The sequence below is a fragment of the Actinoplanes lutulentus genome (genome assembly GCF_003259845.1).
GTDB classification, from domain to species: Bacteria; Actinomycetota; Actinomycetes; order Mycobacteriales; family Micromonosporaceae; genus Actinoplanes; species Actinoplanes lutulentus.
The window spans coordinates 166,412-220,016 of record NZ_QLMJ01000015.1 but is presented as its reverse complement, the minus strand read 5'-3'; the positions used below and the strand labels follow the sequence as shown (position 1 = coordinate 220,016).

The 53,605-nt window shown below is 69.7% G+C and carries 68 protein-coding genes (2 of these 68 cut by a window edge); 28 read left to right on the top strand and 40 right to left on the bottom strand.

The features are described 5' to 3' along the window. From B0I29_RS45970 to B0I29_RS29315, 4 genes are all read right to left on the bottom strand, one after another. A protein-coding gene (locus tag B0I29_RS45970; protein WP_181558025.1) for a hypothetical protein crosses the window boundary here: on the bottom strand, nt 1–462 show its 5' portion. Its footprint begins 648 nt before the window's first position; the window shows 462 of its 1,110 coding nt (coding positions 1–462); its start codon is at nt 460–462; its stop codon lies off the left edge, out of view. A gap of 146 nt (nt 463–608) precedes the next feature. After that, nucleotides 609–953 (bottom strand): hypothetical protein, encoded by a 345-nt coding sequence (locus tag B0I29_RS29325; RefSeq protein WP_220091422.1) that lies wholly within the window; start codon nt 951–953, stop codon nt 609–611. After that, entirely contained in the window at nt 940–1,239 is a 300-nt protein-coding gene (locus tag B0I29_RS29320; protein WP_111652334.1) for a hypothetical protein, read from the bottom strand. Before B0I29_RS29320 ends, B0I29_RS29325 begins: the two co-directional genes overlap by 14 nt. A gap of 9 nt (nt 1,240–1,248) precedes the next feature. Next, on the bottom strand, nt 1,249–1,551 hold the full coding sequence (locus B0I29_RS29315) for a hypothetical protein (protein WP_111652333.1): 303 nt from the start codon (nt 1,549–1,551) through the stop codon (nt 1,249–1,251). Between the two features lie 242 nt (nt 1,552–1,793). On the opposite strand from B0I29_RS29315, the gene B0I29_RS29310 reads away from it, so the two are divergent. After that, on the top strand, nt 1,794–2,681 hold the full coding sequence (locus B0I29_RS29310; RefSeq protein WP_111652332.1) for a cyclase family protein: 888 nt from the start codon (nt 1,794–1,796) through the stop codon (nt 2,679–2,681). On the opposite strand, the gene B0I29_RS29305 is transcribed toward B0I29_RS29310, so the two are convergent. The 3 genes from B0I29_RS29305 to B0I29_RS29295 all read right to left on the bottom strand — a co-directional run bounded on the left by B0I29_RS29305 (nt 2,678) and on the right by B0I29_RS29295 (nt 4,792). Beyond that, a complete protein-coding gene (locus tag B0I29_RS29305; protein ID WP_181558024.1) occupies nt 2,678–3,211 on the bottom strand; it encodes an SUKH-4 family immunity protein in 534 nt (177 codons plus the stop codon). The genes B0I29_RS29310 and B0I29_RS29305 overlap by 4 nt on opposite strands. Nucleotides 3,212–3,364: 153 nt before the next feature. Further along, the gene (locus B0I29_RS29300) at nt 3,365–4,150 is read right to left on the bottom strand and encodes an endonuclease/exonuclease/phosphatase family protein (RefSeq protein ID WP_245972799.1); all 786 of its coding nucleotides are present in this window, start codon (nt 4,148–4,150) and stop codon (nt 3,365–3,367) included. Nucleotides 4,151–4,207: 57 nt separating this feature from the next. Next, nucleotides 4,208–4,792, bottom strand: a complete 585-nt coding sequence (locus B0I29_RS29295) for a hypothetical protein (protein WP_111652329.1) — start codon at nt 4,790–4,792, stop codon at nt 4,208–4,210. Nucleotides 4,793–4,901: 109 nt separating this feature from the next. Between B0I29_RS29295 and B0I29_RS29290 the strand changes: the two genes are divergently transcribed. Both B0I29_RS29290 and B0I29_RS29285 read left to right on the top strand, forming a co-directional pair. Further along, nucleotides 4,902–6,839: a sensor histidine kinase gene (locus B0I29_RS29290; protein ID WP_146616917.1), complete on the top strand. Its 1,938-nt coding sequence runs from the start codon at nt 4,902–4,904 to the stop codon at nt 6,837–6,839. Then, nucleotides 6,839–7,474 carry a response regulator transcription factor gene (locus B0I29_RS29285; protein WP_221403231.1) on the top strand — a complete coding sequence of 212 codons (636 nt, stop codon included), beginning with the start codon at nt 6,839–6,841 and terminating at the stop codon, nt 7,472–7,474. The genes B0I29_RS29290 and B0I29_RS29285 overlap by 1 nt, the downstream gene beginning before the upstream one ends. Nucleotides 7,475–7,481: 7 nt before the next feature. Here the strand turns inward: B0I29_RS29285 and B0I29_RS29280 are convergent, their stop codons facing one another. Further along, entirely contained in the window at nt 7,482–8,780 is a 1,299-nt protein-coding gene (locus tag B0I29_RS29280; RefSeq protein WP_111652326.1) for an alpha/beta hydrolase, read from the bottom strand. A 114-nt stretch (nt 8,781–8,894) separates the two neighbouring features. Here B0I29_RS29280 and B0I29_RS29275 point away from each other — a divergent pair, with 114 nt between their 5' ends. Next, nucleotides 8,895–9,263, top strand: coding sequence for a hypothetical protein (locus B0I29_RS29275; RefSeq protein WP_111652325.1), 369 nt, complete (start codon nt 8,895–8,897; stop codon nt 9,261–9,263). Between the two features lie 2 nt (nt 9,264–9,265). Here B0I29_RS29275 and B0I29_RS29270 read toward each other — a convergent pair whose 3' ends face one another. Continuing rightward, nucleotides 9,266–9,718 (bottom strand): Lrp/AsnC family transcriptional regulator, encoded by a 453-nt coding sequence (locus B0I29_RS29270; RefSeq protein WP_111652324.1) that lies wholly within the window; start codon nt 9,716–9,718, stop codon nt 9,266–9,268. A gap of 82 nt (nt 9,719–9,800) precedes the next feature. On the opposite strand from B0I29_RS29270, the gene B0I29_RS29265 reads away from it, so the two are divergent. Further along, nucleotides 9,801–10,427, top strand: coding sequence for a LysE family translocator (locus B0I29_RS29265; RefSeq protein WP_111652323.1), 627 nt, complete (start codon nt 9,801–9,803; stop codon nt 10,425–10,427). Here B0I29_RS29265 and B0I29_RS29260 read toward each other — a convergent pair. After that, nucleotides 10,416–11,390, bottom strand: a complete 975-nt coding sequence (locus B0I29_RS29260; RefSeq protein ID WP_221403221.1) for an EamA family transporter — start codon at nt 11,388–11,390, stop codon at nt 10,416–10,418. The genes B0I29_RS29265 and B0I29_RS29260 overlap by 12 nt on opposite strands. 53 nt (nt 11,391–11,443) lie before the next feature. Here B0I29_RS29260 and B0I29_RS29255 point away from each other — a divergent pair, with 53 nt between their 5' ends. Further along, nucleotides 11,444–11,995 carry a CGNR zinc finger domain-containing protein gene (locus B0I29_RS29255; RefSeq protein WP_111652322.1) on the top strand — a complete coding sequence of 184 codons (552 nt, stop codon included), beginning with the start codon at nt 11,444–11,446 and terminating at the stop codon, nt 11,993–11,995. Here the strand turns inward: B0I29_RS29255 and B0I29_RS29250 are convergent. From B0I29_RS29250 to B0I29_RS29235, 4 genes are all read right to left on the bottom strand, one after another. Further along, a complete protein-coding gene (locus B0I29_RS29250) occupies nt 11,990–12,769 on the bottom strand; it encodes an SDR family NAD(P)-dependent oxidoreductase (protein ID WP_245972798.1) in 780 nt (259 codons plus the stop codon). The genes B0I29_RS29255 and B0I29_RS29250 overlap by 6 nt on opposite strands. 187 nt (nt 12,770–12,956) lie before the next feature. Beyond that, entirely contained in the window at nt 12,957–13,754 is a 798-nt protein-coding gene (locus B0I29_RS45965) for a hypothetical protein (protein WP_181558022.1), read from the bottom strand. An 82-nt stretch (nt 13,755–13,836) separates the two neighbouring features. Then, nucleotides 13,837–14,574 (bottom strand): SAM-dependent methyltransferase, encoded by a 738-nt coding sequence (locus tag B0I29_RS29240; RefSeq protein WP_111652320.1) that lies wholly within the window; start codon nt 14,572–14,574, stop codon nt 13,837–13,839. A 14-nt stretch (nt 14,575–14,588) separates the two neighbouring features. Beyond that, nucleotides 14,589–15,134 carry an ATP-binding cassette domain-containing protein gene (locus B0I29_RS29235; protein WP_281270918.1) on the bottom strand — a complete coding sequence of 182 codons (546 nt, stop codon included), beginning with the start codon at nt 15,132–15,134 and terminating at the stop codon, nt 14,589–14,591. A 107-nt stretch (nt 15,135–15,241) separates the two neighbouring features. Between B0I29_RS29235 and aztB the strand changes: the two genes are divergently transcribed. The 4 genes from aztB to aztD all read left to right on the top strand — a co-directional run bounded on the left by aztB (nt 15,242) and on the right by aztD (nt 19,312). Continuing rightward, on the top strand, nt 15,242–16,072 hold the full coding sequence (aztB, locus tag B0I29_RS29230; protein ID WP_245972797.1) for a zinc ABC transporter permease AztB: 831 nt from the start codon (nt 15,242–15,244) through the stop codon (nt 16,070–16,072). Beyond that, nucleotides 16,069–17,130, top strand: coding sequence for a hypothetical protein (locus tag B0I29_RS29225; protein WP_111652317.1), 1,062 nt, complete (start codon nt 16,069–16,071; stop codon nt 17,128–17,130). The genes aztB and B0I29_RS29225 overlap by 4 nt, the downstream gene beginning before the upstream one ends. Next, the gene (gene aztC / locus B0I29_RS29220) at nt 17,127–18,062 is read left to right on the top strand and encodes a zinc ABC transporter substrate-binding protein AztC (protein ID WP_111652316.1); all 936 of its coding nucleotides are present in this window, start codon (nt 17,127–17,129) and stop codon (nt 18,060–18,062) included. Before B0I29_RS29225 ends, aztC begins: the two co-directional genes overlap by 4 nt. An 80-nt stretch (nt 18,063–18,142) precedes the next feature. Continuing rightward, entirely contained in the window at nt 18,143–19,312 is a 1,170-nt protein-coding gene (aztD, locus tag B0I29_RS29215; RefSeq protein WP_111652315.1) for a zinc metallochaperone AztD, read from the top strand. Nucleotides 19,313–19,326: 14 nt separating this feature from the next. Here the strand turns inward: aztD and B0I29_RS29210 are convergent, their stop codons facing one another. The 3 genes from B0I29_RS29210 to B0I29_RS29200 form a co-directional block, all read right to left on the bottom strand. After that, a complete protein-coding gene (locus B0I29_RS29210) occupies nt 19,327–19,782 on the bottom strand; it encodes an Imm63 family immunity protein (RefSeq protein ID WP_111652314.1) in 456 nt (151 codons plus the stop codon). A 127-nt stretch (nt 19,783–19,909) separates the two neighbouring features. Next, nucleotides 19,910–20,578, bottom strand: a complete 669-nt coding sequence (locus B0I29_RS29205; RefSeq protein ID WP_111652405.1) for an HAD family hydrolase — start codon at nt 20,576–20,578, stop codon at nt 19,910–19,912. Between the two features lie 44 nt (nt 20,579–20,622). Continuing rightward, on the bottom strand, nt 20,623–21,312 hold the full coding sequence (locus tag B0I29_RS29200) for an MOSC domain-containing protein (protein WP_111652313.1): 690 nt from the start codon (nt 21,310–21,312) through the stop codon (nt 20,623–20,625). A gap of 61 nt (nt 21,313–21,373) precedes the next feature. On the opposite strand from B0I29_RS29200, the gene B0I29_RS29195 reads away from it, so the two are divergent. Together B0I29_RS29195 and B0I29_RS29190 are read left to right on the top strand one after the other, a co-directional pair. Next, complete coding sequence (locus B0I29_RS29195; protein ID WP_111652312.1) at nt 21,374–21,985, top strand: TetR/AcrR family transcriptional regulator; 612 nt, start codon at nt 21,374–21,376, stop codon at nt 21,983–21,985. Beyond that, the gene (locus B0I29_RS29190; protein ID WP_181558021.1) at nt 21,982–22,563 is read left to right on the top strand and encodes a class I SAM-dependent methyltransferase; all 582 of its coding nucleotides are present in this window, start codon (nt 21,982–21,984) and stop codon (nt 22,561–22,563) included. The genes B0I29_RS29195 and B0I29_RS29190 overlap by 4 nt, the downstream gene beginning before the upstream one ends. Here the strand turns inward: B0I29_RS29190 and B0I29_RS29185 are convergent. From B0I29_RS29185 to B0I29_RS29175, 3 genes are read right to left on the bottom strand one after another with little or no spacing between them, the layout of a single operon-like run. After that, entirely contained in the window at nt 22,547–22,948 is a 402-nt protein-coding gene (locus B0I29_RS29185; protein ID WP_111652404.1) for a MarR family winged helix-turn-helix transcriptional regulator, read from the bottom strand. The two genes, B0I29_RS29190 and B0I29_RS29185, sit on opposite strands and share 17 nt — an antisense overlap. A gap of 5 nt (nt 22,949–22,953) precedes the next feature. Continuing rightward, the gene (locus B0I29_RS29180; RefSeq protein WP_111652310.1) at nt 22,954–24,963 is read right to left on the bottom strand and encodes a xanthine dehydrogenase family protein molybdopterin-binding subunit; all 2,010 of its coding nucleotides are present in this window, start codon (nt 24,961–24,963) and stop codon (nt 22,954–22,956) included. Next, nucleotides 24,960–25,421, bottom strand: a complete 462-nt coding sequence (locus B0I29_RS29175; RefSeq protein WP_245972796.1) for a (2Fe-2S)-binding protein — start codon at nt 25,419–25,421, stop codon at nt 24,960–24,962. The genes B0I29_RS29180 and B0I29_RS29175 overlap by 4 nt, the downstream gene beginning before the upstream one ends. Before the next feature lie 111 nt (nt 25,422–25,532). On the opposite strand from B0I29_RS29175, the gene B0I29_RS29170 reads away from it, so the two are divergent. Beyond that, the gene (locus B0I29_RS29170; protein WP_181558020.1) at nt 25,533–26,558 is read left to right on the top strand and encodes a hypothetical protein; all 1,026 of its coding nucleotides are present in this window, start codon (nt 25,533–25,535) and stop codon (nt 26,556–26,558) included. On the opposite strand, the gene B0I29_RS45960 is transcribed toward B0I29_RS29170, so the two are convergent. Then, nucleotides 26,476–26,802, bottom strand: coding sequence for a hypothetical protein (locus tag B0I29_RS45960; RefSeq protein ID WP_181558019.1), 327 nt, complete (start codon nt 26,800–26,802; stop codon nt 26,476–26,478). The two genes, B0I29_RS29170 and B0I29_RS45960, sit on opposite strands and share 83 nt — an antisense overlap. A 57-nt stretch (nt 26,803–26,859) precedes the next feature. On the opposite strand from B0I29_RS45960, the gene B0I29_RS45955 reads away from it, so the two are divergent. From B0I29_RS45955 to B0I29_RS29155, 3 genes are read left to right on the top strand one after another with little or no spacing between them, the layout of a single operon-like run. Then, the gene (locus tag B0I29_RS45955) at nt 26,860–27,249 is read left to right on the top strand and encodes a VOC family protein (RefSeq protein ID WP_181558018.1); all 390 of its coding nucleotides are present in this window, start codon (nt 26,860–26,862) and stop codon (nt 27,247–27,249) included. Continuing rightward, nucleotides 27,246–27,698 (top strand): alpha/beta hydrolase family protein, encoded by a 453-nt coding sequence (locus B0I29_RS29160; protein WP_111652307.1) that lies wholly within the window; start codon nt 27,246–27,248, stop codon nt 27,696–27,698. Before B0I29_RS45955 ends, B0I29_RS29160 begins: the two co-directional genes overlap by 4 nt. Before the next feature lie 22 nt (nt 27,699–27,720). After that, on the top strand, nt 27,721–28,596 hold the full coding sequence (locus tag B0I29_RS29155; RefSeq protein ID WP_111652306.1) for a hypothetical protein: 876 nt from the start codon (nt 27,721–27,723) through the stop codon (nt 28,594–28,596). On the opposite strand, the gene B0I29_RS29150 is transcribed toward B0I29_RS29155, so the two are convergent. After that, entirely contained in the window at nt 28,523–29,923 is a 1,401-nt protein-coding gene (locus B0I29_RS29150) for an FAD-dependent monooxygenase (protein ID WP_111652305.1), read from the bottom strand. The genes B0I29_RS29155 and B0I29_RS29150 overlap by 74 nt on opposite strands. 111 nt (nt 29,924–30,034) lie before the next feature. Here B0I29_RS29150 and B0I29_RS29145 point away from each other — a divergent pair, with 111 nt between their 5' ends. Then, nucleotides 30,035–30,586: a TetR/AcrR family transcriptional regulator gene (locus B0I29_RS29145; RefSeq protein WP_111652304.1), complete on the top strand. Its 552-nt coding sequence runs from the start codon at nt 30,035–30,037 to the stop codon at nt 30,584–30,586. 429 nt (nt 30,587–31,015) lie between these two features. Beyond that, complete coding sequence (locus tag B0I29_RS29140; protein ID WP_111652303.1) at nt 31,016–31,366, top strand: VOC family protein; 351 nt, start codon at nt 31,016–31,018, stop codon at nt 31,364–31,366. A 190-nt stretch (nt 31,367–31,556) separates the two neighbouring features. Here B0I29_RS29140 and B0I29_RS29135 read toward each other — a convergent pair whose 3' ends face one another. Further along, nucleotides 31,557–31,952 (bottom strand): VOC family protein, encoded by a 396-nt coding sequence (locus B0I29_RS29135; protein WP_111652302.1) that lies wholly within the window; start codon nt 31,950–31,952, stop codon nt 31,557–31,559. A gap of 97 nt (nt 31,953–32,049) precedes the next feature. Here B0I29_RS29135 and B0I29_RS29130 point away from each other — a divergent pair, with 97 nt between their 5' ends. Then, nucleotides 32,050–32,823, top strand: a complete 774-nt coding sequence (locus tag B0I29_RS29130) for an isocitrate lyase/PEP mutase family protein (RefSeq protein ID WP_220091421.1) — start codon at nt 32,050–32,052, stop codon at nt 32,821–32,823. Nucleotides 32,824–32,843: 20 nt separating this feature from the next. Here B0I29_RS29130 and B0I29_RS29125 read toward each other — a convergent pair whose 3' ends face one another. Beyond that, a complete protein-coding gene (locus B0I29_RS29125; protein ID WP_181558017.1) occupies nt 32,844–33,410 on the bottom strand; it encodes a TetR/AcrR family transcriptional regulator in 567 nt (188 codons plus the stop codon). A gap of 83 nt (nt 33,411–33,493) precedes the next feature. Between B0I29_RS29125 and B0I29_RS29120 the strand changes: the two genes are divergently transcribed. Both B0I29_RS29120 and B0I29_RS29115 read left to right on the top strand, forming a co-directional pair. Next, complete coding sequence (locus B0I29_RS29120; RefSeq protein WP_111652300.1) at nt 33,494–34,615, top strand: FAD-dependent oxidoreductase; 1,122 nt, start codon at nt 33,494–33,496, stop codon at nt 34,613–34,615. Between the two features lie 106 nt (nt 34,616–34,721). Then, nucleotides 34,722–38,171, top strand: coding sequence for an NACHT domain-containing protein (locus B0I29_RS29115; RefSeq protein WP_146616916.1), 3,450 nt, complete (start codon nt 34,722–34,724; stop codon nt 38,169–38,171). 55 nt (nt 38,172–38,226) lie between these two features. Here the strand turns inward: B0I29_RS29115 and B0I29_RS29110 are convergent, their stop codons facing one another. The 3 genes from B0I29_RS29110 to B0I29_RS29100 form a co-directional block, all read right to left on the bottom strand. Continuing rightward, nucleotides 38,227–38,982 (bottom strand): hypothetical protein, encoded by a 756-nt coding sequence (locus B0I29_RS29110; RefSeq protein ID WP_146616915.1) that lies wholly within the window; start codon nt 38,980–38,982, stop codon nt 38,227–38,229. Between the two features lie 53 nt (nt 38,983–39,035). Next, on the bottom strand, nt 39,036–40,181 hold the full coding sequence (locus B0I29_RS29105; protein WP_111652297.1) for a GAF domain-containing sensor histidine kinase: 1,146 nt from the start codon (nt 40,179–40,181) through the stop codon (nt 39,036–39,038). 137 nt (nt 40,182–40,318) lie between these two features. Continuing rightward, entirely contained in the window at nt 40,319–41,293 is a 975-nt protein-coding gene (locus tag B0I29_RS29100; RefSeq protein WP_111652296.1) for a DUF1152 domain-containing protein, read from the bottom strand. A 100-nt stretch (nt 41,294–41,393) separates the two neighbouring features. Here B0I29_RS29100 and B0I29_RS29095 point away from each other — a divergent pair, with 100 nt between their 5' ends. Beyond that, nucleotides 41,394–41,630 (top strand): hypothetical protein, encoded by a 237-nt coding sequence (locus B0I29_RS29095; RefSeq protein ID WP_111652295.1) that lies wholly within the window; start codon nt 41,394–41,396, stop codon nt 41,628–41,630. Between the two features lie 331 nt (nt 41,631–41,961). Beyond that, nucleotides 41,962–42,402, top strand: a complete 441-nt coding sequence (locus B0I29_RS29085) for a hypothetical protein (RefSeq protein WP_111652294.1) — start codon at nt 41,962–41,964, stop codon at nt 42,400–42,402. A 3-nt stretch (nt 42,403–42,405) separates the two neighbouring features. On the opposite strand, the gene B0I29_RS29080 is transcribed toward B0I29_RS29085, so the two are convergent. The 8 genes from B0I29_RS29080 to B0I29_RS29045 form a co-directional block, all read right to left on the bottom strand. Then, on the bottom strand, nt 42,406–42,714 hold the full coding sequence (locus B0I29_RS29080) for an NIPSNAP family protein (RefSeq protein WP_111652403.1): 309 nt from the start codon (nt 42,712–42,714) through the stop codon (nt 42,406–42,408). Nucleotides 42,715–42,894: 180 nt separating this feature from the next. Further along, complete coding sequence (locus tag B0I29_RS29075) at nt 42,895–43,548, bottom strand: hypothetical protein (protein ID WP_111652293.1); 654 nt, start codon at nt 43,546–43,548, stop codon at nt 42,895–42,897. A 22-nt stretch (nt 43,549–43,570) separates the two neighbouring features. Beyond that, a complete protein-coding gene (locus tag B0I29_RS29070; protein ID WP_111652292.1) occupies nt 43,571–44,965 on the bottom strand; it encodes an FAD-dependent monooxygenase in 1,395 nt (464 codons plus the stop codon). Between the two features lie 173 nt (nt 44,966–45,138). Then, the gene (locus tag B0I29_RS29065; RefSeq protein WP_111652291.1) at nt 45,139–45,498 is read right to left on the bottom strand and encodes a hypothetical protein; all 360 of its coding nucleotides are present in this window, start codon (nt 45,496–45,498) and stop codon (nt 45,139–45,141) included. After that, entirely contained in the window at nt 45,495–45,983 is a 489-nt protein-coding gene (locus B0I29_RS29060; protein ID WP_111652290.1) for a PadR family transcriptional regulator, read from the bottom strand. Before B0I29_RS29060 ends, B0I29_RS29065 begins: the two co-directional genes overlap by 4 nt. 30 nt (nt 45,984–46,013) lie before the next feature. Continuing rightward, on the bottom strand, nt 46,014–46,652 hold the full coding sequence (locus tag B0I29_RS29055) for an alpha/beta fold hydrolase (protein ID WP_111652289.1): 639 nt from the start codon (nt 46,650–46,652) through the stop codon (nt 46,014–46,016). A gap of 67 nt (nt 46,653–46,719) precedes the next feature. Next, nucleotides 46,720–47,016: a hypothetical protein gene (locus B0I29_RS29050; protein WP_111652288.1), complete on the bottom strand. Its 297-nt coding sequence runs from the start codon at nt 47,014–47,016 to the stop codon at nt 46,720–46,722. Nucleotides 47,017–47,065: 49 nt separating this feature from the next. Further along, nucleotides 47,066–47,254, bottom strand: a complete 189-nt coding sequence (locus B0I29_RS29045; RefSeq protein WP_111652287.1) for a hypothetical protein — start codon at nt 47,252–47,254, stop codon at nt 47,066–47,068. Between the two features lie 291 nt (nt 47,255–47,545). Here B0I29_RS29045 and B0I29_RS29040 point away from each other — a divergent pair, with 291 nt between their 5' ends. Together B0I29_RS29040 and B0I29_RS29035 are read left to right on the top strand one after the other, a co-directional pair. Further along, complete coding sequence (locus B0I29_RS29040) at nt 47,546–47,842, top strand: ArsR/SmtB family transcription factor (protein WP_111652286.1); 297 nt, start codon at nt 47,546–47,548, stop codon at nt 47,840–47,842. Between the two features lies 1 nt (nt 47,843). Then, nucleotides 47,844–48,239: a VOC family protein gene (locus B0I29_RS29035; RefSeq protein WP_111652285.1), complete on the top strand. Its 396-nt coding sequence runs from the start codon at nt 47,844–47,846 to the stop codon at nt 48,237–48,239. On the opposite strand, the gene B0I29_RS29030 is transcribed toward B0I29_RS29035, so the two are convergent. After that, nucleotides 48,233–49,180: a GlxA family transcriptional regulator gene (locus tag B0I29_RS29030; RefSeq protein WP_111652402.1), complete on the bottom strand. Its 948-nt coding sequence runs from the start codon at nt 49,178–49,180 to the stop codon at nt 48,233–48,235. The genes B0I29_RS29035 and B0I29_RS29030 overlap by 7 nt on opposite strands. A 96-nt stretch (nt 49,181–49,276) precedes the next feature. Between B0I29_RS29030 and B0I29_RS29025 the strand changes: the two genes are divergently transcribed. Further along, a complete protein-coding gene (locus tag B0I29_RS29025; RefSeq protein ID WP_111652284.1) occupies nt 49,277–49,711 on the top strand; it encodes a hypothetical protein in 435 nt (144 codons plus the stop codon). A 1-nt stretch (nt 49,712) separates the two neighbouring features. Then, nucleotides 49,713–49,997 (top strand): DUF3817 domain-containing protein, encoded by a 285-nt coding sequence (locus tag B0I29_RS29020; protein WP_111652283.1) that lies wholly within the window; start codon nt 49,713–49,715, stop codon nt 49,995–49,997. Here the strand turns inward: B0I29_RS29020 and B0I29_RS29015 are convergent. From B0I29_RS29015 to B0I29_RS29005, 3 genes are read right to left on the bottom strand one after another with little or no spacing between them, the layout of a single operon-like run. Beyond that, nucleotides 49,949–50,458: an SMI1/KNR4 family protein gene (locus tag B0I29_RS29015; RefSeq protein ID WP_181558015.1), complete on the bottom strand. Its 510-nt coding sequence runs from the start codon at nt 50,456–50,458 to the stop codon at nt 49,949–49,951. The two genes, B0I29_RS29020 and B0I29_RS29015, sit on opposite strands and share 49 nt — an antisense overlap. Before the next feature lie 15 nt (nt 50,459–50,473). Then, complete coding sequence (locus B0I29_RS29010; RefSeq protein ID WP_111652281.1) at nt 50,474–51,685, bottom strand: RNA polymerase sigma factor; 1,212 nt, start codon at nt 51,683–51,685, stop codon at nt 50,474–50,476. After that, complete coding sequence (locus B0I29_RS29005; protein WP_111652280.1) at nt 51,673–52,044, bottom strand: YciI family protein; 372 nt, start codon at nt 52,042–52,044, stop codon at nt 51,673–51,675. The genes B0I29_RS29010 and B0I29_RS29005 overlap by 13 nt, the downstream gene beginning before the upstream one ends. 276 nt (nt 52,045–52,320) lie before the next feature. On the opposite strand from B0I29_RS29005, the gene B0I29_RS29000 reads away from it, so the two are divergent. Then, nucleotides 52,321–53,394 (top strand): DUF3616 domain-containing protein, encoded by a 1,074-nt coding sequence (locus B0I29_RS29000; RefSeq protein WP_111652279.1) that lies wholly within the window; start codon nt 52,321–52,323, stop codon nt 53,392–53,394. Here B0I29_RS29000 and B0I29_RS28995 read toward each other — a convergent pair. Then, on the bottom strand, nt 53,387–53,605 hold the 3' end of the coding sequence (locus B0I29_RS28995; protein WP_111652278.1) for a TDT family transporter. Its footprint extends 891 nt past the window's final position; 219 of the gene's 1,110 nt are visible here — the last part of the coding sequence; its start codon lies beyond the right edge, outside the window; its stop codon occupies nt 53,387–53,389. The genes B0I29_RS29000 and B0I29_RS28995 overlap by 8 nt on opposite strands.

Below are 53,605 nucleotides of genomic sequence, written 5' to 3'. Positions count from 1 at the left end.
CTCTGTACTGGTCTGCCGGACGATCCGGTCAGGTTCCGGCGGCGCCGGCCAGAACTGGAGCAGACAGGCATCGGCCCGTTCCTCGGTGTGCTCCCGATCGTCGAGGCCGTTGACCTGGTATCGAACCCGGAAGTCGCCGGCGGGCAACGCGAGCAGATAGCTCTCACTGGCATCGAGTTCGGCGAGATGGACGCGTGCGCCGGACGCCGTGAACGACACCTCGACGATCTCCTCGCCGGCATCGTCGAGCGGCGGCTCGGCCTCATGCGACTCGACGCGGAACGGTACCCCACCGGTGTGCGTACCGGTGATCATTTGCAACCAGCCGGCCACGGCCGCGCCACAGAGCCCGTTCCGCTGCCCGCGCCAGACCGCGTCGACGTCGAGTTCGGCGTCCTCGCAGTACACCGACGCCGTCCGGTAGGTGACGAAGACCTGGGGTTCGTCCAGCAGAACGCGCATACCTCTGTTGTCCCACCCCGGGCAGCATCCGGTCCGCGACTCCGCCAAGAAACCGGCCCGCACGTCCCCCCAAGCCGTCCGGCCGGAAAAGCAGCGACATTCTGGGATAGCGGCCCGATGCCGGTCCGTCCGGACGACAGCGATTGTCATCGCTGTTCTCGGGCCTGGCGGCCCTGCTGCCACAGCCGCTCGAACTCCTCTGCCGAAATCGGCCCGATGGGAGGCTCACCATCGGCGGTCGATGTGGGGAAGGGTGCTTCGGGGACGACGCCGTACCGATGTTCATAGGCCTGAACCGCGCCCGGCTCGCCGGAGTCCCGTGCTTCGAGGACCTCGGCGAGTGATGCCGCAGCGAGGAACGTCCGGTCGTGAGCGCGTATCTCGATGTGCCGCGTCGACCATCGCTCGCCGTCGAGTTCGTCGTAGCACCAGAGGTCTTCGTCCGGCCAAGACCACTGGATGTATGTCACCACGGCGTCAGTATCGATCACCGGTAGGCGATTCCATGCTGTTCCGCATGCGGGTGATCGCGGCCAGCAACTCCGCCCTGTGCCCGGCCGCTTTGATCCAGGCCGGCAACCGTTCGATCAGGCTCCGATCACACCCGCCGTAACGACCACGTTCCCGCAGATCAGCACCGACGAAACTGGCGAGCAAATCCAGGTGCGTCGCGTTGTAGGCCCACAACACCCGCCCACCACAACACCTCGCCCGCAGCCACAGCGGCAGCCCGAAATACGCACCCGGATCGGCGAAACGCGAATCGTCAGCGGACACAGCGCTTTCTCAGTTCGAGCCCATCCTGATCAGCGCGTTTCCGCCCAGCATCAGCACATCGGCACCCGCCACCAGCGCCATGCTCAGATACAACCGCCGCGCCGCCATCTCCTGATCGGCGCCAGTCATCCCGCGCACGGCCAGTACCACGGCCGCGAGAACCAGCGGGATTCCGCCGATCAGTGTGTACCCCACCGCCGACGGCGTGTTGCCGCCCGCGACGAGCAGCGACACCATCACGGCCGGGACCAGGCCGAAGAAGACCACGGCCAGTCCCGCATACAGCCTCAGCGGCCCCAACGCATTCGTCACCGGCGAATCTTAGCCGCGCCCGCTTCCGGTCTCAGCAGGCGGGACATATGTTCGGGAGGTGACCGCGTTCTGCCGCCTGCTGAGACCGGAAGCGGGCGCGACCGGCCGGGCGTTCGGCTGCCGGCGGCCGGTGCTGATCCCGGAGTACAGCCAGCTCGGTCACGGGTCGACATCGAGGTCGGGATCGACCTTGAACGCGTACGCTGGTCGCGGTCTGGTGAACCACGCGACCGGAGGCACCGATGACCGCGACCCAGGACGACGTGCTCGGATACTTCGCAACACTGTCGAACTGGGGACGCTGGGGCGACGACGACGAGCGCGGCACCCTGAACCTGATCACCGATGACGTCCGGCTCGCGGCAGCCCGGGCCGTGCGTCACGGCCGCAGTGTGTCCTGCGGGTGGGAGGTCGCCGTCCCGGCCGACATGGAACGGTCGACCACGACCTGCCCGTGCGCCGCAGAGATGCCCGGCGCCGAGAACATGCCGGCCCGCTTCCACGCCGACCGGCGCTGGGGTTTCTCGTCGGAACGGATCGGCATCACGTTCCACGGCAACACCGTCACCCACCTCGACTCGCCGTGTCACATGTATTGGGACGGCACGATGTACAACGGCCGCCCGCACGACATGGTCGACGCCACGACGGGTTCGGGGTGGGCGGCCGTCACCGCGGCAGCGGACGGGATCGTCACCCGGGGTGTCCTGCTGGACGTGGCACAGACTGTTGTCTTCCCCAAAGATCTTGAGGCGGCCGAGCGCCGCCAAGGCGTCCAGGTGCGCTCCGGCGACGCCGTCCTGCTGCGCACCGGCCGGCCCGGCACCGACGGTTTCACCCAGGCCGGCTGGCACGCGTCCTGCCTGCCGTGGCTGCACGACCGCGGCGTCGCACTGATCGGCGCCGACACCCCACAGGACGTGCAGCCGTCCGGTTACGACGCCGTGCTGATGCCGGTGCACGCCGTGGGCCTGGTCGCGATGGGCCTGTGGCTGCTCGACAACTGCGACCTGGAGGCCTGCGCGGCAACCGCCGCCGAGCTGGGCCAATGGGACTTCCAGCTGGCCGTCGCCCCGGTTCGTTTCGCAGGCACCTCCGGCAGCCCGGTCAACCCGATAGCAACCTTCTAATAGAGCCAGCGATCCAGAACGGCCGGCCAGAAGTGCTTCTCGTGACCGCCGTCGCCGACCGCCGGCGGATCCAGCGCCCGGATCTGCTCCAGCAGCGCGGCGATCTCCGCGAACGTCTGCTCCTCCGCCTCCGGGCTCTCATCCCACCGGGCCAGCGCCACCGACCCCGTCACCCAGCTGCCGACCAGATGCAGTGACCACAGCCAATGCACGATCGACGAGTTCACGAACCGCATCCCCGCCTCTGGCGAATGCTCGACCACCGCACCGGTCGCCGCCGCGGCACCATAAACGCGGTCCCGCCCGGCGGAGTGCCCCAGCTGGAACATCGTCGGCATCGTCTGGAACTCCACGACGTCCACCAGGCCGTCGATCATCGGCACGCCACTGTTGACGAGTGCGGCTTTCTGCTGGTCAGGGAGCTGCCAGGTGGCCACTTCCCGCTCGTCGGCGCGTATCACCCGTGCTGCGCCCGCCCAGGTCGCGACCGATTCGAACTCCGGAGGTGTGGGAAGAGCATCGGTAGGCACGGCAGCGAGAATAGTAGGACCGTTCGGTCGATGCTCGCCGATATCATCACGCAGGATGGCATTGTTACCGACATGTGGTTCTTGGCGGCAAAACCCCTGCGGCGAGACCCCACCGGCCCGCTCACGCTCCTTCTTGGGTACGCGTAACCGATCTCAAATATCGAGAAGCAGCGCTCGATGGTCGGAGACCTCCGGGGCGGACACGATCTCGAAGCGCGTGACCGCGTCCACGTCGGAGACGAGCAGATAACTCGCGTGCCGTACCGGCTTGAGGTAATGCGACGTCCGGGTGTCGGCCGTGCCGACCAGATCGGTGAGTCCCGCATCGGCGAGGATCCCGAACGTCGCGCTGTCCGGCAGCAGGTTGAGGTCACCGCAGAGAACGACCAGGTCATCCGGCTGCCGGATCCGGGTGACCAGTGCGGCGAGGGCCTCCGCCTGCCGCACCCGGGCCGGCGTGTCGCCCTTGCCGGCCGGGTCCCGCAGCCCGTGCACCTGCACCACCCAGACGGTCCGCCCGGTGTTCCGATCGGCCGTGCGGACGGCCAAGGCCACCCGGGGCCGGTCGGCGATCGTCCACTCCGCATGATCGGTGAACTCGCCGTGCACGAACACCGAGTCCAGCCCGACCAGCGACAGCCGCTCCGAGGCGAACGTCGCCACCCCGAAGTCCTGCCGATGCCGCGTCCCGCCGTCGTCGACGACCGGCCCGGAGTCGCTGGCCACGAAGATGCCCTGATGGCGGGGGAGTACCCCGCGCACGTCGTCGAACAGGTCGGCCCGCTGCGGCAGCGCCCGCTCCCCGTCGTCGAACCGCGTCCACCCGCCGAGCCCCGGCGTCCGGGTGACCTCCTGCAGGCAGACCACGTCGGCGTCGGCGCCGGGCAACCAGCCGAGCAGTTCGTCGGCGAGGGCACCACCCCAGGCGTTCACACTCACGATCCGCACGTCAGGACCGCCGTCGATCGGACCAGGAGCGGGGAACAAATCGGATGGTCACCCGGCCACGGTACTGCCGCTGGCAACCGGGTTTCGGCGTGTCGCATCGCCGGTCCCTCGACGGCGACCCGCGGCGACCACGCCGAACACCACGACCAGCACCACGTTGACCAGCACGGCCAGCCAGCCGATGTTGGCGATGTGCGCGACCGGCCAGGCCAGGGCGCTCACCGCGAGCAGCCCGACGACCCAGGCCGGCGCCAGCCCGCGCAGGACAGCGGCGCCGAGCAGCAGCGTGAGCGGGAAGAACAGACCCAACGGCTTGATCAGTACGGCGGCACCGGCGGCGTCGACCAGGTCGGTGTCGCCGAGCGAGACATGGATGCTGTTGAAGCCGTACGCGACGTTGCCGGCCGCGCCGAACGCCCCGGCCACGAGCAGGACGGAGGCCAGGACGCCGGTGCCGAGCGTCACCAGGCGCATCAGCACGACGGTGTACCCGACAGCTCCGAGAATGTGGACCACGGCGGCTGACGGGTCATTCCAGCCTCGGGTCGCGTACAGAAGATCGGCAATGAGATAGACGGCAGGCGCGACGGTGAGTGACGCGGTGAGCGTGCGGTCGAGCGGTGTTGAAGTCATGCCTGTCAGCGTGGAAGCGGTGGTGGTGCCGGGGCATCGGGGCCGGCCCTCGACAAATGGCAGGGTTAACCCTGGTCACATCGGGTTCGCGCGCTGGCACGATGGTGGCGTGGGCCGGGGGATGCTGGGTGTGGTGATCGCCGGGCTGACCGTGGGCGGTTTCGTGCTCGGGCCACACGTGGCGAACCTGCACAACGGGTTGATCGCCGCGTCGTTCGCCGGGGTCGGGTTGTTCCTGCTGCACCGGCGTCCCGGCAACCGTGAGGGCCGGCTGTTCGTCGCGGTGGGCGCGGCGCACGCGGTGATGTTCTTCGGCCGGGAGTACGGCCTGCATGCCGGCCCACTGCCCGGTGCGTCGTGGATCGGCTGGCTCGGGGTGTGGCCGCTGCCGCTTGTGCTGGTGCTGGTCGGCGCAGCGGTGATGTGCTTCCCGACGGGCCGTCTGCCGTCGCGGGCGTGGGCGCCGGTCCTGGGTGTCCTGTGTGTTCTGGGTTTCGTGTTGTCGCTGGTCTCGGCGTTGTGGCCGGTCGAATACGCCCGCACCGGCCTGGGTCATCCTTTCTCGCTGCCGGGTCTGGCGGTAGCGCAGGCTTTTTATGACGTGGCGCGGCCGGTGGCCTATCTGTTGTTCCAGCTGACCTGGGTGGTCTGCGTGATCGTGCGGGTGCGGCGGTCCGATGGGGACGAGGGGCGGCAGCTGCGCTGGTTCCTGTACGCGGCGACGGTCTCCGCAGCGGTGATGATCATCGGTCTGGCGGTGTGGGGCTCGCCGGTGCCGGGCACGCTGACCGTGCCACTGCTGGCCGTCGCGGCGGGTGCGGCGATCCTGCGGTACCGCCTCTACGACATCGACCCGGTGATCAACAAATCCCTGGTCTTCGGCGTGATGGCGGGGGTCGTGACGCTGGGGTACGCCGTGGTGGTGGTCGGCGCGGGCCGGCTCGTCGACGGGTACGGCACGTGGCTGTCGTTGCTGGCCATCGGCGTGGTGGCGGTGGTTTTCGAGCCGCTGCGGAGCCGGGCGCAGAGGCTGGCGGACCGGGTGGTTTATGGCCGGCGGGCCACGCCTTATGAGGCTCTCGCGCGGTTGTCGGCGCACTTCAGCGCGCCGGCGGGCGGGTTGCTGGACGGGATCTGCGCGACGGTGGCCGACGCTGCGGGAGCGCGGGAGGTGGTGTTGTGGACGGGGTCGGGGGAGGAGTTGAGGGCGGTGGCCGCCTGGCCGCCGGCGGCGGTTCTCCCGGCGGGAGTGCGCTCGCTGGATGACCTGGATGCCGGTCCGGCCTCGGGTCGCGTCGCTGATCAACTGGTGGTGCCGGTGAAGCACGACGGCCGTCTTCGTGGCGCACTCATGATCTCGGCAGGGACTCTCTCCGCCGCCGAGCAGCGCCTCGTCGGTGACCTTGCCGCCCAGGCCGGGCTGGTCCTCGAACTGCGCGCCGCCGCCCAGCGCCTCGTCGTAGCCGGCGACGCCGCCCGACGCCGCCTCGAACGCGACCTGCACGACGGCGCCCAGCAACGCCTGGTCACCGTCGCGATGGAACTCGGCGGCGTCGTCCGGCTGGCCACCACCGCCGGCGCCACCGAGGTGGCCGGCCGCGCCGACGACGTCCGCCGCAACCTCCTGGAAGCCACCGCCGAACTGCGCGAGATGGCCCGGGGCCTGCATCCGGCAGTGCTCACCCAGGACGGCCTGGAGGCGGCGATCGGGTTCCTGGCCGACCGCGCCTCGCTGCCGGTCCGATTGGCCATGTCGGTGAGCCGCCGCCTGCCCGCCGAGGTCGAGTCCACCGCGTATTTCGTGGTCAGCGAAGGCCTGACCAACGCCGCGAAGTATTCCGGCGCGTCGTCCGTGTCGGTCTTCGTGGAGATCGCCGGCCCCGAGTTGACCGTCGAGGTCTCTGACGACGGGTGCGGGGGAGCCTCGGTACGCCCCGGCGGCGGCTTGGAAGGCCTGTCCGACCGCCTGGCCATCCTGGACGCCCGCCTGACCATCGACAGCGGTCCGGCCGGCACCCTGCTCAGGACGGTGATCCCGTGCGGGTGATGCTCGCCGACGACGCCGTGCTGTTCCGCGAAGGCCTGGCCCGCATCCTCACCGACGTCGGCTTCACGGTGACCGGCCAGGCCGCCGACGGTCCCACCCTGCTGAGCCTGGTCCGGGCCGACCCACCGGATGTCGCGGTGATCGACCTGCGCATGCCACCCGGCTTCGCGGCCGAGGGCATCGACGCCGCCGCCGCGATCCGCGCCACCGCGCCGGGCGTGGGCCTGATGCTGCTGTCCCAGTACGTCGAGGTGCACCACGCGCTGCGCCTGATGACCGACTTCGACGGCGCCGTCGGCTACCTCCTGAAGGACCGCGTCTCCGACCTGACCGCGTTCGGCGCCGACGTCCGCAAGGTGGCCCGCGGCGACACGGTCATCGACCCCGAACTGGTCACCCGCCTGGTCTCCCGCCGCCGCGAGCGCGACCCGCTGGACGCCCTGACCGACCGGGAGCGGGCCGTCCTGGCACTGATGGCCCAGGGCCTGTCCAACACGGCGGTGGCGGCAGATCTGCACCTGGCGGTCAAAACGGTCGAGGCCCACGTCACCACGATCTTCATGAAGCTGGGCCTGATCCAGCACGACCGCGAACACCGCCGAGTCCTGGCCGTCCTCACCTTCCTGCGCGCGTGAGACGTCGTCAGCCCACGACGGTGGCGAGGAAGGCGATCTTCTTGGCGTTGTAGTCGTCGACGTACTTCGACTCGCTGAGCCCCATGTAGCCGTGCCCGAGCTTCGCCTCGGAGAGCGGCGGCAGGAGGAGCTCATTCGTCACGCTCAACGCGGTGAGCCTGTCCGACAGATCCTGGGCCTGGTCGGGGAACGTGCCGTAGTTGCCATCGGCGATGAACGCCGGCGGGAACTGAGCGGACACATGGGTGATGATGTCGGCCTGGTCCACGCCGGCATCACCGGCCTGGGGGAAGCCGGACATCTCCAGGTACGCCCTGGCGGCGAGGGTGAACTGCCAGTCGTTGAACGCGTCGGCTGCCTCGGTGCGTCCGGCGCGCGAGGCGTCGAGTGCGGCGCTGTCGAGGGCGACGGCCTTCAGCGCGCTCGCCGCCAGCACGGGCTTGATGCCGATCTCGGTGGCGAAGGCCGGATTCGTCTGGACGACGGCGAACTGTGCGGCGATGTGGCCACCGGCGCTGCCGCCGCCGATGACGACCCGGCTCATGTCGAGCCCGTACTCCTCGGCGTGATCCTGCAGGAACGAGATCGCCTGCGAGAGCTGAATGACGGGCGTGGGATAGGTGTATTCCGGCGCGAGGGCGTAGTCGAGAGCGACCAGGTTGTAACCGGCCTGGATCATGGGTCCGTTGCTCAGGGCGAAGGCGGCCGCGCCCGCGTTCGGGTCTCCCATGGTCTTGAGATCGTTGATCAGCAGCGTGTTGTCCTGCACGACGGTGCGACCCGGCTCCGCGGCGGGCTGGAATGAGTTTCCGTAACCCCCGGAGTTCTGAACCAGTGTGACAACCGGTCGGGGGCTGATCGACGTGGTGATCAGGGCCGCGGACACGATGACCGCCACGGCGACAGCAAGCCCGCCCCCGGCGCGCAGGACGACGCGCCCCGCCGTCACGCCGCGCGGCCGCAGAGTCCAGACGACCCCGAAGGCGAGGAACCCGAGGACGATCGCCGACGCCTGGGACAGCACCCACGCGGGGTACCAGGAGGCGGCGAACCAGGTGAGCTGGGCCAGGGCCACCAGGGCGGCCAGCCCTGGTACGGCGGCACGCGACCGCGCGGCCAGGGGAGTGGCGACGGAGATCCCGGCTGCCGCGATGGCCGCGACGATGAGGAGGATCCCGAGCAGCGTCTCCTGCCGGACGACGTAGCCCTGGAGCCAGGCGATGGCGAGGAGGGCGATCCCCAGAGCCGCCCAGGCGAGCCTGAACCAGCGTGTACGGCCCGTTCGGATTTCCCCGGCGGCGTCCATGATCGATGCTCCTGTGCTCGCGGTGATCGCAGCGTTTCGCTGTATTTCCCCACGAAGCTGGACATCGCCCTGGCGTCGACCAGCGAGTCGTCGGCCAGGTTCAGCGAGGCACTGGTGACCCGGCCTCCTGGACAGCCGGTCCTGGAGGCCCTGGCCCGATGGCTTGAGGCCGAGCCGCAAGCTTTGACGCCCGGGGAGCGAGAGATCCGGGCCGATATGTTCCGAACCAACCCTACGCTGCGCGCTCTGACCAGCGTCCAGAACGAGGAGGCTGCCCGCGTCGTGGTGAGCGCCCTCGCGCAGGAGATCGGCGTCGCTGACGACCACCCCGCCACCCGCATCGCGTTCGGGGCGATCCTCGGCGCTTTCCAGGAGTGCGAACTGCTCCCGGACCCGGCTGCCGGGGCCGAGGCGCGCCAGTCGATGTACGCCTTCCTGCAAGCCGGGCTGGCCGCGCTCAAGACTCAGGTGGCCGGGCGATGACGTCACACCTGCAGCGGCTGGTTCTCCACGATCGTCTTCATCACCATCGTTGACCGCAGCACCTGCACCCCCGGCAGCGTCGCCAGCTGTTCGTCGTACAGCTTCTGGAACGCCGTCAGATCCCGGGTGATGATCCGCAGCAGGTAGTCCGGCTCGCCGAACAGCCGCTGGGCCTGCTGCACCTGCGGAATCGCCGCGACCGCCGCCTCGAACTCCGCCACCGTGCCCCGATCGGCGCGGCTCATCGTGACGAACACCAGCGCCTCGAACGTCAGCCCCAGCACCGTGGCGTCGAGATGCGCGCGATAGGCCCGGATCGCCCCGGACTGCTCCAGCGCCCGCAGCCGCCGATGGCACGGCGACACGCTCAGCCCTACCCTCTCGGCCAGCTCGGTGACCGTGAGCCGGCCGTCGTTCTGGAGCTCAGCAAGAATCTTCCGGTCCAGGCCGTCCATGGAGAAGATCCTTCCATGGGTACGGCCAGTCGCCACCACAATCGGGAACACCTCCCGGTCCCGCGCGCATAGCGTTCACCCCATGTCAGTCAGCAGCGTTGCCGCATTCTGGGCGGTGTCGTTCCTCCTCGTGCTCACGCCGGGAGCCGATTGGGCGTACGCAATAGGGGCCGGACTGAGGCACCGCACCGTGCTACCGGCGATAGCCGGTCTTCTCGCCGGATATGTGCTGGTCACCGCCGTGACCGCCGCCGGAGTGGCCGCCCTGGTGGCGAGCGAGCCGCCGGTGCTGACCGCGCTGACCGTGGCGGGCGCGGGTTATCTGTTGTTCCTCGGCGCCGGGATGCTGCGCAGCCCGGCTGTCCTACAGGTCGCTGCCGGCAGTGAGCAGCAGAAGTGGCTGGCGCAGGCCATCAAAGGCCTCGGCATCAGCGGGCTCAACCCGAAGGCGATCCTGCTCTTCCTGGCGTTGCTGCCGCAGTTCACCCGGCCGGCCGCGGGCTGGCCTCTCGCGGTCCAGATCGCCGTGCTCGGCCTGGTGCACACCGCCAGCTGCGCGGTGATCTACACCCTGGTCAGCACCGGCTCGCGGCGAGTGCTGAAGGCCCGCCCGGCAGCGGCCCGAGCCGTCACCCGCGTCTCCGGAGCCGCCATGGTCATGATCGGCGTATCCCTGCTGGCCGAGCAGGCGATCCGGTCACACGGCTGAGGGCGACAGCTCCCGGTCCTCGTCGGCCGCGGTCACCGGCGCGATCGGCTCGCCGGGGATCGAGGCGATCCCGGCCAGGATCAGCGCCCCGCCCAGCATCTGCAGCGGCGTCAGCGCCTCGCCCACCACAATCCACGCGAACACCGACGCGAACACCACTTCCAGCAGCCCGATGAACGACGCGAGCCGCGACCCCAGCCGGCTCGACCCGAAGATCCCGGTCGCATAGGCGATAGCCGTGGCGAACACCGCCACCACCATCAGCGGCACCCACCACGGCGCCGAAGCACCGAGCATCTCGACATCACCGAACGTCACCGTCATCGGCACCGCACCGGCCAGCCCCACCAGCCCGAGCGACGCCCCGCCGATCAGCAGGCCGACTCCGGCGAGGGCGACCGGCGGCAACCCGTCGGACGGGCGTGCCGACACGACGAAGTAGACCGCGCACCCGATCGCGGCAGCGAACGCGAGCAGGATGCCGAGCGGGTCGACGGCCTGCAGCGCCCCGGGCCCGATCACCAGGACCAGGCCGCCGATAGCCAGAGCCGACCCGAGCAGCACGGCGACCCGCGGCATCCGCCGGGTGTACGCCCACGCCCACAGCACCAGCAGCAGCGGGGCCAGATATTCCACCAGCAGCGCTGTCGACACCGGGATCCGGCTGATCGCGGCGAAGTACGCCAGCTGCGTGAACGCCACCGCGATGACGCCCATGCCGAGCAGCCGCCACCTGCCCCGCCACACCGCGTCCCAGCGGCCACGCAGCGAGAACAGCACGAACGGCAGCAGCAGCGTCCCGGCGATCAGCGCGCGGGCGGTGACGGCGGCGGCGGGCGACCAGCCGGCTTCGAGGAGGGGCTTGATGAACGCCCCGGACGTGCCGAAGGTGGCAGCCGACGTCACAGCTGCGACAAGTCCGGCGGACTGCGGCGAAAGCTTCACGGCGGCATCCTTCGTCATGGGCTAAATTAGGTTCGCCCCTGACGCTAGGCCGGGTTCTGTGAGGAGTCAAATTGCTTTTTGCCCCTGACACTGAGGAGTCGCTGGAGTTCGTCGTGGCGCTCGTGAACACGGCGCCCGCAGCGTCCCGATCCGGCACCGACGAGCTCTCCACGGTGGATGACCTCGGCACACTGCTGAGCGGCTACACCTACTCCGGGCGCATCGACCACGATCACGCCGAGCTGGAGGCGGTGCGCGATGCGCGTACGCTGCTCCAAAAGGTGTGGACCTTGAACCGTGACGACGCCGTCGAAGCGGTGAACCGGATGTTGCGCGAGGCCCGGGCGCTGCCCTATCTGACCCGGCACGACGGCTCGGACTGGCACATCCACGCCACCGAGCCGACCGCGCCCCTCGCCGAGCGGATCCGGGTGGAGGCCGCTCTCGCTCTGATCGACGTGATCCGCACCAACGAGACGAGCCGGCTGCGGGTCTGCGACGCCGACGACTGTGAGGGCATCTTCACCGACCTGTCTCGCAACGGCTCCAAGCGTTTCTGCAGCGTGCGCTGCGGAAACCGGGTCAATATGATCGCGTACCGAGCCCGCAAGGCCCCGTCATGAGAACGGACCGCGCACGCTGACACCACCGTCGACGACCAGGCTCTGCCCGGTGATATAGGACGCGAGCGGCGACGACAGATAGACCACCGCCGAAGCCGCGTCGTCCGGCACACCGAGCCGCCCCATCGGAATCTCCGGCACGCCGTCCGGGTCCGGCTCCGCGTTGGCCACGGCCGTAGCGATCGCCCCGCAGGTGACCACGTTCATCCGGATCCCGTCGCGCGCGTATTCCGCCGCCACCGTCCGCGCCAGGCTGGCGACACCCGCCTTCGCCGCGCCGTAGGCCGCCTGCGTCGGCGCCGCCATCACCCCCGCGACCGACCCGACACTCACGATCGACCCACCGAAACCCTGCGCGAGGAAGGTACGGATCACCGCGCGCGAGGCGCGCGCCACCCAGCGCAGATTCATTTCGTACGCGAGATCCCAGTCCTCGTCGACCATCTCGTGCAGCCGCACGGCCGGCACGAACGCCACCTGCCCGCCGACCACGGTGACCAGTGCGTCGATCTTCCCGAACGCCTCGACGGTCTGCGCCACGAACCCTTCGAGATCGGCCATCGACCGCACGTTCCCGATCAGCGGAACAGCCTGCGCCCCGTTCCCGGTCAGCTCCAGACTGGCCGCGAGCGCCCGATCAGCGACTACGTCCGCGACAGCCACCGACGCCCCGGCAGCGGCGAACGCCCGCGTGACAGCCCGCCCGATCCCATCACCCCCGCCGCCGATGACGAGTGCGCTGAGTCCCTCAAGCGGTGCCGCGAAGCTGCTCACCCCATGATCTTCCATCAACCACGGTAACTCCACCATCCGGAACAATTCAGATGCCGTTCCATGAAGAGCCCACAACAGTCCCAGCTTGGGCACGGACCTGATATGCGGATTCGTCGTACACCCGCTGCGGGTGTACGACGAAAAACGGCAAGTGCCCCGGCCGTGTCGACCCGGGGGCCTCTCTGGACTACGAAGGACCTTGATTCGGGAGGTCGGCGGTCGAGCCCACGATCTGTCGGACATCCGCGGCGGACAACCAGCCTTCTGCGAGCAGGCCCTTTGCGATGGCCTGGGCGTGCTGCCGGCCGTGATCGCGCAGGACGGCCTGGAGCGACTGGCGATAACGCTCCCGTTGCCAGCCGCCGGGGTCGGCGTCGAATCGTGTTCCGTGGGTGAGCCACTGTTCGAACGCGGCTCGGACCTCCTGGTCGTGGTGCAGACGTCCCGCACCCGGTTCGGCGGTCAGGGCGAAGCCGTGCAGTTGTTGCAGGCCCATGGAGGTGATCGGATCGTCGATGGCCTCGGGTGAGTCCTCGACCCACTGACGGACGCGGTCGAAGGTTTCCTCGTGGTCGCACCGGCCTTCGAGCAGGTCACGCCACCATGCCGCGACCTGCTCGCGGGACGGCGCCGGCAGCATCTTCTGCGCCGACCCGTCCTGCGGATCCCACAGAGTCAGTCCGAATTCGGTCGCCAACTCCGTGATGAGCGCGATCGCCGGAGTGCTTCGTTCGCTGAAGCTCATACACATGCTCACGTGGTCGATGCCCACGTCCAGGGGCATCGACATCCACGGACAGTCGGGCGAGTCCCAGTGCGGAGGGTAGTCCGGGAATCGTGCCCGTAACCGCTCGTAGAAGCCGGCGATCCGTTCGTCGAGCTCGCCGTCGACGTGAACGGATGATTCGCAACGAGCGACCATCGCGGCGACCTCGGAAACGTCGGTCCACCCGTCGAACGCCACAACGGTAAGGTCGAAACTCAACCGGATCGTCTCCCGCGCGCGGTCAGCATGATCAAGGGATCACACCATACAGCCCGATACCGACGTTCAGATGCCGTCGTTGTCAGGGGCGCGGGCGCAGCACGTACCCCGTGTAGGAGTAGTCCCCACCATGCTCGGCCCGCACCGTGATCTCCTCGCCCACCTGGGCGAGCATCTCCTCGGGGACGCCCTCGGCCCGCAGCTCCTCGATGCGGGCGGCCAGCGGGACGTAGTACTCGTCCCAGTCGCTGTCCGGCAGCACGTAAACCGCCTGCACCGTCCAGCCCGCCCTCTGCGCCGCCTCCACATTGCCGGCGGTGGTGCGCATCGCGGGATAGCCCGGATCCCAGAACCCCCGCGCCCCGGCCGACGGTGACGGGGTCAGCCATTCCGCCTCGGTCAGAACGACAACCCCGCCCGGTGCCAGCAGCGGTCGCCACGCGGCCAGCGCCGCGTCAAAACCGATGATGTACGCGGAACCCTCCGCCCACAACAGGTCCACACTCCCGTGCTCGATCGGCAACGAGTCCATCGACGCGTTGAGTGCGGTGACCCGGTCGGCGACACCAGCGGCCTGCGCCCGGGCGGTCACGGCTGCCAGGAACGGCTCGTGCAGGTCGACCGCTGTCACCTGCCCGCCGGTCAGCTGGGCGAGAAGCACGCTGGCCGGCCCGGTGCCGCAGCCGGCGTCGAGTACCCGCGGCTTGCCGGGCAGCGCCCCGGCCAGCCGCAGCAACAGCTCGGTGGTCGCCACGGATCCGGGGGCTTCACGGGGCAGGCCGGTGTGGGCGCGCCAGAACACCTCGGTCAGCTCAGTCATCACCGATGAGGATGTCACGCCGCCGGCGCCCGCAGGTGCACGGTGTGGCCGGCCAGGGCCGACTCCTCCGGGTCATGGCTGGACAGCACCACGGCGGCGCCGGCGCGGACTTTCTCGCCGAGCAGCTCATGGACCGTCGCCCGGCTGGCGGCGTCCAGGGCGACCGTCGGCTCGTCGAGCACGTACACCTCGGCCTGCTGCACCAGCGCCTGCGCGATCAGCACCCGCTGACGCTGCCCGCCGGACAACTCCCGCATCCGGCGCCGTCGAAGATCGGCGATCCCCAGCCGCTCCATGATCGAGTCGGTGGACGACGCCGTGGAGCGGCGAAAGAACCCCTGGAACCCGCCGATCCGCACACACTCACCCACGGTCAGCGGCAGCGCGTCGATGTCCGGCGTCCGCTGGGGGAGAAGCGCCACCCGACATCCCGCCTGACGCCGGACATATCCGGACTTGGGCTGAAGCACCCCCGCCAGAACGTGCAGCAGTGTGCTCTTGCCCGACCCGTTCGGACCCGTCACCGCCACGAGAGACCCCGCCCCCACCTCCACGCTCACCTCGCGCAGCACCGAAACCCCTGCATACCCGTAACAAACCTCAGAAGCCGACAGCACCCCGAACCCCCCTAATGACAACGGTTTTCATTACCACTATATTGCCTCATGTGCTTCTCGAACCGTTCACCGTGTCCTTCGTGGTCCGCGCCCTCGTCGGCGGCGTCCTCCTCGCCGCCGTGTGTGCGCTGGCCGGCGCCTGGGTGATCGCTCGCGGGATGACGTTCCTCGGCGAGGCGATGAGCCACGGCATGCTGCCCGGGGTGGCGGTCGCCGGCATCGTCGGCGGCAACCTCGTCGCCGGGGCGGCGGCCAGCGCACTCGCCATGGCGCTCGGGGTGAACGCCCTGCGGCACAGCCGGGAGTTCGGCCGGGACACCAGCATCGGGCTGCTCTTCGTCGGGATGCTGTCGGCCGGGGTCATCGTGGTGTCGCACTCACGCTCGTTCGCGACCGACCTGACGGCGTTCCTGTTCGGCGACGTCCTCGCGATCCGCGTACCCGATCTGCTGTTGCTCCGTGGCGCGCTGGTCGTGACCGGCGTGATCTCGGTGGTCTTCTACCGGCCGTTCCTGGCGCTGACGTTCGACGCCCGCAAGGCGAAGACGCTCGGCCTGCGCCCGGATCTGGCGAACGCGATGATGCTCGTCCTGCTCACCGTCACGATGGCGGTCGCGTTCAGCGTCGTCGGAACGCTGCTCGCCTTCGGCATGCTGATCGCCCCGTCAGCGGCGGCGATGCTGGTGGCCCGCCGGCTGCCCATGGTCATGCTGACCAGCTTCGCCATTGGGGCGCTCGCCGTGGTCCTCGGCCTGTGGATCTCCTGGTTCGCCGCGACGGCGGCCGGCGCCACCATCGCCTTGACCGCCGTCCTCCTGTTCTTCACCGTCCTCATCGCCCGGAGCCTGACCACCGCCCTCTCCTCGAAAGGAACCTCGTGATCATCAGCAGGCTTCTCGGCGCGACCATGCTGAGCGCCGCGCTGGCCCTATCAGCGTGTTCACCGTTAAACCCTAATAAATCGGGCGAGGAGGGGAGCGCCGCCGAGCCCCATGGCTTCATCGATGGCGCCGAAGAACTCTCCGAACCCCATTCCGCCATCGCCTACACCACCCGCGGCGCCCGAACCCTGCACCTGCTCGACCTGACCACCACCGCAACCACCGATCTCACCCTCACCCACCCCGTCGAAACGCTGATCGAAGACGGACGTTTCCTCTACACCACCGACGGCGACCGCACCCTCGAGATCACCGACGCCGGCGTCTGGACCGTCGACCACACCGACCACGTCCACTACTACCGAGCCTCGGCCCGCACCCTCGGCACCCTGACGCTCGCTGCGAAGATCACCACGATCGCCGGCAACGACGCCCACACGACGATCACCACCGCCGGCGGCCGGCTCACCGTCCTCGACCGCCGGGCCCTGGAGACCGGCACCATCACCGAACTGCCGGCAGGCGCCTTTCAGGCACCTTGCGAAACACCGGGCGAGTCGGTGGTCCTGCGAGGCGGAACGCTCACCGCTTGCCAGGATCATTGGGTACGCGTAAAGCACACCACCACCGGTTCCGAGGCAGAAGTCCTGCGCGGTCCCGGCGGAAAAGTGCCGTCGAGCCCGTTCGGTTCCCGGCCCCGCAGCAACGAGGCCGCCCAGTTCGACAGCACCGGCATCTGGTCGCTGAACGCCCCGAAAGCCACCGTCCAGCACGTGCCGGCGGCCAACCTGATCGCGGCGGCGTCCCCGGCGGACGGCAAATCCGTGCTGGCGCTCGACAGGAGCGGAACCCTGCGGAGTTACGACCTGAAGACCGGCGACGTCCTCGCGGAGGCGAAGGTGCCGGGCACGAGCCTGACCCTCGACATCAACCGTGCCTACGTGGCAGACCCGGACGCACGGGTCATCCACGAGATCGACTACCGGGACAACCTGCGGACGGCCCGCACGCTCACGGTGGAGCAACGCCCCGACTTGGCCGTCGAGGTCGGCCGATGAGACTGCTGCGAACCCCGCTGCGGGTCCTGCTCACGGCGACGGCCCTGCTCACTGCGACGGCGCTGCTCGCCGGCACCGCTGCCTGCACGCGGACCGACACCGACCAGATCGTCGTGACCACGAACATCCTCGGCGACGTGGTCCGCGAGATCACCGGCGACCAGGCGCGGGTCACCGTGCTGATGAAGCCGAACGCCGACCCGCACTCGTTCGGCATCTCGGCCCGCGAGGCGCACGCCATGCAGACCGCTGACCTGGTCGTCTACAACGGGCTCGGCCTGGAGGAGGGCGTCCTGCGGCACGTCGGCGCGGCGCGGGACGAGGGCGTGCACACCGTCGAGACCGGCGCGCTGATCGACCCGCTCGAATACCGCGACGGCGACGCCGCCGGACTGCCGGATCCGCATTTCTGGACCGATCCGCAACGGATGGACACGGCTGTCGGCCTGCTCGCCGACGCGATCGCCGAACACGTGGACGGTGTGGACGCCGACACGATTCGCCGGCGCGCTGACGCGTACCGAAGGAAATTGGGTGACCTGGACGCCTGGATGGCGAACCGCTTCGCGGGAATTCCGGCGGAACGCCGGGTTCTGGTCACGAATCACCACGTGTTCGGTTATCTCGCGCAGCGGTACGAGCTCGCGGTGATCGGCGCGATCATCCCGAGTGGCACGACCCTGGCGTCGCCGAGCGCATCCGACCTGGCGTCGCTGGTCACGGCGGTGACGCGGCATCGGGTGCCGGCCATCTTCGCGGACAGCGCGCAGCCGCAGCGCCTCGCCGAGGTGCTCGCGGAGGAGGCGGATCTGCGGGTGCGGGTGGTCGGGCTGTATTCGGAATCGCTGAGCGAGCCCGGCGGTGCGGCCGCCACCTATCTGGAGATGATGCGCTTCAACGCCGAAGCGATCATCGGTGGCCTGACGGCCTGACCGTTCTTGCCAATGTGTCATGGGACCAGTCTCGGTTCCTTATTGAAAATGATTGTTAGTTGCAAAATGGGGAGGATCTCATGAATCGCACCAGAATCCGTGGCGCGGCGTTCGTCGCCGTGGCCGCGCTCGGGCTCACCGCCTGCGCGTCGTCGTCCGGAGAACCCGCCGCGGCACCTGCGGCACCCGCGGTGACGGACCCAGTGGCGGTGACCTACGAGGGTGGCATCTACGTTCTCGACGGCTCGTCGCTGGCGGTCGGGCACACCGTCGCCCTCGACGGCTTCAACCGGGTCAACCCGGCCGGCAATGACACCAACGTCTTCGTCTCCACCACGGACGGATTCCGGGTCCTCGACGCGGTTGCCGGGAAGATGACCGATATCGCCTACCCGGGCGCGAAGCCGGGGCACGTCGTGCGGCACGGTGACCGCACGATCCTGTTCACCGACGGCACCGGCGAGGTGAACAGCTTCAACCCGGCCGACCTGGCGAACGGCAAGCCGCAGGGCCGGCAGTACAAGGCGGCGGTGCCGCACCACGGCGTCGCTGTCGAACTCGCCGACGGCACCCTGATCGTCACCCTCGGCACCGAGGAGACCCGCTCCGGAGCGCTCGCGCTCGACAAGGACGGCAAGGAGATCGCCCGCAGCGAGGAATGCCCCGGCGTGCACGGCGAGGCCGTCGCGCAGGGCGAGGTCGTGGCGCTGGGCTGCGAGGACGGTGTCCTGCTGTTCACCGCAGGCACGTTCACGAAGGTGAAGAGCGACCTGGCCTACAGCCGGATCGGCAACCAGGCCGGCTCCGAGGCGTCACCGGTGCTGCTCGGCGACTACAAGATCGACCCGGACGCGGAGCGGGAGGCGCCGACCCAGTTCTCCCTGATCGACACGGCGGCGAAGTCGCTGAAGGTGGTCCCGATGCCGTCCGGCGTCAGCTACAGCTTCCGCTCGCTGGGCCGTGGCCCGAACGGTGAGGCGCTGATCCTCGGCACCGACGGCAAACTGCACGTCACCGACCCGGCGACGGGCACGCTGACGGCGTCGTGGCCGGTGGTCGGCGCGTGGACCGAGCCGACCGACTGGCAGCAGCCACGCCCGGCGCTGTTCGTACGGGGCTCGGTGGCTTATGTGACCGAGCCGGCCACCAAGAAGGTCCACCAGGTCGACCTGTCGACCGGTGCGGTGAAGGCGTCGGTGACACTCGACGCGGTGCCGAACGAGATCAGCGGCACGGTGTCCGGACACTGATCCTCTGATCGTTCTCAGCCATCTGCCGGAGGGATACCGCCCTCCGGCAGATTGGCCGGTTCGATCCTCTCGATGAGCCGCTGCCGGGCGCGGTGCGGCCACTCCGGGTTGATCGTCGCGAGCAGTGCGAACTGCTTACGCCAGCGAGTGACACGCTGCTCCTCGCCGGCGACGGGGTGACGCAGCGCCCAGTCCCCGCCCATCGACCACGTCGTCGCCTCAAGGCACCAGAACAGCATCTCGTCGAGGTCCCGGGTCTTCCGGTGCTGCAGCTCCTGCCCGCGCTCGGTCACGATCCAGTGGTAGACACCGCTCTCATCGACGCTGGCCCAGGGATAACCGCCGTCCCGGTTCCCGAAGGCGACGAGGTCGGCGTCCCCGGCCCCGATCAGCGCACCGAGCCGCCGGACCTCGTCCTCCAGCTGCTGCTGCGCCCGCGCGTGATCAACCGTGCGGCGGAACATCTTCATGGCAGCCCTTCCGGCGGCTTCGGCCTTCAGTGTCTTCTTGAGCCTTACACCCACTGTGGATGTGACCACACCCGCAGTGGGTGTAAGCCTCGAAGACAACTATGGCCCCGAGCGCCCGGCAACCGGGTCACAGCAGCTTCGCGGCCAGGGTGGCGAGAACCTCGTCCAGCGGGAGATCGGCTGCGCTCGGAAGCACGATGTCCGCCGCGGTGAAGCGGGCGTGGTCGGCGTAGAGGTTGGGCACCGCCACGCACGGCATGCCGGCCGCTTTCGCCGCCGTGGCGCCGTGGGCGGTGTCCTCGAAGGCGACCGCTTCCGACCCCGGCAGGCCGAGCCGGTCCAGTGCCAGCAAGTAGACGGCGGGGTCAGGCTTGTGCGCGGCCACCTCCTCGCCGGTGGCCAGCACCTCGAAGCGTTCGAGGAGCCCGGACCGGTCGAGCAGCGCGCCCACGTGATCGATGGGGGAGCTGCTCGCGACGGCGAGGCGTAAGCCCAGCTCAGCGGCCCGGTCCAGCCAGTCGACGATGCCGGGGGAGGGCTGGAGAGCCGCGTTCAGCGCGGCCCGATATTCCATCCGGAGATCGTGGCTGCTCACCCGGTCATAGGCCTGCCCGACCGCTGCCGCGAGCGCGACATAACGCTCCTCGTTGTTGTCACCGCCGTGGTCGGCGAAGAACCCGGCCTGGTCGAGCTCGAGCCCGTGCCGCCGCCACTCCCACCGCCAGCTGTCCAGCAGCGTCGTCTCGGTGTCCATGAGCAACCCGTCGAAGTCGAACACCAACGCCTTGATCGTCACCAACCCAGTATCCATAAGCCCTGCCGGCGGCCCGGCGCTCCCGGTCATACCCACGTGCAGGAGTCCTCGATGGCGACCTGGCCGGTCTGCTCGACGGCCGCGACCACGCCGAACGTCATCTCGTGCTGGCCGGCCAGGAGTTTGAGCAGGTCGTTGCGTTCGGCGGCGGCGTCCTGGGCCATGTCGATCATTACGCAGCGGGTGAGTGGCCGGAGGATGCGCAGCACGACGTCCGGACCGATGCGCAGCGTCCGCCCCGGCCAGTCGTCCTCGGCGAAACGGTTGCCCAAGAGGTCGATCAGCAGGTTCGCCCGGAACCGTAGCGCCTGGATGTCGTCGCCGGTCAGCGCGGCGAGCGCCCGCAGTGAGGCGGTGGTGATCAGGCTGACCGGCCCTTCGTCATAGTGCGGGATCGAGGCCTCCGGAGCGAGCGAGACGGTACGCCCGAGCGCCGCACCGATCGCCCGATGTCCCGCCGGATCATCAGCAGCGAACCGCCGCCCATCCGGCAGCGTGACCGTCGGTGCCGGCGCGCCCGAAGCCGCCCGGAAGTCGAACAGGCCGGGCATCCGGCGGAATCGGCGGGTGTTCTTGCCGCTGCCGAACTTCCCGTCCGGATCACGTACCGCCCACAGCCGATCGCCGGCCAGCCCGCGCTCGCCGACCTCAGCGGCCGGCAGCTCCTCGCCGAGCATGGACTTCACGGGGTAACGGCGGATCTCGATGACATGCACGCGACTGACATTACAAAAGCGGCGTTGACGGAGTGAATACTCACTCCGTAGAGTCCGGAGCATGGCGACCACCACTGACCGGCGCCGGGCGCCGGGGATGACACCTGAGCAGCGGCGGCACACGATTGTTCAGGCCGCGCTGCCGCTGGTGGCCGAGCTCGGGGCGGCCGTGACCACCGCGAAGATCGCGCGGGCTGCCGGGATCGGCGAGGCGACGATCTTCCGGGTCTTCGACGACAAGAACGCGGTGCTGCGCGCCTGCGTGGCCGCCGCGATGGATCCGACGCAGGTCCTCGAAGAGCTGCGGTCGATCTCGCTGGACCAGCCGCTCGCCGCCCGGCTGGCCGACGCCGTCTACGCCCTCGACGCGCACATGACCCGGATGGGCGCGGTCATCGGCGCCCTGCACGCCATCGGCGGCGCGGTCGCCCGTCCAGCACCGGACAGCAGCGCGGCGCGGGCGCTGACCCGCGACGAGTCGGTCTCCGAGACCCGGGAGACGATCGTGGCGTTGTTCGAGCCGGATCAGGCCGAGCTGCGGCTGCCCGTCGAGGCGCTCGCCGGAGCGTTCCTCGGCTTGTTCCACGGCCGGGTCTGGCGTCTCACCGGCTCGGATGCGCCGGTCACCGTCGAGGACCTGGTCGACCTCTTCCTGCACGGCGCCTACCGGTGACCGTCCGCGAGGCCTACGGCGCGATCGCCGGCCTTTACATCAACCTCTTCGGTACGCCGGACAAAGTCCACGCCGACGACCTGGACCTGATCGCCCGGCACCTTTCCGGCCGTGTCCTCGACCTGGGCTGCGGTCCCGGCCACCTGACCGGTTACCTGCACGAGCGAGGCGCCGACGTGTCCGGGGTCGACCTGGTGCCGGAGTTCGTCGAGCACGCCCGGGCAACCCACCCGGGCATCGACTTCCGGCTGGGTTCGATGGACGACCTCGACGTCACGGGTGTCGACGGCATCCTGAGCTGGTACTCCACCATCCACCACCCGCCCACCGAGATCGACACCGTCTTCACGGGGTTTCGTCGCGCCCTCAAACCGGGCGGCACGCTTGTCCTGGGATTCTTCAAGAGCGACGATCTCGAACCGTTCGACCACAAGGTCACCACGGCCTATCGCTGGCCGGTCGACACCATGATGGCCCGCCTGGAGAGTGCCGGCTTCGCCGAGATCGAGCGTCAGCAGCGCCCGGCCGAGGACGGCCACCGCCAGCACGCCGCCCTCGCTGTCAGAGCTGTTTCCTGATCAGGGCGATCAGCTGCGGCCGGATCGCGTCGTAACCCAGGTCCTTCTCGAAGCGCTTCTCCTCGGCACGGGCCGCGACCAGCGCCTCGGTGCCCTTCACGCTGATCCGGACGAGGGTGCGGCGGCGATCCTGCGTGTCCTCGGCCCGGTCGGCGTGACCGGTACGGGCCAGGCGCTCGATGGTCCGGCTCATCGTCTGGTCGGTGACCCGGCAGAGCCGGGCGAGCTCCCGCTGCGACAGGGGACCGCTCTCCAGATGATGCAGCGTGATCATGCCGGCGTGAGTGAGATCCAGATCGGCCAGGAAGCGGTCGAAACGCCTCTCCACCATCCGGGCCGCCGCGGACAGCAGCCGGCCCGTCGGCCACGACTCGACGTCTTCCACACCGATCAACCTACTCCGATCCCGTACGGCATCCCGCTGACCGGGTCGCCGCCCGCCGCGAGGGCCGAGGCGATGGCGGCCGCCGCCGGGGGATAGGCCAGCTCGCCGAGGCCGCCGATCGGGGCGTCCGACGGCACCACGATCACGGTGATTTCGGGGCAGTCGCCGATCCGGGCCCACGCGTAGTCACGGAACGACGACTGGACCACCGCGCCCTCGCGGACCGTGATCTGCGCGCCGAGCACGGTGGACACGGCGTCGAGCACACCGCCTTCGACCTGGGCGATCACGCCGGAGGGATGCACCGGTACGCCGACGTCGACGGCCGCAGTCACCCGGATCACCTTCCGGGCGACCGGGTCAGCGGTGACGAGGACCGCGATGGCCGAGCCGTAATCGAGATGGCAGGCGGCGCCATCGGCGTACCCATGATGGTCCGAGGCAGTGTCGAGCACGCGCCGCAGGCGCGAGTCGGCGGGCAGAAGCGTGCGTCGCGCGGTGACCTGGTCGTGGCCGCCGCGTCGCGCGATCTCGCTGAGGAAGCACTCCTCGGCGTAACCGAACTGGCCGGCGTAGACGGCCCGCCAGAAACCGGTGCGCAGTGGCGCCAGGCGCAGGGTCACCGAGACGTCGCCGGGCACCGAGTACGGGAAATGGTCGCCGCTCGCCTTCACCAGCATTGGGTTGTTGAAGATCGGTACGACGGTCAGCGGCCACGTCGCGACCTGGTGGAACCGGCTGACCGGCAGGCCGGACGCGTCCAGGGTGGCGCCGAGGCGGTGCACCGACATCGGGCGGTAGGAGTCGTGCCGGGTGTCGTCGTCGCGGGTCCACCGCACCGAGACCGGTGCCCCCACCGCGCGGGAGCAGGTCAGCGCCTCGAAGACCGGGTCCGGTTCGATCCGCCGGCCGAACCCGCCGCCGGCCAGCGTCGGATGCACGGTGATCTGGGATTCGGGCAGGGCGAGCTGCCGGGACAGGATCGTGCGCAGGCCGCCGGGGTCCTGGGTCGGCGCCCACACGGTGACGCCGGTGTCGGTGACGTGCGCGGTGGCGTTCATCGGTTCCATCGCGGCGTGCGCCAGCAGCGGCAGCCGGAAGATCCGCTGGATGTCCGGCTTGCCGGTCACCGGGGGTAACGCCGCTTCCAGATCGGCGATCCACGTGCGGCTGTCGGCGGCCGGGGTGCCGCCGGTCCAGGTCACCGTCAGCGCGGCCCGGCCCTGGAGCGCCGCGGCCGTCGACCGGGCCACCACGGCGACGCCGCCCTGACCGCCGGCCGGTGCGACGAGCCGGACCACCGCGACCACACCCGGGACCGCCAGGGCCGCCGCGTCGTCGACGGTGTCCACCTGCGCGCCGATCCATTTCGGTCTCGCCACGACCGCGATCAGGGCGCCCGGCGGTGCCGACTCGGCGCCGTATTTCGCACGGCCGGTGACGATGTCGCGCGCGTCGGAACGGCCTGCCCGGGTACGCCCGATCAGCCGCCACTTCTCCGGTGGAATGAGCGTGACCGCAACGGTGGCCGGGTCCAGTTTCGCCGCGTCGGCGACCAGCGCCCGGTAGGGGAGCGCCCGGTGACCGGGATGCTCGACGCGGCCGGCGCGGGCCGCGCACTCGCCGGGCGGCACTCCCCAGCGGTTCGCGGCGGCCGTGACCAGCAGGCAGCGGGCGGTCGCCGCGGCCGTACGCAGCGGCTGGGCGAGCTGCCGGCTCGACGTCGAGTTCTGGATGGTCTGCGGGCCGAACCTGGCCGTGTCGCCCGGCGCCTGTTCCAGGGTCACGTCGGCGACCTCGACGGCGAGTTCTTCGGCGATCAGGATGGCGGCCATCGTGCGGACGCCCTGGCCGGTGTCCGGCTTCGGGACGGTGGCGATGATGCGGCCCCGGCCGTCGATGCGGACGTGGACGGACGGCGTGAGCTCATCGGCGTACCCAAGCTGGCTCCGCACCAAGGGTGCGGCGACGACCAGCGCTCCGGTCGCGCCCAGCAGGCGCCGCCGGGTGATCATTTCCGGCCTCGGGCGAGGGCGGCGGCGCGGTGGACGGCGGCCCGGATGCGGGGGTAGGTGCCGCAGCGGCAGACGTTGTCCCGGAGGGCTTCGTCGATCTGCGCGTCGGTCGGGTCGTGGTGCCGGGCGAGCAGGGCGACCGTGGTCATGATCTGGCCGGGCTGGCAGTAACCACACTGGGCGACGTCGAGTTCGAGCCAGGCCTGCTGGACCGGGTGGTCCTGGAGCCCTTCGATGGTGGTGATGTCGGTCTTGTCGGACTCACTCACGGTGACGACGCACGGCCGCCCGGCCTCTCCGCCGATCAGCGACACGCAGGCGCCGCACGCGCCGACGCCGCAGCCGTAACGCGGACCGGTCAGTCCGAGTTCCTCGCGCAGCGCCCACAGCAATGGCGTGTCAGCCGGGACGTCGACGGTCCGGCGCTTCCCGTTGACGCGCAACCGGTATCGGCTCACTGCGGCCTCCCATTGATGTACGCCCATTGTTCAGCCTGCTGAGCATCCGCCATACTGCCTCTCGTGGTCAACGAGACACCGGTCCGGAGTGAACGCGCGCTTCTCCTCGGCGTGCCCGCGGTCGCCCTGCTCACCGGCCTGGTGTGGCTGGTCGGGCAGACGTTGCACGATGTGACACCGCTGCCCGATCAGGGTGCCAGCTGGTATTACTGGAAACTGCCCGAACCGACGGCCTGGACCAGGCTTTCCGCCTGGCTGGGTTATGCCGCCCACCAGATCGTTTCCTGGGGCCTCATTTGGTACGCGCAGACGCGCGCTTTTCGATATTCACGCGGTCTCAAAGGGTTGAACGTCCTCGCGATCGGCGCGAATCTCGCATTTATCGGCCTGCACGCCCTGCAGAGTCATTTCTTCTATGACGGCCTGGCCCAGGACGTGTCCATCTTCAGCTCGCAGGGCTCGGTCGTGCTGCTGCTGGTCGTGGTCCTGCTGATGGAGAACCGGCGGCGGGGATTGGTGGCGGGCAAACGCGCGCCGATCCCTGCGGTGGTGGCGGATTTCGCTCGCAAATACCATGGCTATCTCTTCAGCTGGGCCGCGATCTACACCTTCTGGTATCACCCGATGGAAGGCACGAGTGGCCATCTGATCGGGTTCTTCTACATGTTCCTGCTGCTGTTGCAGAGCTGCCTGATCTTCACGACCGCGCACACGAATCGCTGGTGGACGCTGACGCTGGAACTGCTCGTGGTGGTGCACGGGACGCTTGTCGCGGTGATGAACTCCGGCCTGGACGGCGCGTGGCCGAAGTTCCTGTTCGGCTTCCTCGCGGTCTTCGTGATCACCCAGATGCACGGGCTGGGACTGGGCGCGGGCGCACGCTGGGCGATATTCGGGATTTATCTGGTGGCAGCGGTTGCCGTCTATTCGTGGAAAGGCTTGAGCCACCTCCACGAGGTGCTGCGGGTCCCGATGGCGGAATATCTGGTGCTCGCCGTGCTCGTGCTGCTGCTGTGGCCGTTCGCGCTGCTGTTCCGGCCCAAGCCCGAGGCCTCTATGGTGCCGGTGGGTGGTAACCCGGCTGCCAGTCGAGCCGGCCGACCTCATCGAGACGACCCTCCGCCACCAGCAGCATGATGCGGTGGAGTTCCGCTCGCGCGACGTTCGCCAGGTGATGTGGTTCCGCGGAGTCCTCGACGTTCTCCCACACCACGAGACCGCCCTGGAACGCCGACAGGCTCCACGCCGTGTCGTCGTCGGAGATGGCGATGTCGGGATGCTCGTCGTCGCGGGGTTCGTCGAGCTCGGCGAGCAGGTCCGGGATCCGGGACACGTCGCCGTCCTCCATGTCGCCGTCGCGGTGCATGAGGGTGAATCCCATGCGTGGCAGTCTGCCAGGGGCGGAAGATTTGCGCTCACCGATGTTACGGTTCCGGGCGTGCGGGCTTCGGGTGTTGCTCCTCTTCTGGTGGTGAAGGACGTCGCGACCAGCGTCGCCTTCTATCGGCGGCTGGGTTTCGAGGTGGCCACCGAGTGGTCCACCTACGCGAAACTGGTCAACGGCACCGGGATTCTGCACCTGGCCACGCCCGGTGACCCGCCGCCGGACCGGCCCGACGTGGTGCTGCGGGCGCCGGACGCCCTCTCACCCACCGTGGCCGCCGCGATCGTCGTGCAGGTCGAGGACTGCCGCCGGGCGTGCGCCGAACTCGTCGTGGCGGGCGTCGGCCTGCTCGGCGAGCCGTTCGAGCCGGAGTGGGGCGGCGAGGTACGAGCCTTCCTCCGCGACCCGGACGGCCACCTCATCGAAATCAACGAGACCCGATGAAGCTCCTGGTGGAGGGAACCACCGACCGGGCCGTCGTGCTGTTCGGCTCCGGTACCGATCCGAACCCCGAGCTGACCTGGGCGCGGGGCGTCACCCTTGTCGCTGACGACGAGACCGGCAACGATCTGGATCACCATGGGCCGGTCGGGGTCGTGGGCTGGTCAGACGGGGGCCTGGCCGCGCTGGCTTTCGCCGCCCGGCACTCCGGGATTGTGGACCGAGTGGTCCTGATCGCGACGCCGTATGTTCCGGCGGAGACGAACGTCCCCGCCAAAACCCTGTTGTTATTCGGCACGAAGGACCCGCTGACCGGCTCTCGGCACGCCGGCCTGTGGAAGAAGCGGATCCCGCACGCCCGGCTGGAGATGAACCCGGACGGCGGACACGACCTGCTCACGCCGATGTGGTCCCGGGTGCTGTCCCACGTGGCACCTCGCTGCAAACGCTAGAGCTCGGTGCGAGGATGGTCGTATGGACTTCGATCTCGACGCTGCGGTCTCGTTCATCGCCACCCATGCCCGGACCCTGGAACGGCGCCGGCTCCACCACCTGAACGGCGACGGGTCGCCGGCCGCGGTGCTGGCCGCGCTGGACGGCTTCCGCAACACCGACGGTGGGTACGGCTGGGCGCTCGAACCGGACCTGCGCTCCACCACGAGTCAGCCGGTTGGTGCCATGCACGCTCTCGAAGTGATCGTCGAAGTAGGTGACACCAGCGCCGACCGGGTGCCGCACCTGCTCGACTGGCTCGCCGAGCATTCCAACGACGACGGTGGGATGGCGTTCAGCCTGCCGTTCGCCGACACGTACGGCTGCGCCCCGCACTGGGTCGCCGCCGACCCGGCCTCGTCGGTGACGATGACGACGCAGCTGGCGGCGCACGCGCAGCAGCTGGCGAAGATCCGGCCCGACGTGGCGAAACACCCGTGGCTCGCGGCCGCGACCACCTGGTGCCTGGACACCATGGAGGGGGTCGAGGAGCCGCCGCACGCGATCGAGCTGATGTTCTCGATGCTCTTCCTCGACGCGGTCGCCGACGACCTGCCGCAGGCCCACAAGCTGCTGGAACGCTACACCGGGTTCGTGCGCCTGGACGGGCCGACGCCGGTGGCCGGCGGGGCTGACGACGAGGTGCTCTATCCGCTCGACTTCACCCCGCGGGCCGGCGCGGCTTCGCGGGTCTTCTTCAGCGGTGACGCCATCGCCGCCGACCGGGATCGCCTCGCCGGCCAGCAGCACGACGACGGCGGCTGGGACGTCAGCTTCCAGACGTTCAGCCCGGCTGCCGCTCTGGAGTGGCGTGGGTACGCCACGGTGCAAGCCGTGAAAGTGTTGCGGGATCACTGACCGGACCGCGCCACGCCACGTACCCATCGGGGCGGACCAGGATCGCCTCGCCGGTGTCGGTCTCCGGGGCTGCCACGCGCAGGGTTGGTGCGTACCCCAGGGTGGGACCGGAAGTGATCAGCACGTGCCTGCCCTCGCGCAGCGCCTCGTAGAGGCGCTCCCCGCCGCGTAGCGGCAGATCTTCCGCGCGTGGCGCGCCCGGATAGCCGATGCCGATCCCGGAGATCGTGCCGGTGGCGCGCCGCGCGACGGCGGGGAGCGCGAGCAGGGCGCGACCTGCGGTGTTGCGCGCGAGGCGCGCCGGGCGCGACCGCAGCATGGCCATCCGGATCAGGGCGCCGCTGCTGCGCAGCACCATGGCGCCGACCGGGTGACGCTCCTTTTGGTACGAGTCGAGCAAGCCGTCCTCGCCGTGCCCGGTGACCGTCGCGGCGAGTTTCCAGGAGAGGTTCGCGGCGTCCTGAAGTCCGGTATTCATCCCCTGCCCGCCGGCCGGGGAGTGCACGTGGGCGGCGTCGCCGGCGAGGAAGACCCGGCCGATCCGGTACTGCGGGACCTGCCGCTCGTCGCTGTGGAACCGGGACAGCCAGCGCGCCTCGGTGATGCCGAAATCGGTGCCGTGCACACGCCGGGTGACGTCACTGATCTCACCCAGGGTGATCGGGGTGTCGTCGCTGACCTGGTGGCGGCGGTCCCAGGCGAAGATCCGGTACCAGCCGTCGCCGAACGGCGCGACCATCGCGAACGCGTCGCCGACCGCGTTGACCGCGAGAACGTCTTCCGGCGGGTTCGTCAGCCGCACATCGGCGAGCATGATCGACGTGAGAATGGCCTTACCGGGAAACGGCAGTTCAAGAGCCTTGCGTACGGCACTGTGCACACCGTCCGTACCGACGACGTAGTCGGCCGTGGCGGTGTGACCGTCAGTGAAGGTGAGCGTGACCTGGTCGTCGTCCTGGGTCAGGGTGGTGAGCTCGGCGCCGCGGACGATGCGGGCCCCTTCGTTGACGGCGCGTTCTTCGAGAGCCCGCTCCACGTTGTACTGCGGGGTGATCAGCAGGTAGGGGAAGCGGGACGGCAGCCTCGACAAATCGAGGCGGATCCGGTCGAACAGACGCAGCCGCTCGACCTTCGCACCGGCGGCGACGATCCGGTCGGCGAGGCCGCGGGCGTCGAGCAGTTCCAGGGTGCGGGCGTGCACGCCGAAGGCGCGGGTGAGGTTCGAGGTGCCGGTGCGGCGCTCGTAGACGGTGACCGGGACGCCGGCCTGGGCGAGGTCGCCGGCGAGCAGTAGTCCGGTGGGGCCGGCGCCGATGATCGCGATCATGATTCTCTCCTCGTGGTGTGCGAATGCCAACGCTTGTTGGCAACGGTAGAAGTCGATGCGAGATCAAGTCAACAATTGTTGGCAAACGAGTGTTGGCATAGGGTTGCGGGTATGCCTCGCCGCTCTGACGACACCCGCGCCGCGATCCTGGCCGCTGCCCGTTCGCGGTTCGCCGCTGACGGGTTCGAGCGGGCGACCATCCGGGCGATCGCGGCCGACGCCCGCATCGACCCGTCGATGGTGATGCGGTACTACGGCAACAAGGAGGGCCTGTTCGCCGCGGCCGCCGAGTTCGACCTGCGGCTGCCTGACCTGCGGGAGGTGCCGGCGTCGTCACTGGGTGAACGCCTCGTCGGGCATTTCCTGGTGCGGTGGGAGGAGGACGGCACGCTGGTGGCGCTGCTGCGTGCCGCGGTCAGCCAGGACGCGGCCGTCTCGCGGATCACGGCGATCTTCGCCGAGCAGGTCGGGCCGGTCGTTGCTCGCCACGCGCCGGATCCGGCGGAGGTGCCGACCCGGGCCGGGCTGGTGGCGACGCAGATCCTGGGGTTCGCGTTGTGTCGTTATGTGCTGCGGTTGCCGCCGGTGGTCGCGCTCGATCGGGAGGCGGCGGTCGGCTGGCTCGCGCCCACGATCCAGCGTTACCTGACCGGGGCGGTTTGACGCGGCGTCCCGGGGGAGGGGTCTCGCTGTCGTGCGCCGGCTCGCTTTGGGACGGCTCGCTTTGGGACGGCTCGCTTTGGGACGGCTTGCCTTCGCGCCGGCTTGCCTTCGCGCCGGCTTGCCTTCGCGCCGGAACTTGTCGGGGTCGCGATGGATCTTGTGAGTTTGTGGCTGGTGCGGCGGCGGAAGCTCACAAGATCCCCGAGCGATGGTTGCCCACCGTTTTCCGGAGCCACGGATCGCCGGCCGAGGCGCGAGAACACGGCCGAGGCGCGAGAACACGGACGAGGCCGGCAGCGGTGACAGCGCCGCACGGAGTGCGTGCGTGTGCTCCTGTCCCGGCCCTGGCGTGGATGAGGTCGCACAGTGCGGTTGCGTGCGACCTCATCCACGCGGACCGCGCCGACGAAGCGGCTCTAGCCTGGACCTATGAGCGTTGACCTGTTCGCGGGCGTTCCGGTTCGTGACTACGCCGTGGCGGTGGCCTGGTATGAGCGCCTTCTCGGCAAACCGCCGGCGTTCCTGCCCAACGACGTCGAGGCGGTGTGGGAACTCGCCGAGAACCGCTACCTCTACATCGAAGTGCGGCCCGACCACGCCGGGCACGCCATGACCACTGTGTTCGTCAGCGACTTCGACGCGCGGATCGCCGGCATCGCCGGGCGAGGGCTGGAGCCGGCCGAGGTCGAGACCTACGACAACGGCGTACGCAAAGCGATCTTCCGCGATCCGGACGGCAACGAGATCGGCTTCGGCGGAGCCCCGGCCGGACAACCGTGAGCGTCCCTCTGCCCGATCCGGATCAGATGCCGCTAAATCTGCTGCTGCGACTGGCCCGGCGCGAGGTCGAGGAGGACCGTGCGGACGCGCCGGTACCGTTCCTCGTTGCTGGGTCCGGTGATGGTCTGCCTATCCACCGATGGCGACCTCCGGGACCTCGTCAACGACGAGATCCGCGCGGAACGCCTGGTCACGTGGTGGCAGGACCAGGCGAGCCGGTGACGTCCTGTACTGAGCGGGACAGCACGCAGAACTCGTTGCCCTCCGGATCGGCGAGCACCACCCAGGACGCGTCGGCAGGCTGACCCACGTCGGCCGGGCGGGCGCCCAGCGTCAGCAGCCGCGCCACTTCGTCCTGCTGCGAGGTGCCGTCCGCGCGTACGTCCAGGTGGAGGCGGTTCTTCACCTGCTTACGCTCACGAACCCGCGCCACGTCGATCGCCGGCCCGGAGCCGTCAGCCGGACCGATGCTGATCACTTCGTCGTCCTCGTCGACGACCGTCCAGCCGAACACCGCCATCCAGAACTCGGCGATGCGGTGCGGGTCGAGCGCGTCGATGGCGATCACAGCGATGCGACTGGTCATGCTCCCACTATGCCCAATCCTCATGGCCGAAAGACTGCCCATGACGATGGCCGAAAACCGCCAGCCTCGACGCCCGTCTGCCGGAAGACTGGCCGGCATGACTGACAAGGCGAGCATCCTCCGGGAACTGCACCAGCGAGGCGACGTTCTGGTGCTGCCGAACGCCTGGGACGCGGCCAGCGCCGCCCTCGTCGTCCGCGCGGGCGCGCAAGCCGTCGCCACCACCAGCGCCGGCGTGGCCTGGTCGCTGGGCCGCCCGGACGGCGAAGGGCTGACTCTCGACGAGATGCTGACGGCGGTTCGCCGGATCAGCGCGGCCGTCGACGTGCCGGTCACCGCCGACATAGAGAGTGGCTACGGGGATGTCGCCGCCGCCGTCCGTGCGACGATCGCCGCGGGTGCGGTGGGCGCGAACATCGAGGACGCGGTACGCCCGATCGACGAGCAGGCCACACTGATCCGAACCGCCCGTCAGGCAGCCGGCGACTCCGGTTTCGTGATCAATGCGCGTACCGACGTGTTCTTGTTCGGCAGTGGAGCGCTGGACGAAGTCCTGGCGCGAGCCGCCGCCTATGCCGAGGCCGGCGCGGACTGCCTGTTCGTCCCGGGCCTGCTGGATCTGGCGGCGTTGCGCGCCCTGACCGCCGCCTCCCCACTGCCGGTCAACGCGATGGCCGGCCCGGGCAGCCCCTCGATCGCCGAACTGGCCGACGCCGGCGTCCGGCGGGTGAGCCTCGGCTCGTCGATCGCGCAGGCGGCTTACGGCCTGGTCGAGCGCGCCGCGCAGGAGGCGCTGACCAAGGGCACGTTCGACTCGCTCGACGGCGCGGCGAGTTACCCCGACCTCAACGCACTGTTCCCCCGGAGCTGACCGAGACAGCAGGAAAACTCTCACCCGGATCTGACCGCGACAACCGGAATCAACGCCGCGACAGCCCGGCCGATCAGGCCGGGCTCGTCGGTGAACGCCACCACCGCCGCCACGGCCAACGCCAGCGCGGCGGTGTCTGCACCGGCCGGAACCCGGCCCAGCTGCTGCTCGGCCGCGAGATAGTCCGCGGTCACCCGCTCGACCGCTCGCACCCCGGCGCTCCCCGCACCGAGCACCCCCTCGATCTCCGCGATCAGCGAAGGATGAAAAGCGGTCAGCCGGACCAGCGTCCGCACCGCCGGCGACGGCAGTCCGAGCACCGCCTCGGCGAGATTGCCCGCCACGGTCCCGCGCCCGAACCGCCCCGGCAGCCCGCTGAGTGCGTCAGCGATCTGAAAGCTGCGATCCACCCCGTAGCCGGCGAGGAAATTGTCGAAATTGCGGAAGTGCGTGAAAAGCAGCCCGGTCGCGACCCCGGCCTCGTGCGTCACGGCACGGCTGGTCAGCGGACCCTCGGCGGCGATCACGCGCTCCAGCGCGGCGAACAGATGCTGCCGTGGCTCAGGGACGGCGACTCCGCGTGGCATACCCCGATCCTAGGCGTTGCGCCGGGATGAGCAAACGCTCATAGTGGTTTGAGCAAATGCTCATACCTAGGGAGAGTGCCACCATGAAGCGCGCATTGATCATCGGAGCGGGGATATCCGGCCTGGCCACAGCCTTGCGGCTCCAGCGTGACGGCTGGCGGACCCTCGTCGTGGAGCGCGCCCCGGCCCGGCGCAGCAGCGGGTACATGGTCAATCTGCTCGGGCCCGGTTACGACGCCGCCGACACGCTCGGCCTACTGCCGGCGCTGCGATCAAAAGCGGTCGGCGTTTTCACCACCGTGCTCGTCCACGCCGATGGCCGTCCCAAATTCACGGTCCCGGCCGCCGTCGCCGAGGCCGCGGTCGGCCCGCGCCTGCTCACCGTTTTCCGCGGCGACCTCGAAGCGGCCCTGTTCGACGCCGTGAACACCGAGTTCCGCTTCGCGACAACAGTCAAAACCATCGATCAAAACCCCGATCTCGTACGCGTAGAGCTCTCCGACGGCACCACCGAGGACGCCGACCTGGTCGTGGGAGCGGACGGGGTGCACTCGCAGACCCGGACGGCGGTGTTCGGCGACGATTTCCGGGTCGATTTCCCGTACGTAGTGGCCGCCTTTGGGTTGAAGGACGCGCCGGAGGGTTCCGCGACCACCTACATCGGCCCGGGCCGGACGGCCGCGACCGTGAACCTCGGACCGGAACGGTCGTCGGCGTTCTTCACCTATCGCTGCGCCGACCCGGGCGCCGAACTGGCGATGGGGCCGGCCGAGGCGCTGCGATCGTCCTTCGGGGACGTCGCCTTCGCGTGGCCAGAGAAGGGCATTCCCGACGACGTCTACTTCGACAAGGTCAGCCAGGTCGTCATGCCGCGATGGAGCAACGGCCGCGTGGTCCTCATCGGCGACGCCGCCTGGTGCGTGACCCTCTTCGCCGGCCACGGCGCGGCCCTCGCCCTGGCCGGCGCCGACCAGCTCGGCGACGCACTCCAGCGCCACGACACCATTCCGGAAGCCCTCACCGCATGGGAGGCCACTCTGCGCCCGACCGTCGTGAAACGCCAGGCGGCCGCCCAGCGCGGCATGCTCCAATTCGCACCACCGACCCGCTTCCACGTGTGGCTCAGCGAGGTGACGATGCGAGCGATCACGCTGCCCGGCATCCGCACCCTCGTCCGGCGAGCCATCGAGCGGCAGAACCAGTAAACCCGTTCGGCGGACGCCGAACCGGCCGGTATCGGCCATGATGCGCTGTGTGTGGCGTTGGTGGCGGCGTGCGAGACGGCTCGGGTGGATCTTGTTCATCGTCGCCGTGTCCATCGGCAGCGTGGTCTTCCTGCTGCAGGCCCTGGCAGCCGACCTGGCCGTGGCGCGTCTGTCCGGGCCGGACGCCGACCCGGCCGGCCTGGCCGCGGCCAAGGAGGCTTTCGACAGGTGGACCGGGTGGGCCAACATCGCCGCCCTGCCGGTGGGTGTGCTCGGCGTCGTCATCGTCCTGGTCGAGAAGCTCGCCCGGTCCCGCAGCACGGTCAACGACGCCACCGGGCTGACCGCCGAACTCGCCGCAGCCATCCACAACACCCTGCGCGCCGAACTGGTCTACCGCCAGGCCCGCAACCCGGCCCCGATCATGGTCCGCTGGTCGGCGACGGGCCGCCCGGCAGCGGGCTGGGACGCGGTCCTCGGCGACGGCACAGCCGGCGCCGGCCTGCCCCTGATCCTGGACGGCGACGCCGCCGGCATCGTCACCCGGTTCCGCGACCTGCCGAATCGCCAGATGGTGATCCTCGGGGACCCCGGCGCGGGCAAGAGCGTGCTCGCCATGCTCCTGGCCCTGGGCATGCTGGAGAAACCCGAGGACGGCCAGCCGGTGCCGGTCCTGATCGCCGTGAACGAGTGGCGGGCACGCTCCGCCTCATTGGAGGGGTTCCTGGCACGGCGGCTTGCTGACGCGTACCGAAAGGTCCTGGCCGACGCCGGCGATCCGGACCGTGCCGCGCGCTGGTTGTTCGAGCACCGGCGCATCCTGCCGGTCCTCGACGGCCTGGACGAGCTGCCCGCCGGTGAGCGCGGCGAGGCGGTCCGCCAGCTGGAGGCCTACGGCCTGCACGGCCACCAGCTCGTCGTCACGAGCCGGGCAGCCGAGTACGAGGACGCCGTGCGCTCCGGCGGCACCATCCTGACCAGCGCCGCCGTGGTGGAGATCGAGCCGGTCGAGGCGCCGATGGCGATGGCGTACCTGTCCTACCCGGAGATGCGCCGGGCGCTGTGGGAACCGGTCTTCGAGAAGATGCGCTCGGACCCCGATGCCCCGGTCTCACGGACCTTGACCAGTCCGCTGATGATCGCGCTGGCCCGCAGCGCCTATCGCGCCGATCCGCATCAGCCCAGTGAGCTGCTCGGATTCACCAGGCAGGAGGCGGTATCCCGGCGGCTCATGGACGTGTTCGTGACAGCCGCATACGAGGAGCCGAAGGGCGGCGAGCTACCGGCCAAGGCACGGCGGTGGTTGTCCACGATCGCCTACCACCTGTACGAGCGAGGTACCCGGGACCTGCACTGGCTCGAGATCCAACCGGACCTGCTCGCTCGTCACCCTCGGGTTGCCCGGGCCGGCACGGTGCTTGCCGGAATGCTTCTCATCGTGGGCTGCGCGGCGCCGGCCGGTGCTGCGATCGGCCGCCTGGCCGACGTGGTGCTGGTGACGCTGGTGCTCACCACGGGGATCGCCTGGGGCGTCCTCGGGGTGGCGGCGGTGGAGACGTCACGAGCACATCGGTGGTCACGCTGGTGGTTCAGAAGGTCCACGTTTCTTCCCACGACGGTGGTGGCCTGTGGCCTCGCGACGGGCTTTCTCCTCCGGGACCTGGACTACGTTCTCGTGGCGACGCTGGGCGTGCTGCTGTTCCAGGTGCTGTTGAGCTCGATGAAGGGGCTACTCCGGAACGAGCTCGACCTGATGCTCCGCCGCCTGACATACGGGTCGATGAGCTGGCTGGCAATCGGGCTCAGCGCACTCACGAAAACCACGTTCGGTGTTGCTTTCGCATTGCTGACGAGGCAGGACAGAGCCGGTGTCGTGACCACTGTCGTCGTCTACGGGACCACCGCGGCGGTGGCATCTGGTGGATGGCGGCGGCTGCAGTTCCGGCTCACCCAGCTGCGTCTCGTGCTCGCCGGTCGGCTGCCGTTGAGGCTGGGTCGCTTTCTCGACGACGCTCACCGGGGGCGAGCGGTGCTCCGGCGGGCCGGTACCACCTACCAGTTCCGGCACGTGTTGCTTCAGGACCATCTCGCCCTTGAACAGGCCGTCGAGGACACCCGCGATCGCTGGGAACGCGGCGACGAGTCCGCTGCCGGGCGCCTGACCGCCATGCTGACCACGCTCGGGCGTACCGAAGAGGTGATCGACGTCCTGCGCCGGCGCTGGGACGGTGGCGACCGTTACGTGGCGAACCAGCTGGCTGACCTCTGGGCCGAGCAAGGGCGCCTCGACCAGGCACTCGAGATTCTGCGGGAGGCCGGCGCGGACAAGCGGAAGTCGGCGCGAAGCGACCGCGAGCACCTGGCCCGGCTCCTCGCCGAGCACGGCAGGATCGACGAGCTGCGATCCCGCGCCGACGGCGGTGACAAGGCCGCCGAGCGGACGCTGATGCGGCACCTCACCGGAGCCGGCGAACTGGACGAAGCTGTCAGCCGCGCGATCAGCCGTGGCGATGCCGACATGCCTCTTGTCGAGCGGCTGGTCAGCAGCGGCCGCTTCGACGACCTGAGGGCCATCGCGGAGACCGGCGAGATCTTCAGCATCAACGCGTTCCTGACCCACCTGGTCGCAGCGGGCCGGACCGCGGACGCCGAGGCGTGGCTCGCTGCCCTGGGACGGCAGGCGGACCACGGCTCCCAGAAGCTCAACTCGTTGCTGCTGGAATACGGACATCAGGACGCCGCGCTCCGGCGTGTGCGGGCGGCATACAGCCGCGGAGCGAAAGGCGCTGGTCGATGGCTCGCCCACGTGCTCTCGCGCCAGGGTGACACCGATGCGGCGGTCGCGGTGCTGCGGAAGGAGCCCGGCGAGCGCGCCGCCGCCGACCTGGCGGAGCTGCTGATCGACGCCGATCGGATCGATGAGGCGCTGGCGGTGATGAACGACCAGCCGGACGTGGTACCCGCGCATGTGGTCGACGATCTCGTTGACCGGCTTGTCGCCGGTTCCCGTGCCGGCGACGCGATCACGTTCCTGCGATCCCGGGTCGCCACCGGCCGGCGCAACACTGTCGACCGGCTGGTGGCGCTGCTGGTCCGGCAGGGGCAGCTGGACGAGGCGGTCCAGGTGGTGCGCGAGTTCCCGGAGGACGCCCGCGACCGGCAGACGGTGACACGAGAGCTGTTCGATCGTGGTCGCGTCGATGAGGCGATCACCCTCCTCCGCGGCCGGGACCTGGTGGATCTGCTGGCCCGGGCGGGCCGGGACGACGACATCAACACCCTGGCCGATGCCGGCGACTCGGACGCGGAATCCTGGCGGATCGATCAGATGGTCGCCGCGGGCCGCGCCGACGAGGCGGTGGCACTGCTGCAGGCGAAGGTTGCCGACAACGGAGGGCTGCTCTGGCCGCTCGCCAATCTGCTCGGGCAGCAGGGCCGGCTCGACGAGGCGACCGCTCTCATGCGAAGGAACGCCGACGCCGGTGATACCGATGCTCAAGCCTGGCTCGATGCGGTGGAGGAGGGTGAACCCTTGTGGCGACGTGGCGGGGCTTAGGGCGTACCCACGCGGCTCTGAGGGCGTACCCGAGAATGGAGGGTGAGCGAACCGCTCAGGCCGTGGTGAGGAGCCAGGCGGCGGAGCCGGTGGCGAGGATGAGGCCCGCGAGGCCGAACCAGATCACCAGCGTGCCGCCCATGCCGATCGACTCGCGGCGGGTGGTGATCACCTGCGCGCGGGTGTCCGTGGTGAGCAGTGACAGGCCGGCCAGGCTCGGTGTGAGGCCGGCCGCGGTGATGCGGCCCAGGGCGAACACCGGCACGCCGCTCGGGACGCGGACCTCGGTGAGGCGGAGGCGTTCGCTGGGGCGCAGGTCGCGCACGACGTCGGGCGGGACGATGTGCGGCATGCGCACCGGATGGTCGACGCGGTGTTCCAGATCTGTGGTGATCAGGGCGCCTGGCTCACTCTGCGCCGGAGCGTGCAGGGTGCGTCCCTGGTCCAGCAGGCGAGGATCGATGGGTACGCGTCCCGACGGGTCAGCGAGGCACGGCGGTGACGGTGACGTGATCTCGAGGAGCACGTCGTGGCTGTCGTCGGAGGACGCGCGGCTGGGTTCGCGGACCAGCGTCACGCGGTACCACGCGCAGTCCTCGCCGCTGGCCGGGGCGATCTGCGGGCCGTCCGGGCCGTACTCGATGCTGCCCTCACAGGCGACCCGGCCCCGGGCGGTGCCGAGCGGGGCGACCGGGGTGCGGCGCAGCGTCCACAACGCTCGGAGGTCGCCGAGCATGAGCAGCAGGAAGATGACCGCGCCACCCACCAGGATGCCGCCCGCACAGAACGCCACCATGGCGACGACCATCACGCTGTGACAGTAGGGGACCGCGGCCAGTTTCGATGTCCCGCGTTCGTCTCGTGTCAGGCCCCCGACAGCATGATGCGGGCGGTGACGCCCTCGCCGGCGACGCTGTCCAGGTGCAGGACGCCGCCCTGGGCCTCCAGGATCCGGCGGCTGATCGACAGGCCGAGGCCGAGGCCGGGCATCTGGTCGCGGATCGCCAGGTCGCCGCGGGCGAACGGGACCCCGGCGAGCTGCAGCTCGGATTCCGGCATACCCGGACCGTGGTCGCGGATGACCAGCGTGGGCCGCGGAAAGTCGGTGAGGGTCACCTCGACGGGCTGGTCCGGGCCGCCGAAGCAGAGCGCGTTGGTGAGCAGGTGACCGATCGCGACCTCCAGCAGGCACGGGTCGGCGGTGACCCAGACCGGCGCGTCCGGCAGGTCCAGGCGCAGCCGTTCGTCGTGGACCGCCGTCAGCATGGTCCGCAGGTCGAACACGCGCGGTTCGCCGATCGGCTCCTGCGACTGGTGGTCGACGGCGCGCAGCAGGCTGTCCACCGTACGGCAGAGGCGGGCCGCGTTCCGGTTGATCGCGTCGATGCGGCGGGCGAACCCGGGCGCGATCGCCCCCGGGGTGGCGGTGAGCAGTTCCAGGCTGCCCTGGATGTTGGCGAGCGGGGTGCGGATCTCGTGCGAGATCGCCGACACGATGTCGTCGTTGTCCACGGCGAGCGGGAACGCCTGGTGGGTCAGCGTGTGCCGCAGCCCGGTCTCGGCGTCGACGCGGCGGGCGATCCGGGACAGCAGCCGGCTCGTCGCCTCCGGGTCACGCCCGCGCGGCGCGTCGTCGAAGACACACAGTGCGCCGACGATCTGCCCGTTGTGGTGCAGCGGGGCCGCGCCGACGAACCGTACGTGCTCCGACCCGGCCACGAGCGGGTGCGAGGACAGCCGCGGGTGCAGGGTGGCGTCGTCCACGATCATCGGCCGGTCGGCGCTGGACACGATCTCGCACAGCGACATGCTGTGCGGGATGTCGACCCGGGTACGGATACCCAGCGTGGCGGCGTAGTGCGCGCTGCCCCCACCGATGACCTTGAGCGCGGCCATCGGGGCCTGACAGGCTTCGGCGGCGAGTTCGAGAACCTCGGGCACCTCGGCGAGGGCGGCGCGGTAACGCTCGGCAGCCAGGAACGGCGTGTCGACAGATTGCAGTGCCGTCATGGTCCTCGGTCCTTCGTCGCGGGTCAGGGCAGGCAACCGCAACCATCGGCGCGGGGGTCGCCGCCTGGCACGAAAGCCGGGTAGCGATCCGGGAGCCGATCAGTGCGCCGTTTCAGTGGGTTCTTTCGGCGCGTTCTTCAGTGCGGGAATGCCTGCGGTATGCGGGTGGCGATCTCGTCCCGGAACGTGCTGATCCGGGAGGCGACCTGGCGCATGCCGAGGGTGTTCTCGATGCGGTCCAGGTACAGGCAGCGGGCGGCGAGCGCGTCCAGCCCGACCGTGAAATAGACCGCCATCAGCGGATTGACGAACAGAGCACTGCCTTGGGTACGCCGGGTGAACTGCACGTCCCCGAACTCGCCACCCACGGCCGCGGCGATCTGCCCGTTCACGATGCTGGGCCGCAGCGGGGTCGCGGCCTGCGCGTCCGCCACCGCGGCCCGGTAGAGCGCCGCCTCCCGGCTGGTGCTGGGGATCGACAGCGCGCCCAGGTAGGCGCCGTCCCGGTCGAGGGCGGCGAGGTTCTCCAGCACCTGGCTGTGCACGACACCGTGGAACGCGTCGATCCCGAACCCGAGACAGGTCACCAGCTTGACCCCGACGTCGAGGCCGGCCACCGCGGCGAGGCTGGTGACGTCCTCGACCGGTGTGCCCAGCCCGGCCTCGTCGCCGCGCATGAGGATGTCGGTGCCGCCGTCGACCAGCACGATCGCGTCGATCCCGAGGCTGTCGACCAGGTACTGGTACGCCGCCCGCAGCGGTTGCACACCGGTCTTGGGGAAGGCGTAGACCTCGGCCCGAAGGCCGTTGGCTGCGTTGGCTGCGTTGGCTGCCAGCCAGCGGGCGAGGGTCCGCTCGGGGAAATAGTCGTCGGAGCCGGCGGTGTCCGGGCGGATCAAGGCCAGGTCCGGGGCGGCCCAGGCTTCCAGGGCGATCAGTTCCAGCGGGGTGAAGGACAGGTTCGCCAGGTGAACGGTGGCGCCGCGATCCTGGAGGGCCAGGGCGAGCGGCAGGCCGGCGTAGACGTCGAAACCACCGCCCGCCCCGGAGATCAGAACGTTCTCAGCGTCGGACAGGGCGTCGAACAACGGCGGCGTGCTCAGCGAAGTCATCACGTCCTATGTATCAAAGATCCGTCAAAGGTGCCGCCGCCGGCGTCTACGACTCGTCAAAACAGCGGCGGTTCGCGGGCGCGCGGACCACCGTTGACCGGTGACACTCGTAATCGGCGCGGCGGTCCTCGTCGCGCACCTGCTCCTGCTCCACCGGTCCCGCCGCCACCCCGCGGGGTCGCTGCTCACGCTCACCGCGTCGGTCGCGGTCTGCATGTGTACGGCATTGCTCCTCACCGGCCATCAAGCCCAACGCATGCGTACGCCCAAACAGGAGAGCCTGCCTGCGGGGGACCGTGCGGTGGCGGTGAGCTACGAACGGCGGACGACACGGTAACCGGCCAGCAGTTACCCGGCCGGTGACGTGGTGCGGCGGATCGTCTCAAGCCGGATCTCGGGCAGACCGTCGAGCAGCCGCCGCCCCGCGTGTCGATTTAGGGTGCGCTCCGGACCCGAATTCGACACGCGCGTGGGGGAGCAGGTCCTGCGTGTCGATTTGGGGTGCGCTCCGCACCCGAACTCGACACGCTGCTTGGTGGATCTTGGATGGCTGTCGCGGCTGCTGCGTGGCGCCCGGGACAACCCGGACAGCCCGCCGGACAGGATCCTGGGATCCCGGGAGTGTCCGCGCTCAACCCGGCGCGGAGCGGGCAGGATAGTTTGTCCGGGTGAGTCTTCTTGAGGATGTTGCTGAGCGTGACCACTGGCGCTGCTGGGTGTGTGACGAGCCGGTCGACGCGGACATGCCGGTCAACGACCCGCGTGGTCCCAGCGTCGACAGCCGTACCGCCGACCGCAAGGCCAAGATCGCTGAGCGCCTCGCGCACCGCGCCTGCAACACCCGCAAGGGTGCGGTCAAAGTGGTCATCGCCTGGCCGGACCGGCTGCACGTGATCGAACCCGCCCCGCTGATCACCGTCGCGGAGCGCCTCGAACGCAAGGGCGGCCGCGAACTGGTGGCCCGCTGCCCGAACAAGAAGGACGCCCAGGAAGCGGCGGACTGGCTGGTCGACCGTTTCTCCCGCCTCGTGCCCGGCCTGCCGGTCACCGCGAGCGTCGATGCGGGCGGCGGCCAGTTCCTGGTGGCGCTGTCCACCGGCCGGCGCTGAGCTCTACTCGGGCAGCAGCGGGCGCATGAACGTCCGCTCATACCGCAGCACGCACCCCGACTCGTCGCGGATCCGGTCCGCCGCGACGAACTCGGGGTCCTGTCCGAACCGCGCCCGATACTGCTCATAGGCGGCCAGACTCGCGAAGCTGAACAGCGCCTCGGCCCGATCACTGGCACCCTCGGCGGGCAGGAAATATCCGTGATGGACGCCGCCGTGCTGCGCCACGAGCCGCATCCACTCCCGGGCGAACCGCTCGAACGCCTCGATCTGCCCCGGGTCGATGACATAGTGCACGACGCATGTGATCACCGAGCCAGCATAGGTACGACCCGGCTCAGTCGCGGAACTCGAACGTGACAGCCAGAAACGACTGCCCGCGGAAGGTTCACGGTTCGCCACCGCCTCGATCTCCACGATGCGATCGCCTGCCGCCGTCGCGGAGAGATCAACGGCCCGCCCGCTAAAGGTGATCAGCGTTGGCGGGCCGCCTCATGCGCCGGGGTTGTGCGGGTCCCGGGCGGGCCGGATCAGGCACTCGGAGCCGACCGGGATGAAGCCTGACGCGAGGAACGCGCGCAGGGACCGGGCGTTGCCGGGGGAGACCGCCGCGAAGACCGGCTCACCCTCCGGCACCAGCGTGAGCGCGTCGGCGATCAGCGAGCGCCCGTACCCTCGCCCGCCCTCGCCGACGTCGGTCAGCTCGATGCTCAGCTCGGTGCGCCCGGCCAGCCCGTCCGCGACGGCGACGAGCCCTCGTTCGTCGCCGAAGACCTTCACGTCGGTACGCACGTCGAGCGCGTACCGCACCCGTGGATGCTCGTGCGCGTCGTCGAGGGGCGCCAGCCGTGCGGTCCCGCCGGAGCCGCGGTTGACGAGGGTCGCGTCGATGACCCCGATCCACCCCGCGGCACCGGCGAGAAAGCGCAGGAAGTCCGGTGCCATCGACCCGCCGAACCCGTCCGGTTTCCGCCCCTGAACCTCGCCGGCTGCCAGCGACGTCGCGATGACGGCGTGCCCGGTGAACGCGACCGAGCACTCCAGGCCGCCGGCCAGCGCCGGCAGCACGGTGACCCCGCCGTCGACGGGTGGGAAGACCCCGTCAGCGGCATCACGGTAGAGACGGAGAAGCGGATGAGACGGCACAGCCGGACCCTACTATCGCCGGTTAAGGCGTACCCACGGGCTTGCCGAACCAGAGGGTGAGGTGGGCGTCGAGGTCTCGCTGGTCGTCGCCGATCCAGGCGACGTGGCCGTCGGGGCGCAGCAGGACGCAGGGGGCGTCGAGTGCGGCTGCCGGGTCGGTGAGCTGGTCGACGCGGTCCGACCAGGCGCCGGTGGTGAGGTGTTCGGTGCGGTCGAGCAGCAGACCGCGGCCGCGGTGCAGCAGGCGGTAGAGGTTGCCCTGCTTCACCTCGATGTCGGGCATGCGGCGGCCGAGCAGGCCGGGGCCGGCGCCGAAGTCGTACCGGATGCCGGTCGCGGTGATCTTCTCGGTCAGATAGTGGTTCACCTCGTCGAAGTCCATCAGCCTGGTGAACAGCCTGCGGACGGCCTGCGGGCCCGGCCCGGCCGCCAGCAACTCCGTCTGGGCGCGGGTGTTGTCGAGGACGTCCTCGGCGACCGGGTGCCGTTCGGCCTGGTACGTGTCGAGCAGCGTGTCCGGCGCCCAGCCGCGGATCTGCGCGGCCAGTTTCCAGCCGAGGTTGAACGCGTCCTGAATACCCAGGTTGAGACCCTGCCCACCGATCGGCGGGTGGATGTGCGCCGCGTCGCCGGCCAGCAGGACCCGCCCCACCCGATAGCGCTCGGCGAGCCGGGTGGCGTCGCCGAAGCGGGACATCCAGCGCGGCGAGTGCACGCCGAAGTCGGTCCCGGCGAGGGCCCGCAACCGGCCCCGGAAGTCCTCGATGGTGGGCGGTTCGTCGCTGATCCCCTCGGCGGGGACGACCACGCGGTAGACCCCGGCGCCGACCGGCCGGATGCTGACCCGGCGGTCGCCGACAGTGGTCACGTTCTCGGCGGCCATCTCGCCCATCAGCGTCTCGTTGCGCGCGGGTTCGCCGGGGAAGCCGACGCCGAGCAGCTTGCGGACGGTGCTGTGCCCGCCGTCGCAGCCGACCAGATAGCGGGCACGCAGCTTTTCCCCGCCGGCCAGCTCGACGGTGACACCGTCGTCGTCCTGATCGAGACCGGTCACCGCGTCACCGCGCCGGACCTCGGCGCCCAGCGTGGCGGCGTGCTCTTCGAGCAGCTGGACGATGACCGGCTGCGGGATGCCGAGCAGGTAGGCGTACGCGGAATCCAGGCTCTCGGGCGCGGGTTTGTCGCTGGCGGCGAAGTAGCTGCCGGCCGGGCGCTGCCGTCCGCGTTCGCGGATGCGGTCCAGCAGACCACGCATGGCCAGCAGTTCGAGGCTGCGCACGTGCAGGCCGACGATGCGGGCGAACGACTCGGGCTCGGTCTCCTTTTCCAGGACGAGCACGCGTACGTCGTGCAGCCGCAGCTCGGCGGCGAGGACCGCGCCGGTCGGGCCGCAGCCGGCAATGATCACGTCAAACATGGGTGGTGCCTTTCGGGAGTGGTGGGGCGCTCCCGGCGACACCTACGTCAGTCGCACGACCGTGACGGCAAGGGGGAGCACCCACATCGATACAGAATCCATGGGTCTCACCTCCTCAAGCGGCGTCACGTCAGCTGCAAGGTACAGCCGGGCATCGCCGCGTCCAATCCTTTTCAGGCGCGCAGATGGTCCTCGATCCGGCGGGCCAGACCGGCGACGCCGTCGTCGACGGTCTTCTGATAGCCGATGAAGAGCCGGTTCGCCAATGGCACGGCCCAGGCGGCCTTCGCCGCGATGTTGTAGACACGGTAGGTCAGCGTGGTCCCCGGGCCGGCCGGGGAGGCGGTGATCTCGCCCCGGTACCACCAGTGGCCCTGGAAGCCGGCCGTGCCGGGCTGGTGGTCCACGTCGACGTGATCCCGTGCTGTGTCGCTGCCCAGGAACGCGCCGGTCACCCAGCCGTCGTCGATCAGCTTTCGAACGGCTTCGACCGGTGCGGCCACGGTCGCGGAGGACTCGAACAGTTTCTTCACGGTGCACCCTCGTCTCTCATGAGCGCTTCGACGTCGGCGATGTCGCCGGGAATCGCCGGCCAGGTCAGCCGGCCCGCATCGAGGTCGGCGAGGAGCTGTTTCACCCAGGTCTGTTCCGCGCTGAGGCGTACCAGGTCGTACTCGATCTCGAGAAGCAGAAGGCGCGGCAGCGCCAGGCCCAGCGACTGGCCGGCGGTCTCGACCGCGAGGGCGAGCGAGGTGTGGCGGGCGCGCAGCTCGGTGGCGACGCCGGTCGGGGTGAGGCAGCCGGCGTAGTTGAGTGCGGCGGTGAACAGGGCCGAGTCGGGATCGGGCTCGCGCAGCAACACGCCGACCCACTGCCGCAGCCGGTCCCGGCCCTGGTCGGTGAGGGAGTAGACGGTACGTTCGGGGCGACCGGCCTCCCGGATCGTGTCGGCGACCTCGATGTCGCCGGAGGCCAGGAGCCGGTTGGTCGCGTGGCAATCCGCACTAGTATCCGACAAGGCCGCGAACGCTCCTGCTCGACGGGTACGTCAGAGCAGGTACTGGATCCGGGACGCCAGCGATTCCGGATCCGACAGCGGGGTGAAACGCGGCGGGTTGAGGTCGTCGGCCGGGTGACGGGCGTGCGGCACCGGGCGCAGGGTCGAGGGACGGTCCAGCCAGGATCGGTACGCGGCGACAAGCCCCGGATCCTCCCGGGGCTCCGCGAACGACCGGAACCGCTCGGGCACCCGGTCCACCCCGGACGCCGCCACGACGGCCGCCGGCCCCGACCCGGCCAGGTCCACCGGCTCGTCGACCGTGACGACACCATGCACGGCGAAGTGATCGGCGAACGCGGTGGCGAGAGGCGCCGAGGTGGCGTGCCCGACCACGACCGGCGCCCGCCGCAATCCCAGACTCTCCACGAGCCGGGCCAGAACACCGGCGACCTGCTCCGGCGTGCAGCCCGTCCACATCGGCGACTCGCCGTGTCCGGGCAGGTCAGGCGCGACGACAGTGCACGACGCGGCCAGGTCGGCGGCGAGGGGCCACCACTGGGTACGGTCGAACAGCAGGGCGTGCAACAGCAGTACCGGACGGCCGGGCCCGGACCAGCGGTCGTAGGCGACACGGCTTCCGGCGATGGTGAACGTGTGCGTGCTCCGGCACGGCGGGCGGGGGTGCATGGCGGGCTCTCCTGCGGGCGGAACGGGGGATGGGGGAGCGGCGCGCACGGGGGTGCGCGGGGGGCTCCTACACCCGCAGGTTCAGCGGTGCCGGAGGCGGATCGGTGAGCGAGCTGACGACGGTGACCGGTCGAGTGGTCACGTGAAAGGCGGGGAGGGCCACCACCTCGGCCCGCGGCGCGGGCTGCTTGACCCGATGTGCCGGGCCGGCGTCCGGCTGATGTGTCTCGCAGTGGTCGTCGATCGACAGGGCCACGCCACCGCTGCGATGCGACGTGTGGATCACCCCACCGGCGACCAGAACGATCAACGCCAGGACCATGACCACGACGACCGGAAGGCTCCGGTGATTGCGCGCGGTCATCCGCAGACGTTAACCGGCGCCGGCTCACCATCGCCAGCGGGGAATGCGCTTACGGCTTGGAGATCCCGTTGAGCAGGCCGGTCGCGGACGCGGAGAATTCCTCGGCCGCCTCGATCGCGCGCTCCACCGCGGTCTGCCGCTCACCGGGCAGCACCCGCCGGGCCGCGGACAACTCGCCGCGCACGTGCAGCAGCCGGGTCAGGGTGTCGTCGAGCAGGTCCAGAATGTCGTGATGCATGGCGGCGTCACCCCTTCGGCGCCGGGCGTACCCGGCTCAAGCCCTCCGCGACCGATCCACCCCGAGCTTAACCGGTCAATGTTGCTGGCTATTTGCCGTTTGTTGCCGAATTTGACCGCTGCTGTTCAACCCCTTCACCCCGATCCACCGGAACGGCAGGAGCAGCAGCATGGACCAGCAGGTTCAGCGGAGTCAGCCAGCCGGACACGATCGTGTGGCGTGGCGAACGCACGTCCCTGAGATCCGCGGAAGGGCTTGATAGGCAAGTGGCTACTTGCCTATCATCGGGGCGTGAGGGAGGCCGACGGTGACGTCTTCAAGGCGCTGGCCGATCCCACGCGCCGGAAGATTCTTGATGAGCTGGCGGAGCGGGGTGGGCAGACGCTGTTCGAGATCTGCTCGCGGCTGGCCATGAAGCATCAACTGGGCTCGTCCCGGCAGGCGATCTCCCAGCACCTCGACGTTCTGATCAATTCCGGTCTGGTCACCAGTCGCCGCGAGGGTCGTTACAAGTTCCACGACATCGACACCCGCCCGCTCGACCGCCTCACCGATCGTTGGAAACCGAGCGAAAACAAGGAGCTTTAACATGCGGATCCACGTCACCAGCGTTCTCGTCAGTAATCAAGAAGAGGCGCTGCGGTTCTACAGCGACAAACTCGGATTCGTGGTGAAGAACGACGTCCCGATCAGCGAGGCCGGCGATCGCTGGCTCACCCTGGTCTCGCCGGAGGACCCGGACGGCGTCGAGCTGCTGCTCGAGCCGGACGGTCACCCCGCCGCCAAGCCGTTCAAGGAAGCCCTGGTGAACGACGGCATCCCGTTCACGTCATTCCTCGTCACCGACGTACAGGCCGAATTCGAGCGGCTCCGCGACCTCGGCGTGCGATTCGTGCAGGAGCCGGCCAGCATGGGCCCGGTCACCACCGCCGTGCTCGACGACACCTGCGGAAACCTGATCCAGATTGTTCATATGAATCAGTGACGACGGCGAAAGACAGCCCGATAATTCTGCGGACTGGTCCCGGCAACTCGCTGGAATCGCTCGCGGAAAGCGGTCGCCGACCCGAATCCGACCCGCCCCGCGATCACCTCAACAGGCTCATCGGTGGCTTCCAGGAAATGCTGCGCCCGGCGAATCCGAGCCCTCAGCAACCACTGCAACGGTGTCGTCCCGGTGTGCTCGCGAAACCGCCGATTGAGCGTACGAATGCTCATGTCGCCGTGCGCGGCGATCTCGCCCAGGGTGAGATCGGCGTCGGTGTTCTCCTGCATCCACTGCAGCAGCGGTTCGAGGGTGGATCCGCGCGGCGTCGGCGGCTGCTCGGGCACGATGAACTGCGCCTGCCCGCCGTCGCGTTCCAGCGGCATCACCGACAGCCGCGCCGCGTCGGCGGCCACCGCCGACCCGTGGTCGCGCCTGATCAGATGCAGACACAGGTCGAGCCCGGCTGCCGCTCCCGCCGACGTGAGGAACTGCCCGTTGTCCACGTAGAGCACGTCCGGATCCACGTCGATGTCCGGAAAACGCTCGGCCAGCCGCGCCGCCGCGAGCCAATGCGTGGTGGCCCGCAACCCGTCCAGCAACCCGGTCGCGGCAAGAACAAAAGCGCCGGCGCAGATGGAGGCCAGCCTGCTGCCGCCGGCGGCGGCTTTGCGCAGATGATCAACAACTTCCTGAGGTACGGGTGACAGCACCTCAGCACAACCCGGCAGGATGATCGTGTCCGCTTCCAGCAGGGTGTCCAATCCCCATGGCGCCCGCAGGGTGAACGCCCCGGCATCGACATTTTCGGTCATCGCGCAGACCCGGACCTCGTAGGGCGTGGTCCCGTCGGCGAGCCGGACTCGGCTGAACACTTCGATCGGCGTCGACAGGTCGAACGGGATGACCGTGTCCAGCGCCAGGACCGCCACGATGTGCATGCCGGCCACGCTATCGAACAGGTTGGCCAGAACCCGTTGGAGGTGGGCAATCCAGCCACTGCCGGTGACCGTTGCTGATCACTACCGTTTCCCGGCGTGACCAAGCTCCTTCTCAGCCTGCACGTCCTCGCGGCGATCATCGCGATCGGCCCGGTGACGGTGGCGGCGAGCATGTTCCCGGCGGCGGCCCGCCGTTCCACCGGCACCGATCGCGACCGGACCACGTTGCGCCTGCTGCACCGCATCTGCCGGGTGTACGCCCTGTTCGGCGTCGCCGTCCCGGTCTTCGGCCTGGCCACCGCAAGCAGCCTCGGCGTGCTGACCGACGCGTGGCTGCTCGTTTCGATCGCCCTGACCTTGATAGCCGCCGTGCTGCTCGGCGTGGTGATCCTTCCCGGTCAGAGCAAGGTCCTCGCGGACGAGCCCTTCCCACCGGCCCGGCTAGGCATGCTGACCGGAATCTTCAACCTGCTCTGGGCCGTCGTCGTGATCCTGATGATCGTCCGCCCCGGCTCCACGACAGGCGCCTGAAATGCGCCGAGCCCTGGAGATCGCGGCGATCGCCGAACTACTGTCCCTTTCGATTCTGCTGCTCAACCTGGCGACCGCCCATTTCCCGGCGATCACCTCGCTGGGCGGTCCGGTGCACGGTTTCGCGTACCTCATGGTCGTGATCCTGACCGTGTCCGAGAAGACCGCGAGCACCCGCGCGAAACTGCTGTCCCTCACCCCCGGAATTGGCGGCCTGCTGGCCCTGCGCCAGATCCGTCACTCGTCGGGCAGCCGCCGGGCCGGATCGCCGACGACCTCCTTGTAACGGTCCTCCAGCCAGGCGCTGATCCATTCCGTGAAGGTGATGTCGAGCCGGTGACGCTCGCCGGAGTCCCACGACCACATCCGGCCCTCCGGGTCGCGGCAGTCGAGAAGGTCCCACATGGCGCATCCGGAATTGCAGAAGAACAGGACGCCCGGCGGCAGAATCGGCGGCTCGTCGGTGTCCTCACGAATCGAGGTGCAGACGTCCAGCATGGAGTCTTCGTCGCTGACGTAGCCGTCACGAAGGCCCTCGAAGCCGCCATCCGGCCCGATGCCGCCGTTGGCGATTTCGCGATAGATGCGTTTCAGCAGGGGTGGCAACGGATAGCCGATGATCTGTTCCGCCTCGCTGATCGCGGCCGGTGACGCGGGTTCGTCCAGCGGGAAGTCGCCGGTCAGATCGGTCGGCCGGCCCTGCGCGACCCGTTCCCGCAGGGCGGCCAGGATTTCGTCGTCAGTCACGCGGATGATCTTTGGCTAACGGTCGTCAGCAGAGGGCGAACGCGTGGTTAAGGACCTACGCACGTCCGTCAAATACTGCCGCTCGGCCGTGTCGTGGGTCAGGGCTATCGCGCTGTCATATTCGGACAGCGCCTCGGCGTGCCGGCCGACCAGGGAAAGCAGATGTGCGCGGACCGCGTGGGCCGGCTGGAAACGGGCGCCGGTGGGAGGCAGCGCCGCGTCGAGCACCTCCAGGCCGGCCGCCGCGCCCTCCACCTCGGCGGTGACGGCGGCCAGCGCGACCCCGCCGCCGAGCGACGGCGCCAGCGTGTGCAGCGCCCGGTGCAACCCGAGCAGTGTCCGCGGATCGGCCGCCCCGGCGCAGTGCGTCGCCTGGATCGCCGCCTCCAGCTGGAAACGACCGACCCGCCCCTGCGCGTGCGCGGCCCGCAGATGCTCGTGCGCCCGCTCGATCAAACCCCGATCCCACCGCGCCGGATCCTGATCAGCCAGCGGCACGAACCGGCCGTCGTCGATCCGTGCCCCGGCCCGCGCTTGCGACAGCAGCACCAGCGCGGCCAGGCCGCGCACTTCAGGATCATCGGGCGCGAGCTGAGCGAGAACCTCACCCAGGTGCAAAGACTCCGAGGGTACGCGTTCCGCGCCCGGCCAATCGATCACATAGGCGCCGTAGACGGCTTCGAGCACGGCCGCCATCCGTTCCGGCAGGACCTCCCGCCCGGGGATGCGGAACGGGATGCCGGCCGTTTTGATCCGCTTTTTCGCGCGTACCAAACGGGTGGCCATCGTTGCCGCCGGCAGCGAGAAAGCGCGCCCGATCTGCTCGGCGGTGTAACCGAGCACGGTGTTGAGCATGAGCGGGGTGTGCACGGCCCGGTCGATCGCCGGGTGCGCGCAGACCAGCATGAGCTCCAGCCGCCGATCGGGAAGCTCATCAAGAAGCGCGTCGAGGTACGCCGGCGCGTCCCGCTCCGGGTCGAGCGCGACGGTCCGGCGGAACGCCGCTGACTTCCACCAGTCCCGCAGCCGGTTGCGGGCCACGGCGAGCAGCCACGCGTCCGGGTTGGCCGGAACACCCTGGTCAGGCCAGGTACGCACGGCCCGCTCGAACGCGTCGGCCAGGGCGTCCTCGGCCGCGGCGACGTCGCTGGTGGCCGCGCAGAGCAGGGCGAGGAGCCGCCCGTAACTGTCCCGGGCGGCCACCTCGGCGCCGGCTAACGGGTCCATCCACCGTCGATGAAACTCGTCGCGACCGGCCGGATCTCCACCGAACCCCACTGCGCGCCCGGACACTTCTCCGCCCAGCTGAGTGCGGCGTCGAGGTCCGGGACGTCGATCAGGAACACCCCGGCCAGCGCCTCCTTGCTCTCGGCGAACGGACCGTCCTGCACCCGCAGCTCACCGTCGGGGCGGCTCACGGTCGTCGTGGCGAGCGACGGCGCGAGCACGTCCGCGGAGACGAGAACGCCGGCCTGGTGCAGCGCTTTCCCGTACACATCAAAGGCTTTTTGTCCTTCGAGCATGATCTCTTCGCTGAGCTCGCCCTCGCCCGGTTCGAAGTGGTGCATCAGCAGCGCATAACGCATGGCCCGATCCTTCCGTAGGGTTCTCCTACCACCATGACGATCCAGCATCCCGCCGATCGTCACCCGCGGCGGATCAGATCCAGACGGGCATGCCCCGTTCGGCGTAGCGGGCGCCGTGGCCGCCGGCCGGGAGGATCTCGCTGATCGCGGCGAGGTCGCTCAATGATGTCCCCGGCGGGCCGGGACGCTGTGGTCGCCGCTGTGGACCGACTGTTCCCGCGCGCTGACCGGTCTTCCGATCCTGCGACGTGACTTCAACTGCCACCATGTGACCTTGTGACAGTTGAACGGACGGTTCTCCTCTGGTTCGGCCAGGCCTCGCAGGACGCGGCCACCCACACGAACCTCTCCGCGGTGCGTACCGACGGCAAGGTGATCTGGCTGGCCGGTGACGAGACCGCCACCATCGAACGCCTCACCGCCAACGACGAGCTCAAGCCCACCGAGTACGGCGACGAGCGGACCTTCCGCCTCGCCGACTTCGTGACGCTGCCCGGCGAGGACCCGGACGAGGAAGCCGACATCGAGGGCATCGCGCGTACCGGCCGGTTCCTCTGGGCGGTCGGCTCGCACGGCCTGCGCCGCCGCCAGATCAAGGACCGGCACTCCGGACCGAAAGCGCTCAAGCGCCTCTCCCGGATCACCGGCCAGGACAACCGCCAGATCCTGGTACGCATCCCCGTCGTCGACGTCGACGACCTGCCCACCCTGGTCCCGTCGGCTACCTATGACGGCGAGGTTCATCATGCCGCCGTCCTTGCCCCGCACGAGAACCTGCGTGAGCTGCTGCGCTACGACGAGCACCTGTCGGCGTTCCTGGCGATCCCGAGCAAGGACAACGGCCTCGACATCGAGGGCATCGCGGTCCAGGGCGACCGGGTCTACCTCGGCCTGCGCGGCCCGGTCCTGCGCGGCTGGGCGTTCGTCCTGGAGATCCGCCCGTACGTGAACCCCGCCGAACCGACGCGCCTGCGCCTGCACGAGTTCGAGGACGGTCTGCCGTACCGCAAGCACGTGCTCGACCTCGACGGGCTCGGTGTGCGCGACCTGTGCCCGTCCGGCGAGGACATGCTGATCCTGGCCGGTCCGACGATGGATCTGGACGGCCCGGTCCGCATCTACCGCTGGCTGGACGCCTGCCGCGCCGAGATGCCGGAGATCGTCCGCGCCGACAAGATCCGCCGCGAGCTGGAGCTGACGTTCGGCGAGGGCGACGACCACGCCGAGGGCATCGGCCTGATCGGTCCGGCCGAGGATGGCCGCCTGCTGGTCGTCTATGACAGCCCGGCCGCCGCCCGGATGACCGACGACGGCGCCATCGTCGCCGACATCGTCCGCCTGCCTAGTTGACCAGGGTCTTCAGCGTGCGTGCCCCCACGGTGAGCCAGGCGGCGACCAGGGCGGCGTAGAGCACCACCGCCACCACCTCGAACATCACCGAACCCGTGTGGGCGGCCAGCGCTGCCGTGCCGGTCACGCAGGTGCCCACCGGGAACGTGAACGACCACCACGTCGGCGAGAACGGCAGCCCCTGGCGCGCGGTCCGCACGGTCACGGCCGC

Excerpts from the sequence above, each read along its gene's own strand:
- B0I29_RS29310 (WP_111652332.1), top strand. The coding sequence starts at position 1,794 with ATGACCGCGACCCAGGACGACGTGCTCGGATACTTCGCAACACTGTCG.
- B0I29_RS29295 (WP_111652329.1), bottom strand. The coding sequence starts at position 4,792 with ATGACTTCAACACCGCTCGACCGCACGCTCACCGCGTCACTCACCGTC.
- B0I29_RS29285 (WP_221403231.1), top strand. The coding sequence starts at position 6,839 with ATGCTCGCCGACGACGCCGTGCTGTTCCGCGAAGGCCTGGCCCGCATC.
- B0I29_RS29280 (WP_111652326.1), bottom strand. The coding sequence starts at position 8,780 with ATGGACGCCGCCGGGGAAATCCGAACGGGCCGTACACGCTGGTTCAGG.
- B0I29_RS29270 (WP_111652324.1), bottom strand. The coding sequence starts at position 9,718 with ATGGACGGCCTGGACCGGAAGATTCTTGCTGAGCTCCAGAACGACGGC.
- B0I29_RS29265 (WP_111652323.1), top strand. The coding sequence starts at position 9,801 with ATGTCAGTCAGCAGCGTTGCCGCATTCTGGGCGGTGTCGTTCCTCCTC.
- B0I29_RS29260 (WP_221403221.1), bottom strand. The coding sequence starts at position 11,390 with ATGACGAAGGATGCCGCCGTGAAGCTTTCGCCGCAGTCCGCCGGACTT.
- B0I29_RS29240 (WP_111652320.1), bottom strand. The coding sequence starts at position 14,574 with ATGACTGAGCTGACCGAGGTGTTCTGGCGCGCCCACACCGGCCTGCCC.
- aztC (WP_111652316.1), top strand. The coding sequence starts at position 17,127 with ATGAGACTGCTGCGAACCCCGCTGCGGGTCCTGCTCACGGCGACGGCC.
- aztD (WP_111652315.1), top strand. The coding sequence starts at position 18,143 with ATGAATCGCACCAGAATCCGTGGCGCGGCGTTCGTCGCCGTGGCCGCG.
- B0I29_RS29210 (WP_111652314.1), bottom strand. The coding sequence starts at position 19,782 with ATGAAGATGTTCCGCCGCACGGTTGATCACGCGCGGGCGCAGCAGCAG.
- B0I29_RS29195 (WP_111652312.1), top strand. The coding sequence starts at position 21,374 with ATGGCGACCACCACTGACCGGCGCCGGGCGCCGGGGATGACACCTGAG.
- B0I29_RS29180 (WP_111652310.1), bottom strand. The coding sequence starts at position 24,963 with ATGATCACCCGGCGGCGCCTGCTGGGCGCGACCGGAGCGCTGGTCGTC.
- B0I29_RS45960 (WP_181558019.1), bottom strand. The coding sequence starts at position 26,802 with ATGGGATTCACCCTCATGCACCGCGACGGCGACATGGAGGACGGCGAC.
- B0I29_RS29160 (WP_111652307.1), top strand. The coding sequence starts at position 27,246 with ATGAAGCTCCTGGTGGAGGGAACCACCGACCGGGCCGTCGTGCTGTTC.
- B0I29_RS29155 (WP_111652306.1), top strand. The coding sequence starts at position 27,721 with ATGGACTTCGATCTCGACGCTGCGGTCTCGTTCATCGCCACCCATGCC.
- B0I29_RS29150 (WP_111652305.1), bottom strand. The coding sequence starts at position 29,923 with ATGATCGCGATCATCGGCGCCGGCCCCACCGGACTACTGCTCGCCGGC.
- B0I29_RS29145 (WP_111652304.1), top strand. The coding sequence starts at position 30,035 with ATGCCTCGCCGCTCTGACGACACCCGCGCCGCGATCCTGGCCGCTGCC.
- B0I29_RS29140 (WP_111652303.1), top strand. The coding sequence starts at position 31,016 with ATGAGCGTTGACCTGTTCGCGGGCGTTCCGGTTCGTGACTACGCCGTG.
- B0I29_RS29135 (WP_111652302.1), bottom strand. The coding sequence starts at position 31,952 with ATGACCAGTCGCATCGCTGTGATCGCCATCGACGCGCTCGACCCGCAC.
- B0I29_RS29130 (WP_220091421.1), top strand. The coding sequence starts at position 32,050 with ATGACTGACAAGGCGAGCATCCTCCGGGAACTGCACCAGCGAGGCGAC.
- B0I29_RS29125 (WP_181558017.1), bottom strand. The coding sequence starts at position 33,410 with ATGCCACGCGGAGTCGCCGTCCCTGAGCCACGGCAGCATCTGTTCGCC.
- B0I29_RS29120 (WP_111652300.1), top strand. The coding sequence starts at position 33,494 with ATGAAGCGCGCATTGATCATCGGAGCGGGGATATCCGGCCTGGCCACA.
- B0I29_RS29105 (WP_111652297.1), bottom strand. The coding sequence starts at position 40,181 with ATGACGGCACTGCAATCTGTCGACACGCCGTTCCTGGCTGCCGAGCGT.
- B0I29_RS29100 (WP_111652296.1), bottom strand. The coding sequence starts at position 41,293 with ATGACTTCGCTGAGCACGCCGCCGTTGTTCGACGCCCTGTCCGACGCT.
- B0I29_RS29070 (WP_111652292.1), bottom strand. The coding sequence starts at position 44,965 with ATGTTTGACGTGATCATTGCCGGCTGCGGCCCGACCGGCGCGGTCCTC.
- B0I29_RS29055 (WP_111652289.1), bottom strand. The coding sequence starts at position 46,652 with ATGCACCCCCGCCCGCCGTGCCGGAGCACGCACACGTTCACCATCGCC.
- B0I29_RS29050 (WP_111652288.1), bottom strand. The coding sequence starts at position 47,016 with ATGACCGCGCGCAATCACCGGAGCCTTCCGGTCGTCGTGGTCATGGTC.
- B0I29_RS29045 (WP_111652287.1), bottom strand. The coding sequence starts at position 47,254 with ATGCATCACGACATTCTGGACCTGCTCGACGACACCCTGACCCGGCTG.
- B0I29_RS29035 (WP_111652285.1), top strand. The coding sequence starts at position 47,844 with ATGCGGATCCACGTCACCAGCGTTCTCGTCAGTAATCAAGAAGAGGCG.
- B0I29_RS29030 (WP_111652402.1), bottom strand. The coding sequence starts at position 49,180 with ATGCACATCGTGGCGGTCCTGGCGCTGGACACGGTCATCCCGTTCGAC.
- B0I29_RS29020 (WP_111652283.1), top strand. The coding sequence starts at position 49,713 with ATGCGCCGAGCCCTGGAGATCGCGGCGATCGCCGAACTACTGTCCCTT.
- B0I29_RS29010 (WP_111652281.1), bottom strand. The coding sequence starts at position 51,685 with ATGGACCCGTTAGCCGGCGCCGAGGTGGCCGCCCGGGACAGTTACGGG.
- B0I29_RS29005 (WP_111652280.1), bottom strand. The coding sequence starts at position 52,044 with ATGCGTTATGCGCTGCTGATGCACCACTTCGAACCGGGCGAGGGCGAG.